The sequence below is a fragment of the Aeromicrobium sp. Leaf350 genome, assembly GCF_916858655.1.
Lineage (GTDB): Bacteria > Actinomycetota > Actinomycetes > Propionibacteriales > Nocardioidaceae > Aeromicrobium.
Genome location: NZ_CAKASL010000001.1, coordinates 734,342 through 789,785 on the forward strand (window position 1 = coordinate 734,342; position 55,444 = coordinate 789,785).

60 protein-coding genes (1 of these 60 only partly in view) are annotated in these 55,444 nt (G+C 69.2%); 7 read left to right on the forward strand and 53 right to left on the reverse strand.

The annotated features are described in order from the left end of the window. The 4 genes from LO931_RS03630 to LO931_RS03645 form a co-directional block, all read right to left on the reverse strand. Window positions 1-952, reverse strand: partial view of a M20/M25/M40 family metallo-hydrolase gene (locus tag LO931_RS03630; RefSeq protein ID WP_229051857.1) — the 5' portion only. Its footprint begins 380 nt before the window's first position; only the first 952 of its 1,332 coding nucleotides appear in the window; the start codon lies at window positions 950-952; the stop codon falls past the left edge of the window. Then, window positions 949-2,388, reverse strand: coding sequence for an MFS transporter (locus LO931_RS03635; protein ID WP_229051858.1), 1,440 nt, complete (start codon window positions 2,386-2,388; stop codon window positions 949-951). Before LO931_RS03635 ends, LO931_RS03630 begins: the two co-directional genes overlap by 4 nt. Before the next feature lie 38 nt (window positions 2,389-2,426). Then, complete coding sequence (locus LO931_RS03640; RefSeq protein ID WP_229051859.1) at window positions 2,427-3,533, reverse strand: VWA domain-containing protein; 1,107 nt, start codon at window positions 3,531-3,533, stop codon at window positions 2,427-2,429. Between the two features lie 83 nt (window positions 3,534-3,616). Continuing rightward, window positions 3,617-4,081: an Lrp/AsnC family transcriptional regulator gene (locus LO931_RS03645; protein ID WP_229051860.1), complete on the reverse strand. Its 465-nt coding sequence runs from the start codon at window positions 4,079-4,081 to the stop codon at window positions 3,617-3,619. A 184-nt stretch (window positions 4,082-4,265) separates the two neighbouring features. Between LO931_RS03645 and ddaH the strand changes: the two genes are divergently transcribed. Together ddaH and LO931_RS03655 are read left to right on the forward strand one after the other, a co-directional pair. Beyond that, window positions 4,266-5,171 (forward strand): dimethylargininase, encoded by a 906-nt coding sequence (ddaH, locus tag LO931_RS03650; RefSeq protein WP_229051861.1) that lies wholly within the window; start codon window positions 4,266-4,268, stop codon window positions 5,169-5,171. A 99-nt stretch (window positions 5,172-5,270) separates the two neighbouring features. Next, entirely contained in the window at window positions 5,271-6,119 is an 849-nt protein-coding gene (locus tag LO931_RS03655) for a DUF4339 domain-containing protein (protein ID WP_229051862.1), read from the forward strand. A 30-nt stretch (window positions 6,120-6,149) separates the two neighbouring features. On the opposite strand, the gene map is transcribed toward LO931_RS03655, so the two are convergent. The 24 genes from map to rpsJ all read right to left on the reverse strand — a co-directional run bounded on the left by map (window position 6,150) and on the right by rpsJ (window position 18,769). Beyond that, window positions 6,150-6,914 carry a type I methionyl aminopeptidase gene (map, locus tag LO931_RS03660; protein ID WP_229051863.1) on the reverse strand — a complete coding sequence of 255 codons (765 nt, stop codon included), beginning with the start codon at window positions 6,912-6,914 and terminating at the stop codon, window positions 6,150-6,152. Window positions 6,915-6,928: 14 nt separating this feature from the next. Further along, window positions 6,929-7,495: an adenylate kinase gene (locus LO931_RS03665; RefSeq protein WP_229051864.1), complete on the reverse strand. Its 567-nt coding sequence runs from the start codon at window positions 7,493-7,495 to the stop codon at window positions 6,929-6,931. Continuing rightward, window positions 7,492-8,820: a preprotein translocase subunit SecY gene (gene secY, locus LO931_RS03670; RefSeq protein WP_229051865.1), complete on the reverse strand. Its 1,329-nt coding sequence runs from the start codon at window positions 8,818-8,820 to the stop codon at window positions 7,492-7,494. The genes LO931_RS03665 and secY overlap by 4 nt, the downstream gene beginning before the upstream one ends. Window positions 8,821-9,012: 192 nt before the next feature. Continuing rightward, complete coding sequence (rplO, locus tag LO931_RS03675; protein ID WP_229051866.1) at window positions 9,013-9,453, reverse strand: 50S ribosomal protein L15; 441 nt, start codon at window positions 9,451-9,453, stop codon at window positions 9,013-9,015. Between the two features lies 1 nt (window position 9,454). After that, complete coding sequence (rpmD, locus tag LO931_RS03680) at window positions 9,455-9,637, reverse strand: 50S ribosomal protein L30 (protein ID WP_229051867.1); 183 nt, start codon at window positions 9,635-9,637, stop codon at window positions 9,455-9,457. After that, window positions 9,637-10,239: a 30S ribosomal protein S5 gene (gene rpsE / locus LO931_RS03685; RefSeq protein ID WP_229051868.1), complete on the reverse strand. Its 603-nt coding sequence runs from the start codon at window positions 10,237-10,239 to the stop codon at window positions 9,637-9,639. Before rpsE ends, rpmD begins: the two co-directional genes overlap by 1 nt. 37 nt (window positions 10,240-10,276) lie before the next feature. Next, window positions 10,277-10,660 carry a 50S ribosomal protein L18 gene (rplR, locus tag LO931_RS03690; RefSeq protein WP_229051869.1) on the reverse strand — a complete coding sequence of 128 codons (384 nt, stop codon included), beginning with the start codon at window positions 10,658-10,660 and terminating at the stop codon, window positions 10,277-10,279. Then, the gene (gene rplF / locus LO931_RS03695) at window positions 10,660-11,202 is read right to left on the reverse strand and encodes a 50S ribosomal protein L6 (protein ID WP_229051870.1); all 543 of its coding nucleotides are present in this window, start codon (window positions 11,200-11,202) and stop codon (window positions 10,660-10,662) included. Before rplF ends, rplR begins: the two co-directional genes overlap by 1 nt. A gap of 13 nt (window positions 11,203-11,215) precedes the next feature. Continuing rightward, window positions 11,216-11,623, reverse strand: a complete 408-nt coding sequence (gene rpsH, locus LO931_RS03700; RefSeq protein ID WP_229051871.1) for a 30S ribosomal protein S8 — start codon at window positions 11,621-11,623, stop codon at window positions 11,216-11,218. A gap of 94 nt (window positions 11,624-11,717) precedes the next feature. Continuing rightward, window positions 11,718-11,903 (reverse strand): type Z 30S ribosomal protein S14, encoded by a 186-nt coding sequence (locus LO931_RS03705; RefSeq protein WP_229051872.1) that lies wholly within the window; start codon window positions 11,901-11,903, stop codon window positions 11,718-11,720. Between the two features lies 1 nt (window position 11,904). Further along, window positions 11,905-12,471 carry a 50S ribosomal protein L5 gene (gene rplE / locus LO931_RS03710; RefSeq protein WP_229051873.1) on the reverse strand — a complete coding sequence of 189 codons (567 nt, stop codon included), beginning with the start codon at window positions 12,469-12,471 and terminating at the stop codon, window positions 11,905-11,907. Between the two features lie 2 nt (window positions 12,472-12,473). After that, complete coding sequence (rplX, locus tag LO931_RS03715; RefSeq protein ID WP_229051874.1) at window positions 12,474-12,833, reverse strand: 50S ribosomal protein L24; 360 nt, start codon at window positions 12,831-12,833, stop codon at window positions 12,474-12,476. Continuing rightward, window positions 12,833-13,201, reverse strand: coding sequence for a 50S ribosomal protein L14 (gene rplN, locus LO931_RS03720; protein WP_056209423.1), 369 nt, complete (start codon window positions 13,199-13,201; stop codon window positions 12,833-12,835). Before rplN ends, rplX begins: the two co-directional genes overlap by 1 nt. Window positions 13,202-13,205: 4 nt before the next feature. Then, the gene (rpsQ, locus tag LO931_RS03725; protein ID WP_229051875.1) at window positions 13,206-13,499 is read right to left on the reverse strand and encodes a 30S ribosomal protein S17; all 294 of its coding nucleotides are present in this window, start codon (window positions 13,497-13,499) and stop codon (window positions 13,206-13,208) included. Beyond that, on the reverse strand, window positions 13,496-13,738 hold the full coding sequence (gene rpmC, locus LO931_RS03730) for a 50S ribosomal protein L29 (protein ID WP_229053067.1): 243 nt from the start codon (window positions 13,736-13,738) through the stop codon (window positions 13,496-13,498). The genes rpsQ and rpmC overlap by 4 nt, the downstream gene beginning before the upstream one ends. After that, window positions 13,735-14,157: a 50S ribosomal protein L16 gene (gene rplP / locus LO931_RS03735; protein WP_229051876.1), complete on the reverse strand. Its 423-nt coding sequence runs from the start codon at window positions 14,155-14,157 to the stop codon at window positions 13,735-13,737. Before rplP ends, rpmC begins: the two co-directional genes overlap by 4 nt. After that, window positions 14,157-14,984, reverse strand: a complete 828-nt coding sequence (gene rpsC, locus LO931_RS03740; protein ID WP_229051877.1) for a 30S ribosomal protein S3 — start codon at window positions 14,982-14,984, stop codon at window positions 14,157-14,159. Before rpsC ends, rplP begins: the two co-directional genes overlap by 1 nt. After that, window positions 14,984-15,400 (reverse strand): 50S ribosomal protein L22, encoded by a 417-nt coding sequence (rplV, locus tag LO931_RS03745; protein ID WP_229051878.1) that lies wholly within the window; start codon window positions 15,398-15,400, stop codon window positions 14,984-14,986. The genes rpsC and rplV overlap by 1 nt, the downstream gene beginning before the upstream one ends. Then, window positions 15,397-15,678 carry a 30S ribosomal protein S19 gene (gene rpsS / locus LO931_RS03750; protein WP_229051879.1) on the reverse strand — a complete coding sequence of 94 codons (282 nt, stop codon included), beginning with the start codon at window positions 15,676-15,678 and terminating at the stop codon, window positions 15,397-15,399. The genes rplV and rpsS overlap by 4 nt, the downstream gene beginning before the upstream one ends. A 13-nt stretch (window positions 15,679-15,691) precedes the next feature. Continuing rightward, window positions 15,692-16,519: a 50S ribosomal protein L2 gene (gene rplB / locus LO931_RS03755; RefSeq protein WP_229051880.1), complete on the reverse strand. Its 828-nt coding sequence runs from the start codon at window positions 16,517-16,519 to the stop codon at window positions 15,692-15,694. A 13-nt stretch (window positions 16,520-16,532) separates the two neighbouring features. Beyond that, on the reverse strand, window positions 16,533-16,835 hold the full coding sequence (rplW, locus tag LO931_RS03760) for a 50S ribosomal protein L23 (protein ID WP_229051881.1): 303 nt from the start codon (window positions 16,833-16,835) through the stop codon (window positions 16,533-16,535). A gap of 2 nt (window positions 16,836-16,837) precedes the next feature. Continuing rightward, complete coding sequence (gene rplD / locus LO931_RS03765; protein WP_229051882.1) at window positions 16,838-17,791, reverse strand: 50S ribosomal protein L4; 954 nt, start codon at window positions 17,789-17,791, stop codon at window positions 16,838-16,840. Between the two features lie 2 nt (window positions 17,792-17,793). Beyond that, complete coding sequence (gene rplC, locus LO931_RS03770) at window positions 17,794-18,450, reverse strand: 50S ribosomal protein L3 (RefSeq protein ID WP_229051883.1); 657 nt, start codon at window positions 18,448-18,450, stop codon at window positions 17,794-17,796. 10 nt (window positions 18,451-18,460) lie between these two features. Beyond that, window positions 18,461-18,769: a 30S ribosomal protein S10 gene (gene rpsJ / locus LO931_RS03775; RefSeq protein ID WP_229053069.1), complete on the reverse strand. Its 309-nt coding sequence runs from the start codon at window positions 18,767-18,769 to the stop codon at window positions 18,461-18,463. 433 nt (window positions 18,770-19,202) lie between these two features. On the opposite strand from rpsJ, the gene LO931_RS03780 reads away from it, so the two are divergent. Next, the gene (locus LO931_RS03780; protein WP_229051884.1) at window positions 19,203-20,075 is read left to right on the forward strand and encodes a hypothetical protein; all 873 of its coding nucleotides are present in this window, start codon (window positions 19,203-19,205) and stop codon (window positions 20,073-20,075) included. 18 nt (window positions 20,076-20,093) lie between these two features. Here LO931_RS03780 and LO931_RS17570 read toward each other — a convergent pair whose 3' ends face one another. Continuing rightward, the gene (locus LO931_RS17570) at window positions 20,094-20,726 is read right to left on the reverse strand and encodes a CatB-related O-acetyltransferase (protein WP_304523491.1); all 633 of its coding nucleotides are present in this window, start codon (window positions 20,724-20,726) and stop codon (window positions 20,094-20,096) included. Between the two features lie 158 nt (window positions 20,727-20,884). Between LO931_RS17570 and LO931_RS03790 the strand changes: the two genes are divergently transcribed. Continuing rightward, window positions 20,885-21,577, forward strand: coding sequence for a hypothetical protein (locus LO931_RS03790; protein ID WP_229051885.1), 693 nt, complete (start codon window positions 20,885-20,887; stop codon window positions 21,575-21,577). 20 nt (window positions 21,578-21,597) lie between these two features. Here the strand turns inward: LO931_RS03790 and LO931_RS03795 are convergent, their stop codons facing one another. The 8 genes from LO931_RS03795 to LO931_RS03830 form a co-directional block, all read right to left on the reverse strand. After that, window positions 21,598-22,521, reverse strand: a complete 924-nt coding sequence (locus LO931_RS03795) for a cation diffusion facilitator family transporter (RefSeq protein ID WP_229051886.1) — start codon at window positions 22,519-22,521, stop codon at window positions 21,598-21,600. Window positions 22,522-22,956: 435 nt separating this feature from the next. Continuing rightward, the gene (gene tuf, locus LO931_RS03800; RefSeq protein ID WP_229051887.1) at window positions 22,957-24,150 is read right to left on the reverse strand and encodes an elongation factor Tu; all 1,194 of its coding nucleotides are present in this window, start codon (window positions 24,148-24,150) and stop codon (window positions 22,957-22,959) included. A 121-nt stretch (window positions 24,151-24,271) separates the two neighbouring features. Further along, complete coding sequence (fusA, locus tag LO931_RS03805) at window positions 24,272-26,383, reverse strand: elongation factor G (protein WP_255657717.1); 2,112 nt, start codon at window positions 26,381-26,383, stop codon at window positions 24,272-24,274. A gap of 76 nt (window positions 26,384-26,459) precedes the next feature. Then, window positions 26,460-26,930 (reverse strand): 30S ribosomal protein S7, encoded by a 471-nt coding sequence (gene rpsG, locus LO931_RS03810; RefSeq protein ID WP_229051888.1) that lies wholly within the window; start codon window positions 26,928-26,930, stop codon window positions 26,460-26,462. Further along, window positions 26,930-27,304 (reverse strand): 30S ribosomal protein S12, encoded by a 375-nt coding sequence (gene rpsL / locus LO931_RS03815; protein ID WP_229051889.1) that lies wholly within the window; start codon window positions 27,302-27,304, stop codon window positions 26,930-26,932. Before rpsL ends, rpsG begins: the two co-directional genes overlap by 1 nt. A 220-nt stretch (window positions 27,305-27,524) precedes the next feature. Then, window positions 27,525-28,805, reverse strand: a complete 1,281-nt coding sequence (locus LO931_RS03820; protein WP_229051890.1) for a uracil-xanthine permease family protein — start codon at window positions 28,803-28,805, stop codon at window positions 27,525-27,527. Window positions 28,806-28,833: 28 nt separating this feature from the next. Continuing rightward, complete coding sequence (locus tag LO931_RS03825; protein WP_229051891.1) at window positions 28,834-29,568, reverse strand: maleylpyruvate isomerase family mycothiol-dependent enzyme; 735 nt, start codon at window positions 29,566-29,568, stop codon at window positions 28,834-28,836. Between the two features lie 92 nt (window positions 29,569-29,660). After that, window positions 29,661-30,977 (reverse strand): hydroxyacid-oxoacid transhydrogenase, encoded by a 1,317-nt coding sequence (locus LO931_RS03830; protein ID WP_229051892.1) that lies wholly within the window; start codon window positions 30,975-30,977, stop codon window positions 29,661-29,663. Between the two features lie 153 nt (window positions 30,978-31,130). Between LO931_RS03830 and LO931_RS03835 the strand changes: the two genes are divergently transcribed. Then, entirely contained in the window at window positions 31,131-32,267 is a 1,137-nt protein-coding gene (locus LO931_RS03835; RefSeq protein ID WP_229051893.1) for a hypothetical protein, read from the forward strand. Here LO931_RS03835 and LO931_RS03840 read toward each other — a convergent pair. Then, window positions 32,249-32,722, reverse strand: a complete 474-nt coding sequence (locus LO931_RS03840; protein ID WP_229051894.1) for an NUDIX hydrolase — start codon at window positions 32,720-32,722, stop codon at window positions 32,249-32,251. The two genes, LO931_RS03835 and LO931_RS03840, sit on opposite strands and share 19 nt — an antisense overlap. Window positions 32,723-32,768: 46 nt before the next feature. Between LO931_RS03840 and LO931_RS03845 the strand changes: the two genes are divergently transcribed. Continuing rightward, on the forward strand, window positions 32,769-33,830 hold the full coding sequence (locus LO931_RS03845) for an acyltransferase family protein (protein WP_229051895.1): 1,062 nt from the start codon (window positions 32,769-32,771) through the stop codon (window positions 33,828-33,830). A gap of 204 nt (window positions 33,831-34,034) precedes the next feature. Next, window positions 34,035-34,973: a hypothetical protein gene (locus tag LO931_RS03850; protein ID WP_229051896.1), complete on the forward strand. Its 939-nt coding sequence runs from the start codon at window positions 34,035-34,037 to the stop codon at window positions 34,971-34,973. Between the two features lie 201 nt (window positions 34,974-35,174). On the opposite strand, the gene LO931_RS03855 is transcribed toward LO931_RS03850, so the two are convergent. From LO931_RS03855 to rplJ, 15 genes are all read right to left on the reverse strand, one after another. Beyond that, entirely contained in the window at window positions 35,175-38,990 is a 3,816-nt protein-coding gene (locus LO931_RS03855; protein ID WP_229051897.1) for a DNA-directed RNA polymerase subunit beta', read from the reverse strand. 84 nt (window positions 38,991-39,074) lie between these two features. After that, window positions 39,075-42,479 carry a DNA-directed RNA polymerase subunit beta gene (gene rpoB, locus LO931_RS03860; RefSeq protein WP_370636092.1) on the reverse strand — a complete coding sequence of 1,135 codons (3,405 nt, stop codon included), beginning with the start codon at window positions 42,477-42,479 and terminating at the stop codon, window positions 39,075-39,077. A 383-nt stretch (window positions 42,480-42,862) separates the two neighbouring features. After that, window positions 42,863-43,675 carry a hypothetical protein gene (locus LO931_RS03865; protein ID WP_229051899.1) on the reverse strand — a complete coding sequence of 271 codons (813 nt, stop codon included), beginning with the start codon at window positions 43,673-43,675 and terminating at the stop codon, window positions 42,863-42,865. After that, on the reverse strand, window positions 43,672-44,259 hold the full coding sequence (locus tag LO931_RS03870) for a hypothetical protein (RefSeq protein ID WP_229051900.1): 588 nt from the start codon (window positions 44,257-44,259) through the stop codon (window positions 43,672-43,674). Before LO931_RS03870 ends, LO931_RS03865 begins: the two co-directional genes overlap by 4 nt. Continuing rightward, window positions 44,256-45,470, reverse strand: a complete 1,215-nt coding sequence (locus LO931_RS03875) for an MCE family protein (RefSeq protein ID WP_229051901.1) — start codon at window positions 45,468-45,470, stop codon at window positions 44,256-44,258. Before LO931_RS03875 ends, LO931_RS03870 begins: the two co-directional genes overlap by 4 nt. Next, window positions 45,470-46,840 carry an MCE family protein gene (locus tag LO931_RS03880; protein WP_229051902.1) on the reverse strand — a complete coding sequence of 457 codons (1,371 nt, stop codon included), beginning with the start codon at window positions 46,838-46,840 and terminating at the stop codon, window positions 45,470-45,472. The genes LO931_RS03875 and LO931_RS03880 overlap by 1 nt, the downstream gene beginning before the upstream one ends. Next, window positions 46,837-48,069 carry an MCE family protein gene (locus LO931_RS03885; RefSeq protein ID WP_229051903.1) on the reverse strand — a complete coding sequence of 411 codons (1,233 nt, stop codon included), beginning with the start codon at window positions 48,067-48,069 and terminating at the stop codon, window positions 46,837-46,839. The genes LO931_RS03880 and LO931_RS03885 overlap by 4 nt, the downstream gene beginning before the upstream one ends. Beyond that, window positions 48,066-49,043 (reverse strand): MCE family protein, encoded by a 978-nt coding sequence (locus LO931_RS03890; protein WP_229051904.1) that lies wholly within the window; start codon window positions 49,041-49,043, stop codon window positions 48,066-48,068. Before LO931_RS03890 ends, LO931_RS03885 begins: the two co-directional genes overlap by 4 nt. A 2-nt stretch (window positions 49,044-49,045) precedes the next feature. Next, window positions 49,046-50,092, reverse strand: coding sequence for an MCE family protein (locus LO931_RS03895; protein WP_229051905.1), 1,047 nt, complete (start codon window positions 50,090-50,092; stop codon window positions 49,046-49,048). Then, window positions 50,089-51,501 (reverse strand): MCE family protein, encoded by a 1,413-nt coding sequence (locus LO931_RS03900; protein WP_229051906.1) that lies wholly within the window; start codon window positions 51,499-51,501, stop codon window positions 50,089-50,091. Before LO931_RS03900 ends, LO931_RS03895 begins: the two co-directional genes overlap by 4 nt. Window positions 51,502-51,505: 4 nt before the next feature. Continuing rightward, entirely contained in the window at window positions 51,506-52,351 is an 846-nt protein-coding gene (locus tag LO931_RS03905; RefSeq protein ID WP_255657720.1) for an ABC transporter permease, read from the reverse strand. Beyond that, the gene (locus tag LO931_RS03910) at window positions 52,351-53,070 is read right to left on the reverse strand and encodes an ABC transporter permease (RefSeq protein WP_229053075.1); all 720 of its coding nucleotides are present in this window, start codon (window positions 53,068-53,070) and stop codon (window positions 52,351-52,353) included. Before LO931_RS03910 ends, LO931_RS03905 begins: the two co-directional genes overlap by 1 nt. A 53-nt stretch (window positions 53,071-53,123) precedes the next feature. Continuing rightward, window positions 53,124-54,083: an ABC transporter ATP-binding protein gene (locus LO931_RS03915; protein ID WP_229051907.1), complete on the reverse strand. Its 960-nt coding sequence runs from the start codon at window positions 54,081-54,083 to the stop codon at window positions 53,124-53,126. 280 nt (window positions 54,084-54,363) lie between these two features. Then, the gene (gene rplL, locus LO931_RS03920; protein WP_229051908.1) at window positions 54,364-54,756 is read right to left on the reverse strand and encodes a 50S ribosomal protein L7/L12; all 393 of its coding nucleotides are present in this window, start codon (window positions 54,754-54,756) and stop codon (window positions 54,364-54,366) included. Between the two features lie 55 nt (window positions 54,757-54,811). Beyond that, window positions 54,812-55,441: a 50S ribosomal protein L10 gene (gene rplJ, locus LO931_RS03925; protein WP_229051909.1), complete on the reverse strand. Its 630-nt coding sequence runs from the start codon at window positions 55,439-55,441 to the stop codon at window positions 54,812-54,814. Window positions 55,442-55,444 lie beyond the last annotated feature (3 nt).

Below are 55,444 nucleotides of genomic sequence, written 5' to 3' on the forward strand. Positions count from 1 at the left end.
CCAACCGCACGTTGACCACGGCGCGGGCCTCGGTCGCGAGCACGTTGTCGGCGGGACTGCCGTTCAGACGCGTGACGGCCATGGTCGTGCGGACCATCGAGCTGGTCTCCTTGCTGACCCGGGCGAGCACCTCCGCCACGGGGCGCCGGGCGCGACGCGCCTGGCCGAGCGCCAGCCGGACCGGGAGCGGCATGCTCTCCCCCACCACCCCGAGCATCTGCAGCACGGGCTCGGACAGGCCGGGCGGCGCCGGGTTCTCCTCGAGCCGCACGATCGCGCGGGCGAGACGCGCCGTCGCGCCGTCCGGCGACGGGGTCGACGCGTGCCCGCCACCGCCGCGGGCGAGGAGGTGCACGTTGGTGATGCCCTTCTCGACCGTCGCGACCATCGCGCTGTCGCCGATCAGCCCGGGGAGGGCGTCGTCGACGACCGCACCGCCCTCGTCCGAGACGAGCCACGGTCGGACGCCGAGCTCGTCCAGGTGCGCCACGACGCCTCGGCACTCGTGACCCTCGACCTCCTCGTCGGCGCCGAAGGACAGCCACACGTCGTGCTCCGGGGTGACCCCCTCGGCGAGCAGCTGCTCCACCGCCTCGGCGACACACACGAGGGAGCCCTTGTCGTCGAGCGTCCCGCGCCCGTGCACCACGACACCGTACGGTCCGTCGACGACCTCGCCCGAGAACGGGTCACGGTCCCACTGCTCGGCCGGCGCCGGCACGACGTCGTAGTGCGCCATCAGCACGATGGGGTCCGTCTCGCTGCGGCCCGGCCAGCGGAACAGCAGCGAGCCGCCGGGAAAGGTGGTGAGCTCCAGCTCCGCGTGGAGGCGGGGGTAGAGCCGGGCGAAGGTCTCGCGGAACCGGACGAACTCCCCCTCGTCGCGCTCGTCCGGGGCCGACACCGTGCGGCATCGGACGAGCTCGGACAGCTCCTCGGCCGGCGTGCTCACGGCACGACCTCCGGCAGGGGCTCGGGGTCGGCGAAGGCCAGGCGCGGCACGAACGTCAGGAGCACGGCGGCGACGACGGCCGTGGCCGAGCACACGACCCAGACCGTGTAGTACCCACTCATCGAGGCCGCCGTGGAGTGGGTCGCACCCTGCGCGAGCGCGACGCCGAAGACGCAGGACGCGAAGGCGCCACCGATCGTCTTGGTCGTGTTGGTCAGACCCGTGGCGACCGCCGTGCGTCCCTCCGGTGCGGCAGCGGCCGCGGCGGCGGGCAGCGCCGCGACGAGCGCGCCCGAACCGAGGCCTGCGACCACCATGCAGGCGGCGACGGTCGGGATCGTTCCGTGCGCGACGACCAGCAGCCCGTAGCCGAGCGCGATCAGGCCGGCGGCGCCGATCAGGCAGCTGCGGGGGCTGTACCTCTGGCTGACCCGCGCGAAGACGAGGGCGCCGACCAGCAGCGACAGCACGTAGGCGCCGATGAGGGGTGCGACGGTCGAGGAGTCCAGGCCCAGGCCGTAGCCGTGCTCGTCGGGATCGGTCTGGGCGAAGGTCGACAGCGGCACCTGCGCCCCGAGGACGCTGACCCCGAAGAGCAGGGCGGTGAGCTGTACGGGCCACATCGACGGCTGACGCATGACCCGCAGGTCCACGAGCGGGTCGGGGGCCCTGAGCTCCCAGCGACCGAACGGCAGGAGGAACGCTGCTCCGACCGCCATCGCGAGCCACGGCCAGGGCGACCCCACGCCCTCGGTGCGCACGAGCGAGAGCCCACCCGTCACGAGCACGAGGCTCGCGCTGATGAGCGCCAGCCCGCGTCCGTCGAGGCTCCCCGCTTGCACGACGTGGTCGCGGTCGACCGCGAGGTGGATCACCAGCACGACGCCGGTGGTCAGGAGGGCGGGCACCGCGAGCACGATCCAGATCGGGTCGAACGCCGCCGTCGTGGCACCGGCCGAGAGCGCACCCGCGATCGCGCCCGCCTGCAGCGCCGCGACGATGACACCCGTGGCGCGCCGGGTCGCCGCTGCACGGTCGGCCAGCCCGAGGCTGCGGCGGTAGATCAGGGCGACCTCGAGCGGGAGCCACACGGTGAACACGCCCTGCAGCGCCCAGAAGACGAGGTAGGTCTCGAACGACGACGAGAAGGCGATGCCCCACGTGGCCACCGCCGTGAGCACAGCCGACCACCACAGCACCCGCTGGTGCCCCACCAGGTCACCGAGCTTGGACAGCGCCGGGACGCACAGGGCCGAGAGGAGCAGCTGGGCGGCCTCGAACCAGTTGACGTCGGCGTCGTTGATCGACAGGTGCCGGGCGATGTCGGAGGCGAGCGGCGTGTAGTAGCCCTGCAGGAAGCCGCTGACGAACTCGACGAAGACCAGCGCTCCGACGAGTCCGGCGCCGATCGAGGTCGCTCGCGAGGTCGGTCCCACGGTCCGACCCTACGTCGTCGCAGGGCCAGGCCCGCGGCTCAGCCGCAGGCGCGCAGGGTGATCGCGGTGATCCTGTCGGACCCGTCGAGGTCGAGAGCGAAGCAGGTGGCTCCGGTGCCGTCGGCCACGACCGAAACCACCCCGTCCCCGCTCGCGTTGGTCGGGCCGTAGAGCCGCTCGGCATCGGCGCGGGAGTCCCCGACCGCGAGCCCGTCGATCGTGCGGACGTCCGACGTCGCGATCGTGATCGCCGAGACGAGCCCGTCGGTGAGCTCGACGACCGCTTCGCCGACCTCGAGCTCGACGACACCGCGAGAGCGGACCGTCGGCAGCTCCTCGTCCGCCGCCGACCGCACGTCGTCGACGGTCGCCCCGAGGTCGATGCCGCGGAACGAGGTCGACGTGAGCGCCTGCGCGGACCAGTCCTGGTTCAGGGTCGCCGACAGCCTGGTGGCCAGGAGCGTCGCCGTGGCGGCACTCAGGTTCTGGCCACCACCGGCCTCCGCGATGCAGTCCAGCTGAGCGGACGCGGCCGGGTCGGCGTCGGTCCGGAAGCCCACCGTGCTGACCGTCAGGTCCTGGTCCGTCCCGTGCAGGTCTCCGGCGACGGCGCACGGGTCGGGACCGAGGCCGTCCGGGGCGCAGGTGTCGAGGCCGTCGGAGACGATCACGACCTGCCGCGGCCCGCTCGCGGGCAGGAGGTCGACCGCCGTCTGCAGGCTCAGCCCGACCGGCGTGTAGCCACGGGGCTCGAGCCCGGCCAGCACCCCCGCGATGTCGCGCTGGGCCATGGGGCCGACCTCACGGGCCACGACGACGTCCTGGCACCCCGCCTGCTGCTCCGCGTCGCTCGACCCCGTCGAGGTCCCGTAGACCACGAGGCCGAGCTCGTGTCCCGGCCGCAGCGCGGCCATGACGTCGCCGACGGCCGCCTTGGCCGCCTCCAGCCGCTGTCCCGGGGCGTCCTGGACGGCCATGGAGCCCGAGGCGTCGATGACGATCACGGTCGGCACCGGGGCGACCTCCTCGAGTGCCGAGACGGGCATCGGGGCGCCGATCTCGCGGTCAGTCGCGGCAGCGGTCTCGTCCGCGCCCTCCGGACCGCTCGACCCGCCGCAGGCCGCCAGCAGCAGCACGGCTGCCATGACCACGGCCGATGCGCGCCTCGTCCCGGACTGCCCCCACATGCGCACGAGACTACGTCGGGGAGGACGGGGTCGTCAGGGGACTACTCCCCCGGCAGACCGGCGGCCAGTGAGCCTCCGCGCTCGACGAGACGCGACAGGACGATCGCCGTCTCCGTGCGCTCGACGTTGCGGGCCGCGTGCCGCAGCCGCTCGAGGGCGTCCTCGAGGTGCCGCACGTCGCGGGCCACCAGACGGACGATCGCGTCGGCCTGGCCCGTGACGGTGACGGCGTCCTGCACCTCCGGGATCGACGCGAACGCGGCCTGCAGCTCGTCCGGTCCGATCGCGCCGTGGCAGTGCAGCTCGACGTACGCCTCGGTGCTCCAGCCGAGCAGCTGCGGGTCGAGCACCGCGGTGAAGCCGCGCACGACACCGTCGGCCTGGAGCCGGTCGAGCCGTCGCTTCACGGCCGGGGCCGAGAGTCCGACCCGGTCGCCGATCACCGACAGGCTCGCTCGGCCGTCGTCCAGGAGCACCTCGACGATGCGTCGGTCGATCAGGTCCATGGCCCCATCGTCGCAGACGCGCAAGAATCAGCCGCCAGCGGCTCGTTCACGCAACGAATCACCACCCCGAACGAGGATTGTCGCCTCGTCGCCACAAGGTGCCGCCTTCTACGATTGATTCGTTGCACCGGACCACCCACCGCCGGCGCCACGACGTCCCACCGGATCCGACCCCGAGGTGACCATGACCGTTCTCGACCCGCACCGCTCCGCGACCCCGACCGGTCCACGCCCGGCCGTGCCGCTGGCCGCTCCTCGCCCCGCTGCTCGCCGGAGCGCGCGCACCCGGAGCTACGCGATGTGCCGCCCCACGGAGTTCCGGGTCACGTACGCGATCAACCCGTGGATGGATCCGACCCGCCCCGTCGACGGCGCCCGCGCCCTCGCGCAGTGGGAGTCGCTCGTCGCGGCCTACCGGGCTCTCGGCCACGCCGTCGACGTCGTCGAGCCCCTCCCCGGTCAGCCCGACATGGTCTTCGCGGCCAACGGCGCCCTGGTCGTCGGCGACGTCGCGTACGGGTCGAGCTTCCGCTTCCCCGAGCGGGCGGCCGAGGCCGACGCGTTCGCCGCCTGGCTCCGCAGCCTCCACGTCGAGGTCGTGCCGGCGACCCACCCCGCCGAGGGCGAGGGCGACTTCCTGGTGCTCGGTCACGTCGTGCTGGCGGGCACCGGCTTCCGCACCAGCCTGGCGGCCCACGTCGAGGCCGCGACGGTCATCGACCGGCCCTTCGTGACCCTCGAGCTGGTGGACCCGTCGTTCTACCACCTCGACGTCGCGCTCGGCGTCCTCGACGACGGCCGGGGCGAGGCCCCCGCCGACATCGCGTACTACCCGGGAGCGTTCAGCCTCCACAGCCGGCGGACGCTGCGCGAGCTCTTCCCCGACGCGCTGCTCGTGACCCGCGACGAGGCCCTGGCATTCGGCCTCAACCTCGTCAGCGACGGGCTCAACGTCGTGCTGCCGCAGGAGGCACGCACGCTCGCCGACCGGCTCCACCAGCGTGGGTACCGCCCGATGCCGGTCGAGCTGGACGAGTTCCTGAAGTCCGGCGGCAGCGTGAAGTGCTGCACGATGGAGCTCCACGCCTGACCTGCGGCGACGGCCCGATCGCGTCTGAGCGAGAGGTCACGGCGCCGATCCCGTGCGTCGCGACCTGCTAGTGGGCCCGAACCGTTCTAGTCTTCGGGCATGAGCACGACTGCACCGCCACCTGCCGCGTCCGCGCCCGCCACCGAGGTCGAGACCCCGGAGACCCCGACCCGACGTTTCGGAGTCGCGCGCGCCCTGGGACTGGCCGTCGCCGCGTTCCTCGGTGGCTACCTGGCCCACCTGGCGCTGGCCGAGACCATCGACGTCTTCCGCGACCGGCTCTTCAGCCAGTACAACTCGCTCGGGTCCGCCGACGAGCGCTTCCGCCTGCTGAGCCTGCTGGCCGAGGGATTCGGCGCCCTGGCCGGAGTGGTCGCCGTCATCGGGCTCGCCGCGCGACGATGGGCCGTGGGCGTCCTCGTCCTGACGCTGGTCTCGGCCCTGTGCCACGTCGGCTTCGCCGCCCAGGTCATCGACACCAACTTCCGCCCGGTCTTCCTCGAGCCCGGCCGCAACTGGGGTGCCTCGTACGGTCTGCCGTTCACGGTCGCCGTGCTGGCCCTGCAGCTCCTGGTCGTCCTGCTGTGCCTCGTCCGTGGTCCGCGGCCCGAGCCCGTCGTGGTCGCCGCACCGCCGGTCGCGGCCGAGCCCCCGCCGCCGGCCGTCGATCGCGACGACGACCGCATGGGCGAGGACCGCATGCACACGCCCGACGACCAGCCGCGGCACGCGAGCCCGGTCGCCGTCGCCGATCACGACGAGGCCGATGACGACGTCGAGCCCGACGACGACGTGTACCTCGTGATCCACGGCCGCGAGTACGGCCCGTACCCGGCCGACCGGGTGCGCGGATTCATGGTCGAGGGGCGCATCCACCCGGGCACGCTCGTGCGCATCGGCGACGAGACCAAGCCCGCCTCCGAGGTCCCCGCCATCTTCGGAGGCTGAGCCGGCGCGCTCCCGGGATCGGGAGCGCCGTCAGGCGGGGAGGGTCAGCACGACGGGTCCGTCGGCCGTGATGGCGACGGTGTGCTCCCAGTGCGCGGCGCGGCTTCCGTCGACCGTCACGGCGGTCCAGTCGTCCTCGAGGATCTGGGTGTAGGGCGAGCCCAGCGAGACCATGGGCTCGATCGCGATAACCAGGCCGGGCTTGAGGCGCATCCCGCTGCCCGCTCGACCGATGTTCGGCACGTCGGGGTCCTGGTGCATCTCGGTGCCGATGCCGTGCCCCGTGAAGCCCTCCACGATGCCGTAGTCGCCGGCGGCTGCGATGGACGTGGCTATGGCGTGACCGACGTCGCCGAGCCGGGCTCCCGGCTGCGCGGCCTCGACACCGGCCCAGAGGGCGGCCTCCGTGACGCGCGACAGCTCGGCGGCCGCCGGGCTCACCTCGCCGACCGCCACGGTGATCGCGGCGTCGCCGTGCCAGCCCTCGACGATCGCACCGGCGTCGACCGACACCAGGTCGCCCGCCGCGAGGACGCGCTCGCCCGGGATGCCGTGCACGACCTCGTCGTTGACCGAGGTGCAGATGACCGCAGGGAAGCCGTGGTACCCGAGGAAGTTCGAGGTGGCGCCATGGCGGTCGATGACCCCCCGCGCCACGGCGTCGAGGTCGAGCGTCGTGACACCCGGGGCGACGGCCTCCCGCACGGTCGCCAGCACGTCGGCGACGACGATCCCCGCGCGTCGCATGACGGCGATCTGCTCAGCCGACTTGTACTCGACGCTCCGGCCGAACATCCCGCGAGCCGAGGTCAGTGAAGATCGAGGGCAGCGTTGATGCGGGCCTCGACCTCGTCGATCGAACCGACCCCGTCGACCTCGCGCAGCAGACCGCGGTCGCGGTACACCGGCAGCAACGGGGCGGTCTCGGCGATGTAGACCTCCTGCCGCTCGCGGATGACCTCTTCGGTGTCGTCGGCGCGGCCGCTCGTCTCGGCGCGCTTCAGCAGTCGGCCGATGAGCTCCTCGTGGTCGACCGTGAGCACCAGGACCGCGTCGAGCGGTGCCCCGAGCTCGGCCAGGATCTCGTCGAGCGTCTCGACCTGGTCGGGCGTGCGGGGGTAGCCGTCGAGCACGAAGCCGTCACGGGCGTCGTCCTGCGCCAGCCGGTCCTTGACCATCGCGTTGGTGACCTCGTCCGGCACGTACTTGCCGGCGTCCATGTAGGACTGCGCGAGCTGACCCAGCTCGGTGCCCTCGGACACGTTCGCGCGGAAGATGTCGCCGGTCGAGACGTGCGCGCCACCGGTGCGCTTCGCCAGACCCGTCGCCTGGGTGCCCTTGCCCGCACCCGGCGGGCCCATGATCAGCATTCTCATGAACGGAGGAATCCTTCGTAGTTGCGCTGCTGCAGCTGAGCCTCGATCTGCTTGACCGTGTCGAGTCCGACGCCGACGATGATGAGGATCGTCGTGCCGCCGAACGGGAAGTTCTGGCTCGCGTTGAGCAACGCGATCGCGAACATGGGGATCAGCGCGATGAGACCGAGGTACAGCGCACCCGGAGCGGTGATGCGGCTCAGGACGTACTGGAGGTAGTCCTGCGTCGGACGGCCGGCCCGGATCCCGGGGATGAAGCCGCCGTACTTCTTCATGTTGTCGGCGACCTCCTCGGGGTTGAAGGTGATCGCGACGTAGAAGTACGTGAAGAACACGATCAGCGTGAAGAACGTGATCATGTAGTACGGGTGGTCGCCGCGCACGAAGTGGTCGTTGACCCACGTCGCCCAGCTGGAGCCCTCGTTGAACTGCGCGAGCAGGGCCGGCAGGTACATCAGGCTCGAGGCGAAGATGACCGGGATGATGCCGGCCTGGTTGACCTTGAGCGGGATGTAGGTCGAGGAGCCACCGAACATCCGGCGGCCGACCATGCGCTTGGCGTACTGCACCGGGATGCGGCGCTGCGCCTGCTCGATGAAGATGACGCCGGCCACCACGATCAGACCGACGAGGATCACGAGGGAGAAGGTGACCCAGCCCTCGCGCTCCGACGCGGCCTGCGCCTTGATCTGCCACAGCGCGCCGGGGAAGGTCGCGATGACCTGCGTGAAGATCAGGATCGACATGCCGTTGCCGACGCCACGGTCGGTGATGAGCTCGCCGAACCACATGATGATGGCGGTGCCCGCGACCATCACCAGGACGATCAGCAGGAACGCCGGGATGCTGTCGGGGTGGTACAGCAGGTCCTGCGTGCACGCGCCGCCGAAGAGACGTCCGCTGCGCGCCAGGGCCACGATGCCGGTCGCCTGCAGCACGGCGAGGCCGAGCGTCAGGTACCGGGTGTACTGGGTGATCTTCGCCTGGCCGGCCTGGCCCTCCTTCTTGAGGGACTCCAGCCGCGGGATCACGACGACGAGCAGCTGCAGGATGATGCTCGCGGTGATGTAGGGCATGATGCCCAGCGCGAACACGGTCAGCTGCAGCAGCGCGCCGCCGGAGAAGACGTTGATGAGCGCGAACAGGTTGCCGTTCTCGCTGCCGGACGCGGTCGCCACGTCGATGCACTGCTGCACGTTGGCGACGTCGATACCGGGAGCCGGGGTCATGGACCCCAGCCGGAAGAGCACGACGATGCCCAGGACGAAGAGCAACTTGCGTCGCAGGTCAGGCGTGCGGAACGCATTGACGAAGGCGCTGAGCACTTCCGTCCTCCTCAGATTGGGCAGCCGGGCAACCCGGCGACTCTAACAGTCGATCGTCCCCGCCTCGCAGTTGCGTCGGGGTTGCGCCATCGGGACGCGAGTGCGACCTCGGCCGCCCTGCACATGCACGATGGCGAGGCCCTCCGCTGGAGTGCCTCGCCATCGTGGCAGGTGCCGACCGGGTCGGACGGGTCAGCGCTCGCTGACGCTGCCGCCGGCCGCCTCGATCTTGGTCTTCGCGCTGGCCGAGAACTTGTCGGCGGTGACCTGGACGGCCACGCCGATCTCGCCGCCGCCGAGCACCTTGACCCGAAGGCCCTTGCGCACGGCGCCCTTCGAGACGAGCGCGTCGACGTCGACGGAGCCGCCCTCGGGGAACAGGGCCTCGAGGCGGTCCAGGTTCACGACCTGGTACTCCTCGCGGAAGGGGTTCTTGAAGCCCTTCAGCTTGGGCAGGCGCATGTGGAGCGGGATCTGACCGCCCTCGAAGCCCGCGGGAACCTGGTACCGGGCCTTGGTGCCCTTGGTGCCTCGGCCCGCGGTCTTGCCCTTGGAGCCCTCACCGCGACCCACGCGGGTCTTGGCAGTCTTGGCGCCCGGTGCCGGGCGCAGGTGATGCAGCTTGAGCGTCATGTCAATCAATCTCCTCGAACGTCACGAGGTGCGGGATGGTCTCGACCATGCCGCGGATCTCGGGACGATCTTCCTTGACGACCGTGTGGCCGATGCGCTTCAGGCCCAGCGAACGCAGCGTGTGGGCCTGGTTGTCAGGCCGACCGATGGCCGACTTGATCTGGGTGACCTTGAGGTTCGCCATCACACACCTGCCTCTGCGGTCTCGGGCGTGGCGGCCGGGGCCTCCTTGCCGGCGCGCAGGAGCGCCGCCGGGGCGACGTCCTCGACGCGCAGACCACGACGAGCAGCAACCTGCTCGGGCGACTCCAGCATGCGGAGCGCCTCGACCGTGGCGTGGACGATGTTGATGGCGTTCGACGAGCCGAGCGACTTGCTCAGGACGTCGTGGATGCCGGCCGCCTCGAGCACGGCGCGCACCGGACCACCGGCGATGACGCCGGTACCGGGCGATGCCGGACGCAGGAAGACCACGCCGGCCGCCTTCTCACCCTGCACGGGGTGCGGGATGGTGCCCTGGATGCGCGGGACGCGGAAGAAGTTCTTCTTCGCCTCCTCGACACCCTTGGAGATCGCCGTGGGGACCTCCTTGGCCTTGCCGTAGCCGACGCCGACCTGACCCTCGCCGTCACCGACGATCACCAGGGCGGTGAAGCTGAAGCGTCGACCACCCTTGACGACCTTGGCGACACGGTTGATCGTGACGACCTTCTCGATGTAGTTGGACTTCTCGCCGCGATCGCCTCGCTGGCCGCGACGATCTCCGCCGCCTCGACGCTGGCTCATGCCACGCTCCCGATGGTGTTGGTGTGAATGTGGGTCATCAGAACTCCAGTCCGCCCTCGCGGGCGCCGTCGGCCAGGGCCGCGACGCGACCGGCGTACTTGTTGCCCGCACGGTCGAAGACGACCGTCTCGACGCCGGCAGCCTTGGCGCGGTCGGCCACGAGCTCGCCGACCTTCTTGGCCTTGGCGGTCTTGTCGCCGTCGAGCGAGCGCAGGTCGGCCTCCATGGTGGAGGCCGAGGCCAGCGTGTGCCCCTCCAGGTCGTTGACGACCTGGGCGACGATGTGCTTGCTCGAGCGGGTGATCACCAGGCGCGGACGATCGGCCGAACCGGCGATCTTCTTGCGCCCACGGATCTGACGGCGCGCACGCGACGCGGCGCGGGTCGACAGGCTCTTGCGGTGCTTGATCGAGATGGCCATCACTTACCAGCCTTTCCGGCCTTGCGCAGGACGCGCTCGCCGGCGTAGCGCACGCCCTTGCCCTTGTAGGGCTCGGGCTTGCGGATCTTGCGGATGTTGGCAGCGACCTCACCGACGGCCTGCTTGTCGATGCCGATGACGCTGAACGCGGTCGGCTTCTCGACGGCGAAGGTGATGCCTTCGGGGGCCTTGACGATGACGGGGTGGCTGAAGCCGAGCGCGAACTCGAGCTCGGTCGGGCCCTTGGAGATGACGCGGTAACCGACGCCGACGATCTCGAGCTTCTTCTCATAGCCCTCGGTGACACCGATGACCATGTTGTTGACGAGGGTGCGACTCAGGCCGTGAAGGGCCTTGCTGCGGCTCTCGTCGTTCGGACGCTCGATCGACAGCGTGCCGTCGTCGGACTTGGAGATCGTGATCGGCTCGGCGACGGTGTGCGTCAGCTCGCCCTTGGGGCCCTTGACGCGGACGTCCTGGCCGTCGATGGACACATCGACGCCGTTCGGGACGGCGACGGGAATCTTGCCAATGCGGGACATGGTTCTCCTCCCCTCACCAGACGTAGGCGAGGACTTCCCCACCCACGCCCTTGCTGTTGGCCTGACGGTCGGTCAGCAGACCCTGGCTCGTGGAGATGATCGCCACGCCGAGGCCACCGAGGACCTTGGGCAGGTTGCTGCTCTTGGCGTACACGCGCAGACCGGGCTTGCTGATGCGGCGGATGCCGGCGATCGAGCGCTCGCGGTGCGGGCCGTACTTCAGCGTGATGGTCAGCGTGCGGCCGACCTCGCCCTCGGCGGGCTCGGACACGACGAAGTCGGTGATGTAGCCCTCCTGCTTCAGCAGGGCGACGACGCCCTCCTTCAGCTTGCTGTAGGGCGCCGACACGGAGTCGTGGTACGCCTGGTTGCCGTTGCGGATCCGCGTGAGCAGATCCGCGATCGGGTCAGTCATCGTCATGAGTGGTGTTTCCGTTTCTCGCTGCGGTTTCCGTCTCGTCCTCACCGAGGTGAGTGGGAGGGGACCTCTCAGCGTGTAGGGGGTTCTTCTGGGATTACCAGGAGCTCTTGGTGACGCCCGGCAGCTCGCCGCGGTGTGCCATCTCGCGAAGGCAGATGCGGCAGAGGCCGAACTTCTTGTAGACCGACTGCGAGCGGCCGCAGCGCTGGCAGCGCGTGTAGCCACGCACCGCGAACTTGGGCTTGCGGGCGGCCTTGACCTTGAGACCAGTCTTCGCCATGTCAGTTCTCCTTGTACGGGAAGCCGAGCAGCTTGAGCAGCGCGCGACCCTCGTCGTCGTTCGTGGCGGTCGTGACGACCGTGATGTCCATGCCGCGCGAGCGGTCGATCTTGTCCTGGTCGATCTCGTGGAACATGACCTGCTCGGTCAGACCGAAGGTGTAGTTGCCACGGCCGTCGAACTGCTTGGGCGAGAGGCCGCGGAAGTCACGGATGCGGGGCAGCGCGAGCGTCAGCAGACGGTCGAGGAACTCCCACATGCGGTCGCCGCGCAGCGTGACGTGCGCGCCGATCGGCATGCCCTCACGCAGCTTGAACTGCGCGATGGACTTGCGGGCCTTCGTGACCTGCGGCTTCTGACCCGTGATGGCGGTGAGGTCGCGCACGGCGCCCTCGATCAGCTTGCCGTCACGAGCCGCCTCGCCGACGCCCATGTTGACCACGATCTTGGTCAGGCCGGGCACCTGCATGACGTTCTGGTACTCGAACTGCTCGCGCAGTGCGGGGAGGATCTCCTCGCGGTACTTCAGCTTGAGACGGGGAGCGCTGGTAGCGGTGTCGGTAGCCATGCTCAGATCTCCTTTCCGGTCTTGCGCGCGATGCGGACGCTGCGCTGGGCCGCGTACGTCGAGCCGTCGGGCCGGGTCTTGGTGACGTCGTCCCGGCGGTAGCCGATGCGCGTCGTGGTCTTGCCGTCGTCGCCGTCGACGACGAGGGCCACGTTCGAGATGTGGATCGGGGCCTCGACGGTGATGATGCCGCCGGTCTCGGCGCCACCGGTCTGAGCAGCACGCGTGTGCTTCTTGACGCGGTTGACACCCTCGACGATCACCCGATCGGCGTCGGTCAGGACCTCGATGACCTTGCCGGTCACGCCCTTGTCGGCGCCGGCGAGGACCTTGACCTGGTCACCCTTCTTGATGCCAGCCATCACAGCACCTCCGGTGCGAGCGAGATGATGCGCATGAACTTCTTGTCACGAAGCTCACGCCCGACGGGACCGAAGATGCGCGTGCCGCGCGGGTCGCCGTCGGCCTTGAGGATCACGGCCGCGTTCTCGTCGAACTTGATGTAGGAACCGTCGGGACGACGGCGCTCCTTCACCGTGCGCACGACGACGGCCTTGACGACGTCGCCCTTCTTGACGTTGCCGCCGGGGATCGCGTCCTTGACGGTGGCGACGATCGTGTCGCCGATGCCGGCATAGCGCCGGCCCGAGCCACCGAGGACACGGATGCAGAGGATCTCCTTCGCACCGGTGTTGTCGGCGACCTTGAGCCTGGACTCCTGCTGGATCATGTCGTCACTTCGCCTTCTCGAGGACCTCGACGAGACGCCAGCGCTTGGTGGCCGACAGCGGGCGGGTCTCCATGACCCGCACACGGTCGCCGATCCCGGCGGTGTTGACCTCGTCGTGGGCCTTCAGCTTGATGTTGCGGCGCAGCACCTTGCCGTAGAGGGGGTGCTTGAAGCGCTCCTCGACGCTCACGACGATGGTCTTGTCCATCTTGTCGCTCACGACGAGGCCCTCGCGCACCTTGCGAGCGCTGCGCTCGCTGGTCTCCTGGGTCACGGTCTTGTCGTCCTTCGTGCTCATGCGTCCACCTCGGTGTTGTCGTCGGCGGACTCGGTGATGCCGAGCTCACGCTCGCGCAGCACGGTGTAGATGCGGGCGATGTCCTTGCGGACGGTGCGCAGCCGCGCGGTGTTGTCGAGCTGGCCGGTCGCGTTCTGGAAGCGCAGGTTGAACAGCTCCTCCTTGGCGTCGCGCAGCTTCTCACCGAGGTCGTCGGCGTCGAGCAGACGCAGCTCAACAGCAGTCGTGTTCGCCATCAGATTCCTCCCTCGGTCTCACGGCTGATGAAGCGAGCCTTCATCGGCAGCTTGTGGATCGCGCGACGCATGGCCTCGCGGGCCGTGGTCTCGTCGACGCCCGAGAGCTCGAACATGACGCGACCCGGCTTGACGTTGGCGACCCACCACTCCGGCGAGCCCTTGCCGGAACCCATGCGGGTCTCGGCGGGCTTCTTGGTGAGGGGGCGGTCCGGGTAGATGTTGATCCAGACCTTGCCGCCACGCTTGATGTGGCGCGTCATGGCGATACGAGCGGACTCGATCTGGCGGTTGGTCACGTAGTGACCCTCGACCGCCTGGATGCCGTACTCGCCGAAGGCGAGCGTCGTGCCGCCCTTGGCCATGCCACGGCGCTTCGGGTGGTGCTGCTTGCGGTACTTGACCCGTCGGGGCATCAACATCAGGACTCGCCTCCCTCGGCGGTCGGAGCGGCGGCAGCCGCGACCGGCTCGGCGGCCTTGGGGGCCTCGGCCGACGCGGGAGCCTCGGTGGGCGCACCCTCACGGGCGGGACGCTCGGGGCGACGTCCGCCACCCCGACCGGCGCGACGAGCGCCCGGAGCGGCAGCACGCTTGGCCGCCTCGGCCTCGCGCTCGGCGCGGGTACCCGCGACCTCGCCCTTGTAGATCCAGACCTTCACGCCGATGCGGCCGAAGGTGGTCTTGGCCTCGTAGAAGCCGTAGTCGACGTCGGCACGGAGCGTGTGCAGGGGCACGCGGCCCTCGCGGTAGAACTCCGAGCGGCTCATCTCGGCGCCGCCGAGACGACCCGAGCACTGGATCCGGATGCCCTTGGCACCCGAGCGCATCGTGGTCTGCATCGCCTTGCGCATCGCGCGACGGAACTGCACGCGGCCGCTCAGCTGCTCGGCCACGCCCTGCGCGACGAGCTGCGCGTCCATCTCGGGCTGCTTGACCTCGAGGATGTTGAGCTGCACCTGCTTGCCGGTGAGCTTCTCGAGGTCGCCGCGGATGCGGTCGGCCTCGGCGCCACGGCGGCCGATGACGATGCCCGGACGCGCGGTGTGGATGTCGACACGGACGCGGTCACGCGTGCGCTCGATCTCCACGCGGCTGATGCCGGCGCGGTCCATGCCCTTGGTCAGCATGCGACGGATCTTGACGTCCTCGCCCACGTAGCTGCTGTACAGCTTGTCGGCGTACCAGCGGCTCTTGTGATCGGTCGAGATGCCGAGTCGGAACCCGTGCGGGTTGATCTTCTGTCCCATTAGCGGGTCCCTCCCTTCGTGGTGTCGACCGGCGTCACGACGACGGTCAGGTGGCTCGTGCGCTTGAGGATGCGGTTGGCCGCACCCTTGGCGCGGGGGCGCCAACGCTTCATCGTGGGGCCCTCGTCGACCGTCACGACACTGATGACCAGGTCGGCGGCGTCGAGGCCCTCGGTGGTCTCGGCGTTCGCGACGGCGGACTCCAAGAGCTTCGAGAAGTTCTCGGCGACGGCCTGCGGGGCGAACGCGAGCGTGTTGCGGGCGTCCTCGACCGAGGCGCCGCGGATCAGGTCGCCGATGCGGCGGGCCTTCTGCGCGGTGACGCGGACGTGACGCGCGACGGCGAACGCACCGGGCTGGTCGCCCAGCAGGCGCTCGCGGCGGGCGCTGACGTTCTCACGGGTGGCGGCACTCATCGACGCTTCGCCTTTCGGTCGTCCTTCTCGTGGCCACGGAAGGTGCGGGTGGGAGCGAACTCACCCAGCTTGTGGCCGACCATGGAGTCGGTGATGAACACAGGGACGTGCTTGCGTCCGTCGTGCACGGCGACCGTGTGTCCGATGAAGGACGGCAGGATCATCGAGCGGCGCGACCACGTCTTGATGACGGTGTGCGTACCGGCCTCGTTCTGAGCGTCCACCTTCTTCTCGAGGTGGCCGTCGACGAACGGGCCCTTCTTCAGGCTGCGGGGCATTGTTCAGGTCCTCTCAGCGGCCGGACTTGCGGCGGCGGACGATCATCTGGTCACTGGCCTTGCGCTTGCGCGTACGGCCCTCGGGCTTGCCCCACGGGCTGACCGGGTGACGGCCTCCGGAGGTCTTGCCCTCGCCACCACCGTGCGGGTGGTCGATCGGGTTCATGGCGACACCGCGGACGGTCGGGCGCTTGCCCTTCCAACGGTTGCGGCCGGCCTTGCCCCAGTTGATGTTGGACTGCTCGGCGTTGCCGACCTCGCCCAACGTCGCGCGGCAGCGGACGTCGACGTAGCGCATCTCGCCGGAGGGCAGACGCAGCTGTGCGCGCGAGCCCTCCTTGGCGACGAGCTGGACGCGGACGCCGGCGGAGCGACCCATCTTGGCGCCGCCACCGGGGCGGAGCTCGACGGAGTGCACGACGGAGCCGACGGGGATGTTGCGGAGCGGCAGGTTGTTGCCGGTCTTGATGTCGGCACCGACACCGGACTCGACCGTCTGGCCCTGACGCAGGCCCTCGGGCGCGATGATGTAGCGCTTCTCGCCGTCGGCGTAGTGCAGCAGCGCGATGCGAGCGGTGCGGTTCGGGTCGTACTCGATGTGAGCGACCTTGGCCGGCACGCCGTCCTTGTCGTAACGCTTGAAGTCGATGATGCGGTAGGCACGCTTGTGTCCACCGCCCTGGTGACGAGTCGTGATGCGTCCCTGGTTGTTGCGGCCGCCCTTCTTGGGCAGCGGCTCGACCAGCGACTTCTCAGGAGTCGTGCGAGTGATCTCGGCGAAGTCGGCCACGGACGAGCCGCGACGGCCCGGGGTGGTCGGCTTGTACTTACGGATTGCCATGTCTGCTCAGTCCTCAGCTCGGGCTCGAGAAGATGTCGATGCTCTGACCGGCAGCGACGCTGACGATCGCCCGCTTGGTGTCCTTGCGCTTGCCGACACCGTTGCGGGTGCGGCGCGTCTTGCCCTTGCGGTTGAGCGTGTTCACCGCGGTGACCTTGACGTCGAAGATGCGCTCGACGGCGATCTTGATCTCCGTCTTGTTGGCGTCAGGGTGCACCACGAAGGTGTACTTGTTGTCGTCGATGAGGTTGTACGACTTCTCACTGACGACCGGGGACAGCACGACGTCGCGCGGGTCCTTGTCGATGGTGGTCATGGTCACTCACCAGCCTTCGTGAATCCCGCGGCCTGGGCGGACTCCTCGGAGTCGAACCACACCTCGGCGATGGTCGAGTCGTACCACTGGCCCTCGGGCAGGTGGTACTTCTGGGAATCGGCGTTGCCCTTGATGTCGAAGCCCTTGGGAGCGTTGCCGCTCTTGAGGGGGGCCTTCGAACCCGGGCCGTACGGCTGCGTCTTGGTGACGCCGTCGTCGCTCGCCTCGACGGCCGCGGCCGGAGCGGCCTTGGCCGTGGCCTTCTTCGCGGGCGCCTTCTTCGCAGCCGGCGCAGCCGTCGCGGCGGGCGCCTCGACAGCGGCCTCGCTCAGCTTGACCGTCTCGACACCCTCGGCCGAACGGGCGGCCACGAACGCGTCGAAGGCGTCCTTGGTGAAGATCACGTCGTCGCTCTTGATGACGTCGTAGGTGTTGAGCTGGTCGAACGTCAGGATCACGAGACCCGAGTGGTTGCGCAGGCTCTTGACCGTCAGGTGGTCCTCGCGGTCGACGACCAGCAGGACGCGGGGACGCGTCGAGATGGCGGCGAGAGCGGCGACAGCCGTCTTGGTCGAGGGGGCGTCACCCGTGACGAGCGCGTCCACGACGTGCAGGCGACCCGAGCGGGCCCGGTCCGAGAGGGCACCGCGCAGGGCGGCGGCCTTCATCTTCTTGGGCGTGCGCTGGTCGTAGCTGCGCGGCGTGGGGCCGTGCACGACGCCACCACCGGCGTACTGGGGTGCGCGGATCGAGCCCTGACGAGCCCGGCCGGTGCCCTTCTGGCGGTACGGCTTGCGGCCACCGCCGGCGACCTCGCCGCGCGACTTGGTGTCGTGGGTGCCCTGGCGCGCCGCGGCGAGCTGGGCGACGACGACCTGGTGGATCAACGGGATGTTGACCTGGGCGCCGAAGATGTCGACCGGCAGGTCGACGTCGATGGTCTTGGTGTCAGCCATGGTCAGGCTCCCTTGGCGGCGGAGCGGATGACGACGAGCTGGCCCTTGGGACCGGGGACCGCACCCTTGATCAGGATGAGGCCCTTCTCGACGTCGACCGCGTGGACGGTCAGGTTCTGGGTGGTCACCGTGTCGGTGCCCATGTGCCCCGCCATGCGCAGGCCCTTGAACACGCGGCCGGGCGTGGCGCAGCCGCCGATCGAACCCGGCTTGCGGTGGTTGCGGTGGGCGCCGTGGGAGGCACCGACGCCGGCGAAGCCGTGACGCTTCATGACGCCGGCGAAGCCCTTGCCCTTGCTGGTGCCGGTCACGTCGACCGCGTCGCCCGCGGCGAAGATCTCCGGGGAGATCTCCTGGCCGAGGGTGTAGTCGGCGACCAGCTCGGTGCGGATCTCGACGACGTGACGGCGCGGCGTGACGCCGGCCTTCGCGAAGTGACCAGCCTTGGGCTTGGTGACCTTGCGGCCGTCGATCTCGCCGAAGCCGAGCTGGACGGCGCTGTAGCCGTCGGTCTCACGCGTGCGGATCTGGGTGACCACGTTGGTGTCGGCGGCGATGACCGTGACCGGGACGACGCGACCCGCGTCGTTCCAGACCTGGGTCATGCCGAGCTTGCGGCCGAGGAGGCCTCGCGCGGTGGCGGTGGAAGAGGTGCTCATCACTGGCCTCTCAGAGCTTGATCTCGATGTCGACACCCGCGGGGAGGTCGAGGCGCATGAGCGAGTCGACCGTCTTCGGGGTGGGATCGAGGATGTCGATGAGCCGCTTGTGGGTGCGCATCTCGAAGTGCTCGCGGCTGTCCTTATACTTGTGCGGCGAACGGATCACGCAGAACACGTTCTTCTCCGTGGGGAGCGGGACCGGTCCGGCCACCTTCGCGCCCGTGCTCGTGACCGTGTCCACGATCTTGCGTGCCGAGGAGTCAATGACCTCGTGATCGTAGGCCTTGAGCCGGATACGGATCTTCTGTCCCGCCATGCTCGCGTTGTCCTTTGCGTCGTCGTACATGTCACGATCTGCTCCACCTCGGAGCAGCTCGGCCGCTCCGGTCCCACGCTCCCCGAGGTCGGGCGTGTCGCGAGCACAGCGCGCGGACAAGCACAGATCTCAAGTTGGGTGGTTGGGTTCGAGGTGCTGCCTGGGACCATGACGGCCACCGAGCTTGTCTCGAGCCGGGTCGGACCTCAGGTTCGGCGCCCTCGTGAATCCCGGCGTGAGTTCCGGACGAGCGCGCCCCAGCAGTCCGGCCGGAGCAACCGCACTAGTCTGACAGAGGACGGGCGGGAAAGACAAATCCGTGGCACCGCGCGATCGGTGTGGCCTCCCCCACGGCCCACCGCCGCGTGCCTCTCGCCTGCTCCCCTGCGTGGGATGATGGGCCCGACCTTCCCCACGCCCTCCAGGAGATCGCATGCCCGCGTCCCCCCTGCGCCGTCTCGTCGGACGCATCCTCTGGGTGCTCCGCCCCCGTCTCGGGAGCGGATTCGCCCGGCGCCGCGCCGTGAAGGTGGCCGCGCGCCGTCAGACGCAGGCGTTCTGGCTCGACGACGCGACGGCCCAGATGCAGCACCTGCTCGGTCCGGTCGGCCGGGGCGACGAGGTGGAGGCCCAGGCCCGCGAGTACATCGCGTTCGCGGCGCTGCAGGGTGAGCTGCGCTGGAGCCCGCGCGCCGTGACGCGTCAGCGGGTCGAGGGTGCCGAGCACCTGACCGCGGCGCACGCGACCGGACGAGGCGCGCTGGTGACCTTCGCGCACCACGGCCACTTCGACGGCCTCGTGACCTCGGTCGCCGAGGCCGCCGGCGTCCCCGCGGTCGTCGCCGCCGCGCCCAGCGTGGTCGACTCCCCCAGCCCCCGCATGATGCAGCACAGCCGGGTCGTGGGCTACGGCCGGAAGATCGCGGTGTTCGCCGCCACCGAGGGCACCGCCGGCATGACGCGTCGCATGGCCGACGGCCAGGTCGTCTTCGTCGCGTGCGACGTGCCGGGCTCGAGCGTCGTGCAGTTCGGCGGACGCCCGGTGAAGTCGTCCTCGGGAGCCATCCGCGCCGCCCAGACCGCGGGTGTGCCCCTGCTGGTGGTCACGAGCGAGCGCGACCCCGACGGCGTCCCCTTCCTCCGGGTGTCCGAGGCCCGCGACACCACGGCAGCTCCGGTGCAGGAGATCCTGCAGTCGGTCGTGTCGACGCTCGAGCCCAGCGTGTACGCCTGGCCGTTCGCGACGTTCCTGCCGCTGTCGTGCTGGAGCCCGGCGTCCGCGGACGCCGACGCGCCGGCGTCCTGACCCGGCAGGAGCCGCCGGTCAGGACGGCACGTGGCCGCCGGCCTGGCGGTCCCGTGCGTAGGCGATGAAGGCGTCGATGTCCTCGCTCGCGATGTAGGGCGCGGCGGCCCGGATCTCGTCGTCCGGCCAGTCCCACCACCGGATGTCGAGCAGCTCGGCGATGTGCTCCTCGCTGTGGCGGTACTTGATGACCCGCGCCGGGTTGCCGCCGACGATCGCGTAGGGCGGGACGTCCTTGGTGACGACCGCGCCGGTCGCGATGATGGCGCCGTCACCGATCGTCAGTCCGCTGCGGATCCAGCAGCCGTAGCCGGTCCAGACGTCCGAGCCCACCACGATGTCGCCGAGCACCATCGGCACGCCGTCCTGCCCCGCGCCCTCCATGCCCCACAGGATCCGGAGCGGGTAGGTCGTGAGGTGGTACGGGTTGTGCTGCCCGCCCAGGAGGTAGTTGCCGCCGAGGGAGCTGTAGGCGCCCACGATGAGACGGGACTCGTCGTGGATGAACGTGTGGATCGTGGGGATGCCGTAGGAGTGCTGCCCGAGAACGACCCGACCGGATCGCACCAGCCTCCGCATCGTCATCTCGTCGCGGCCGAAGGGGAAGTCCCGCAGCAGCAGCAGGGCTCGTCGCAACCAGTTGCGCACCATCACTCCGATCCAGACCCACCGGGCCTCGTCACGTTCTTTCGGACTCGGCGACGCTGCGCGAGCCGGGGCGATCCCAGTATGTCGCACCGTGACGTTCGGCCTGGGGCAACAAGGTCAAAAGTCCTCCGCGGCGCGCTGGGTCCTTCTACGATCGGTCCATGCGTCTCGTGCTCGCCTACGCCCTGCTCCTGATGCCCGGTCGCGTGCGACGCGCGTTCGCCCGTCGGGTGCTGGGATGGGACATCCACCCCACCGCGCACCTGGGCCGCAGCAAGTTCATCGACGTCGGCCACGTGAGCATGGGGCCCGGGGCCGTGATCGGTCCTCGCAACACCTTCCGCGGCCTCGACGAGGTCGTCCTGGGCAGCCACGCCGTCATCGCGGAGGCGAACAAGATCTCCGGCGTCCGCTCGGGCTCGGCCATGTTCCCCCACCTGACGGATCGCCGGCCGTCGCTCGTCCTGGGCGACCACGCCGAGATGATGCTCGACCACACGATCGACTGCTGCGACCTCGTCGAGCTCGAGCACCACGCACTCCTGGCCGGCTTCCAGACCGTGATCCTGACCCACAGCATCAGCATCGTCGAGGACACCTGGATCTCACGGCCGGTGCGCGTCGGACACCACTCGATCGTGATGAGCGGGTGCACCCTGCTCAACGGCGTCGTGGTCGCGCCGCAGAGCGCGGTGTCCGCCGGCTCGGTGATCAGCCGCGACCTGACCGAGCCCCTCGGGCTGTACCACGGCAATCCTGCGGTCAAGGTGCGTGACCTGCCCGCCGACGCGAAGCTGCTGTCCCGCGAGGGCCGCTTCGCCTCCGGCGAGGGTGGCGCCCCGATCGTCGCCTAGCCCGTCGCGGCCGGTGCGCCTCAGGCGTGCAGGTGGGGCTCGGAGTCAGCGTGACCGCGCGGCTCGAGCTGCAGCGTCGAGTGCGCAACGTCGAAGTGCTCCGCCAGGCAGGCTCGCAGCCCGTCGAGCACCTCGTGGGCCTGACCCATCTCCTCGATCGAGTCCTCGACGACGACGTGCGCACTCATGACGGGCATGCCCGAGGTGATCGTCCAGACGTGGAGGTCGTGCACGTCGGCGACGCCCGGCGCCTCCAGGATGTGGCGGCGCAGCTCCTCCAGGTCGACGTCGGCCGGTGAGGACTCCATCAGCACGGCTCCGACGTCGCGCAGGAGGCTGACGGCCCGCGGGAGGATCAGCACGGCGATCGCCAGCGACGCCACGGCGTCGGCGCGGACCCAGCCGGTCAGCAGGATCACCGCGGCCGAGACGATGACGGCGATGGAGCCGAGGGCGTCGCCCAGCACCTCCAGGTAGGCGCCACGGACGTTGAGGCTCTCCTGCGCGCCGGACCGCAGCACCACCAGGCCGATGACGTTGACCACCAGGCCCACGGCACCGGCGGCGAGCACGGGCCACGCCTCGAGCGCCGCCGGGTCCTCCAGACGGCGCACGGCACTGAGCACGATCCAGGCGCACAGGCCGATCAGCAGGAGTCCGTTCGCCCCTGCGGCGAGGATCTCGGTGCGGTGGTAGCCGAACGTGCGGCGGGAGCCGGGCGGCGCACCGCGCTGGGCCACGGCGATGGCGGCGAGCGCCATGACCAGCCCGATCGAGTCGCTGAGCATGTGCCCGGCGTCGGCGAGCAGCGCGAGGCTGCCCGTCACCATCGCGACGACGGCCTGGACCACCAGCACCGACGCGGTCAGGGCCAGCACGATCACGAGCTTGCGGCGGTGCAGCACCCCCGATCCCGTCGGCGCGTGGTCGTGTCCGTGTCCCATGCCCCTGACGCTACGCACTCCCGCCCATCCCGGCGACCGCGTGTCCGCCAAAGGGACGCCCACGACAACCGTTCCCGCCGCAGCAGACCGTCCCCGTGACCGGCCCCGCGCACGCTCGCGGGCCAACAGCACGGACCACCCAGCGGGGCGGGACCGGAGATGAGGCATTCGGGCAGCCCTGGATACCGAAATGCCTCGACGCTCCCGACGGCCGGACCAGGGGTGATGCACAAGGGTTGCCCGGGCGACCCCGATGCATCATCCCTGGTCCCAGCGGCGAGAGGACCTCGCTCCAGCACCCACCGCGTCGGTCCATGCCTGCCTGTCCCGCACGGACGCCGAGCCGAACCACTCACCTACCCCTCCCCGCGCACGACGAAGCCCCCCGGACCTGTGAGGGTCCGAGGGGCTTCGCTTCAGCTGAGCTGCGTCAGATCACTTGTTGATCTTGGTGACACGGCCGGCGCCGACGGTACGGCCGCCCTCGCGGATGGCGAAGCGCAGGCCCTCCTCCATGGCGATGGGCTGGATCAGCTCGACGCTCATCTCGGTGTTGTCGCCGGGCATGACCATCTCGGTGCCCTCGGGCAGCGTGACGACGCCGGTGACGTCCGTGGTCCGGAAGTAGAACTGCGGACGGTAGTTGTTGAAGAACGGCGTGTGACGGCCACCCTCCTCCTTGGACAAGATGTACGCCTGGCCCTCGAACTCCGTGTGCGGCGTGGTCGAACCGGGAGCGATGATGACCATGCCCCGCTCGACGTCCTCACGCTTGGTGCCACGGAGCAGCAGGCCCACGTTCTCGCCGGCCTGGCCCTCGTCGAGCAGCTTGCGGAACATCTCGATGCCCGTGACCGTCGTGGTCTGCTTCGTGTCGCGGATGCCGACGATGTCGACGGTCTCGTTGACCTTGATGATGCCGCGCTCGATACGACCCGTGATGACGGTTCCACGACCGGTGATCGTGAAGACGTCCTCGACCGGCATGAGGAACGGCTTGTCCGTCTCACGCGGGGGCAGCGGGATGTAGTCGTCGACGGCCGCCATCAGCTCGGCGATCGAGTCGCCCCACTTGGCGTCGCCCTGCAGCGCGGGGTGCGCGGCGACACGGACGATCGGGACGTTGTCGCCGTCGAAGTCCTGGTCGCTGAGCAGCTCGCGGACCTCCATCTCGACGAGCTCGAGGATCTCCTCGTCGTCGACCATGTCGCACTTGTTGAGGGCGACGACCATCGACGGCACGCCGACCTGGCGGGCGAGCAGCACGTGCTCACGCGTCTGGGGCATGGGGCCGTCGGTGGCGGCGACCACGAGGATCGCGCCGTCCATCTGCGCCGCACCGGTGATCATGTTCTTGACATAGTCCGCGTGGCCCGGGCAGTCGACGTGCGCGTAGTGGCGGTTCTCGGTCTGGTACTCGACGTGCGAGATCGAGATCGTGATGCCGCGCTGCTTCTCCTCGGGCGCCTTGTCGATCTGGTCGAAGGCCGAGGCCTCGTTCAGATCGGGGAACTTGTCGTGCAGCACCTTCGTGATCGCCGCGGTCAAGGTCGTCTTGCCGTGGTCGATGTGTCCGATGGTACCGATGTTCATGTGCGGCTTGGTCCGCTCGAACTTCGCCTTAGCCACTGGGGCTCCTTCTGGGTTGTGATGTCTGCTGACGATGACCGTCGGTCCCGGCGTGGGAAACCTCAGGCCACCTTAGGGGATGGGTACTACCGAGTGGTGCAGGGGCCGAGGCCCCTACGGACTACTCGCCGCGAACCTTCTTGATGATCTCTTCCGCGACGGCCTTGGGGACCTCTGCGTAGGAGTCGAACTGCATCGAGTACGAGGCACGGCCCGAGGTCTTCGACCGCAGGTCACCCACGTACCCGAACATCTCCGAGAGCGGCACGAGCGCCTTGATGACCTTCGCACCTCCGTAGCCCTCGTCCATCGACGAGACCTGGCCTCGACGGGAGTTGATGTCGCCGATCACGTCGCCCATGTAGTCGTCGGGCGTCGTGACCTCGACCGAGAACACGGGCTCCAGGAGCACCGGTCCGGCCTTGCGAGCGGCCTCCTTGAAGGCCATGTTGCCGGCCAGCTTGAACGCGAGCTCGCTGGAGTCGACGTCGTGGTAGGCGCCGTCCTCCAGGGTGAACTTCACGTCGACCATGGGGTAGCCGGCGAGGACGCCGAACTCCATGGCGGCCTGTCCACCGGCGTCGACCGACGGGATGTACTCGCGCGGGACGCGACCACCGGAGACCTCGTTGGCGAACTCGTAGCCACCCTCGCCGCCGGCCTCGGGACCGTTGGGCGCGATGCCGATGACGACCTTCGCGAACTGGCCCGAACCACCGGTCTGCTTCTTGTGGGTGTAGCTGTGACCCGTGACCGTCTTGCGGATGGTCTCGCGGTAGGCGACCTGCGGCTTGCCGACGTTGGCCTCGACGTTGAACTCGCGCTTCATGCGGTCCACGAGGATGTCGAGGTGGAGCTCGCCCATGCCGGCGATGATCGTCTGACCGGTCTCCTCGTCGGTGTGGACCTGGAACGTCGGGTCCTCCTCGGCGAGCTTCTGGATCGCGACGCCGAGCTTCTCCTGGTCGCTCTTGGTCTTCGGCTCGATGGCGACCTGGATGACCGGGTCGGGGAACGTCATGGACTCCAGGACGATCGGGTTGGCCGAGTCGGCCAGCGTCTCGCCCGTCGTGGTGTCCTTCAGGCCCATGACGGCCACGATCTGGCCGGCGCCGACCGACGCGATCTCCTCACGCTTGTTGGCGTGCATCTGGTAGACCTTGCCGATTCGCTCCTTGCGGCCCTTGGTCACGTTGAGGACCTGGGTGCCCGCCTCGAGGCGGCCGGAGTAGACGCGCACGAACGTGAGCTTGCCGAGGTGCGGGTCGGTGGCGATCTTGAAAGCCAGGCCGGAGAACGGCACGTCGTCCGAGGGCTCGCGGGTGTCGTTCTTGGACTCGTCCTTCGGGTCGAGGCCGACGATGGCACCGACGTCGATGGGCGAGGGCAGGTACGCGACGACGGCGTCGAGCAGGGGCTGGACGCCCTTGTTCTTGAACGCGGTGCCACACAGGACCGGGTTGAGCTTGGCCGCCAGGGTGGCGCGACGGATCGCGGCCTGGAGGACCTCGATCGAGATGTCGGCACCGTCGAGGTACAGCTCGGCGATCTCGTCGTCGACGTCGGACAGCGTCTCGAGGAGGGCCTCGCGACCCTCGGCGGCGGCGTCGGCCAGCTCGGCCGGGATCTCCTCGACGGAGTAGTCCTCACCGATCGTGGTCTCGCCGCGCCACGTCAGGGCGCGCATGCCGACGAGGTCGACGACGCCCAGGAAGTCCTGCTCGGCGCCGATCGGCAGCTGCAGGACGAGCGCGGTGGCGCCGAGGCGCTCGCGGATGGTCTTGACGCAGAAGTCGAACGAGGCACCCGTGCGGTCGAGCTTGTTGACGAAGCACATGCGCGGGACGCCGTACTTGTCGGCCTGACGCCAGACGGTCTCGGACTGGGGCTCGACACCCGCGACGCCGTCGAAGACGGCGACAGCGCCGTCGAGGACGCGCAGCGAGCGCTCGACCTCGACCGTGAAGTCGACGTGGCCGGGCGTGTCGATGATGTTGATCTGGTGGTTCTTCCACCAGCAGGTCGTCGCGGCCGACGTGATCGTGATGCCGCGCTCCTGCTCCTGCTCCATCCAGTCCATCGTGGCGCCGCCGTCGTGGACCTCACCGATCTTGTAGTTGATGCCGGTGTAGAAGAGGATGCGCTCGGTGGTGGTGGTCTTGCCGGCGTCGATGTGCGCCATGATGCCGATGTTGCGGACCCGGGTCAGGTCGGTGGTGAGTTCGGTAGCCACTACGTGAGCTCTCTCTTGATCGTGGAACAGATGGTGGTGCGGGCGGGGCCCCGAGGGCCCCGCCCTGCTGCGTTGATTACCAGCGGTAGTGCGCGAAGGCGCGGTTGGCCTCGGCCATCTTGTGCGTGTCCTCGCGCTTCTTGACGGCTCCGCCGAGGCCGTTGCTGGCGTCGAGGATCTCGTTCTGGAGGCGCTCGGCCATGGTCTTCTCGCGGCGCTCGCCGGCGTACTTGACGAGCCAGCGCATGGCGAGGGTCGTCTGGCGGGCCGGGCGGACCTCGATCGGGACCTGGTAGGTCGCACCGCCGACGCGGCGGCTCTTGACCTCGAGGCTCGGGCGGACGTTGTCGAGCGCGCGCTTGAGCGTGATGACCGGATCGGTCGCGTTCTTCTCACGGGCGCCCTCGAGCGCGGAGTAGACGATGCGCTGAGCGGTCTGCTTCTTGCCGTCGACGAGGATCTTGTTGATCAGCTGCGTGACGATCTGGCTGCTGTAGACCGGATCGGTCTCGGGGATGCGCTTGGTGGCGGGACCCTTGCGAGGCATTAGCTCTTCTCCTTCTTCGCACCGTAACGGCTGCGGGCCTGCTTGCGGCCCTTGACGCCCTGGGTGTCGAGCGAGCCACGGACGATCTTGTAGCGGACGCCGGGGAGGTCCTTCACACGACCACCGCGGACGAGCACGATCGAGTGCTCCTGCAGGTTGTGGCCCTCGCCGGGGATGTACGCGGTGACTTCAGTGCCACTGGAGAGCTTGACTCGGGCGACCTTGCGGAGCGCGGAGTTCGGCTTCTTGGGAGTGGTCGTGTACACGCGGGTGCACACCCCACGACGCTGCGGCGACCCCTTGAGGGCCGGGGTGCTGGTCTTGACCACCTTGGACTGGCGGCCCTTGCGGACCAGCTGATTGATCGTGGGCACTACGCGACATCCTTCTTCTCGACTGAGCGTCTCGACTGTGTGATGCACTCGCCATCGATCCCGTGGATTCGAAGATCCAGACGTGGGAGCGACAGGATGCGTGCATCGGCCTGGTGGATCCAGACACAGTGTTCAAGACTACCCGCCGCGACCAGGCGGGTCAAAACGCGGTTCGGCCCGGACCTCCAGGCCTCGCGCCCGGTCCGCGCCCGGGCCCGGGTCAGGGCAGCGGGGTCGTGCTGCGGCCCCGCTCGAGCGCCGTCATGACGTGGTAGACGACGATCGCCGCGACGGTGCCGAGCGCGATGCCGTTGAACGTCAGCTCGCCGGCGCTGAAGGTGAAGTCGGCGATGCCGACGACGAGCGCGGTGGCCGCCGTGAACTGGTTGGCGGGGCGCGAGAAGTCGACGTGGTTGTCGATCCAGATCTTCACGCCGATGATGCCGATCAGGCCGTACAGCGCGGTCGTGACGCCGCCCAGGACCCCGGGCGGGATCGTGTTGACGACCGCGCCGACCTTGGGCAGGAAGCCGAGAGCGATCGCGAAGAAGCCCGCGACCCAGTAGGCCGCCGTCGAGTAGATCTTGGTCGCGGCCATGACGCCGATGTTCTCGCCGTACGTCGTCGTGCCGGAGCCGCCGCCGAGCCCCGCCACGGTCGTGGCGACACCGTCGGCCAGCAGCGCTCGGCCGGTGCGCTCGTTCAGCGCCGGGTCGGTCAGGTGCGCGACGCTGCGCACGTGGCCCACGTTCTCGGCCACCAGCACGAGCACGACCGGGATGAAGGCGGGCAGGACCGACCACGCGACGGTGGGGCTCGTGAAGTCCGGCAGACCGATCCAGGCGGCTTTCTCGACCTCGTCGAAGTCGACCTGCCCCGCGATCACCGCGGCGACGTAGCCGATCACGACACCGAAGAAGATCGAGAGCCGGGCGACGAGGCCCCGGAACACGACGGTCCACAGGATGACGGCCGTCAGCGTGATCAGCGCGACCCAGGGCGCCTGCTCGAAGTTGGACTTCGCGACCGGGGCCAGGTTCAGGCCGATGAGCGCGACGATCGCGCCGGCGACCACGGGCGGCATGAGTGCGTCGATCCACCCGGTGCCGGTGTACTGCACGAGGGCGCCGACGAGGGCGAGCAGGATGCCGATCACGACGATGCCGAACAGCGCGCCACCGGGACCGTCCGAGGCGGTCGCCGCGGTGATGGGCGCGATGAACGCGAACGACGACCCCAGGTAGCTCGGCAGCTTGTTGCCCGTGATGACGAGGAACAGGATCGTGCCGACGCCCGAGAAGAACAGGGTGGTCGTGGGCGGGAACCCGGTCAGCAGCGGCACGAGGAAGGTGGCGCCGAACATGGCCACCACGTGCTGGAGGCCGAGGCCGATCGTCGCGGGCCAGGCGAGGCGCTCGTCGGGACGGACGATCTCGTCCTCGCCGACCGTGCGTCCGTCGCCGTGCAGCTTCCAGGTCAGCATCGTCGTCTTCCGGGCCATGCGCACATGATGGCGAAGGGCGAGGCCGTCAGGGCACGAGGGGTCCCGCGAGCAGCTCGCGCGCCGCGGCGCCGTCCACCGCCAGCCGCGCACGGTCCAGTCGGCCCCACAGGCCGAGGTACAGCTCGGCGGCGGTCCCCCGCACCTCGCCGTCGATGCCCGTGTACGCCCCGTCGTGCTGCAGCACGGGGGTGCGCATCGAGTCCGGCGCCTCCCCCACGACCCACCGGAGGTCGAGGTCGGTCGCGTGGAACCTGACCCGGCCCCGCAGGTGCGGCCGCTGGCCCCGCGCGGTCATGCGGGCGAAGAAGACCGACAGGACCTCCTCGACCCCGTCGGCGGCGAGCGAGGGCGCGACCGGCCAGCCGTCCGGGCCCAGCCCGAGGGCGAGGCTCGCGTCCACGACGTGGATCGTCGTCTCGTGCATCTGCCGGCGCGGCCAGAACGCCGCCGTCTCCCGGACGCGGGCGAAGTTGGGCGTCGGCTCGTCGGCGGGAACGGCCCGCACGACCTCGAGCAGCGCGGAGGCCGTGGCGGAGTACCACTCCGACCGCGGCTCGGTCACGTGCACGCCCGCTGGGTCCTCGAGCCGCTGGCCCGACAGCAGGATCGCCGCGGCCCAGCGGTGCACCGTCCCGAGGTGCTCGGTCAGGTCGTCGACGGTCCAGCCGGGGCAGGTCGGGACCGGCTCGGTCCCGAAGGCCGCGGAGGTCAGCTCGGCGAAACGGTGCATCGCCGAGCCGAGCTCGAGCACGTGATCCATCGGCCTGGGTCCTCCAGAGGTGGGCTGCAGGCACAGTGTGCCGACCATCGCCGTGTCTGTCCGGCGATTCGGACCAGATCACACGACGGGCGTCACCAGAGCTCGACCGACTGCGTGAGGATCCGGGCGACCGCCTCCGCCGTGACCTCCCGCGGCGCCGTCGCGAGCAGGCGCTGCTGCTTCAGGGTGCCCTCGACCAGGCCGTCGACGTCACCCTCGCCGAAGCCGACCTCGGCGAGCCCGGACGGGATGCCGATGTCGCGCATCAGGGTCGTGAGCACCGCCGGCAGCTGCTCCTGCGGGTCGCCGACCGTCGGGGCGTCCGGAGCCAGCAGCGCGGCGGCGCGCAGGTGCCGCTCGGGCGAGGCCTCGAAGGTGAAGCGGAAGGCCGCGGGCGCCGTCAGCGAGACCGCCATGCCGTGGGGCACCAGTCCGTGGTCGGCGTGCGGGTCGGCCAGCGCGTAGCCGTCGGGCGTGAAGGGACCGACCTGCCCTGCGATCGGGTAGGCGTTCGCGTGCGGGATGTGCACGCCCGCGTTGCCGAAGCCGAGCCCGGCGAAGGTCGCCGCGAGCGACATCTGCTCGCGGGCGGCCAGGTCTCCCCCGTCGCGCACCGCCGTGCGGAAGGCCGTCGCCAGCAGCGACATCGCGCGCTCGGACCAGGCGTCGGAGATCGGGTTGGCGCCGCAGTACGGCACCCGCTCGTCGGGCTGCTTGTGCTCGTAGGAGGTGTACGGGCGGGCGGTGTAGCTCTCGAGGGCGTGGCACAGGATGTCCATGCCCGCGGCCGCCGTGACGCCGGCCGGCTGCGACAGCGTCAGCTCCGGGTCGACGATGGCCATCGTCGGACGGAGCCGCGCGTGCGAGATGCCCGTCTTGACCTTCTGGGAGATGACGTCGAGCACGCAGATCGTGGTCGACTCGCTGCCCGTGCCGGTCGTGGTGGGCAGGGCGATGAGCGGCAGGAGGCGGTTCGCCGGGGCTCGCCCGTGACCGACGGGCGCGTTCACGTAGTCCATGAGCTCGCCCTCGTTGGTCAGCAGCAGGTTGACCGCCTTGGCCGTGTCGATGCTGCTGCCGCCGCCGATCGCCACCACGACGTCGAAGGGGGTCGTGCCGGACGCCTCGCGGGCGAAGGCGACGGCGGCCTCGAGGCTCTCGTCGGTCGGCTCGACCCGCACGCCGTCGAACACGACGACCTCGACGCCCGCGGCCCGGACGCGCTCGGCGACGTCGTCGACGAGTCCCGCGGCCCGGACGCCGGGGTCGGTCACGACGAGGACGCGTCGTGCGCCCAGCGCGACCAGCTCGTGCGGCAGCTCGTGCCGGGCACCGGTGCCGAACTTCAGCGCCGGGGAGGCGTAGGTGAACACGGTCTCCGGACGAGCCGGGTCGAACGATGTGGACACGGACGACTCCCTTCGGTCGTCTCGAGGATACGGCCGCCGGCGGCTGCCGCACGCGCGCGACGCCAGGGGCGGGTCGATGCCACGAGCCGGCCTGTGCGGGTCCGGCTAAGGTTGGCCCGACCTCGCAGAGGTCAGGTCGAGTGGAGGTAGGGCATGAAGCGCTGGGGGCGTGTCGCAACGGCAGCACTGACGGCAGCCGTGGTCACGAGCGTGCTCGCGGGCTGCGAGATCGGGTCCGGCTCCGGCGGGTCCACCACCGGGGCGCCCAGCGCGCCGTCGGAGATCACCGACCACGAGGGCGGCCCCGAGTCCCCCATCATCACCGGTCTGACCGTCCCCGAGGGGGCCGTCCAGCTCGGTCCGCTGGTCCGCTACCGCAGCGACCGCGTCATCGCGGCGTACCAGCCCGACCTGGCCGTGGCCCTGACCCGCCAGGGCGTCTCCGACGCGGTCTCGGCCGCCCAGGCCAACACCGAGGGCGTCCTGCAGGACGTGCCGCCCACGATCACGAAGTCGGGCCGACCCGACGACGACACCTTCGCGCTGCTGGAGGAGCCGCCGCCGGCCGACATCACGACGGCCCTGATCCGCCTCGACACCGACGAGACGGCGGCCGTGCAGTCGATCGTCGGGCAGATCGCGACGCTGCTGCCCGACGCCGACGTCGACCCCGAGGACTTCACGAGCTACTGCACCGTCGTCGACGACCGCGTCACGGGCTGCGAGCTCGAGGTCGAGGGCGTGACCGACGACGACCGCACCCTCGCGATCTCGATGCACGTCGACCCGGGCAACCTCGAGACCCGCATCTCGGCCCCCTCGAGCCTGACCCAGCCCGTCATGGAGCTGCAGGTCCAGGACCTCAGCGACCCGCGGGTCGAGCGCGCCGCCGCGGAGGCCGACGACGAGGACGAGCCGGCCGCCCCGGAGGTCTCCGCCGAGGCGCCCGACGACGTCATCTGGCCCGCCATGGACGCCGACGCCCCGGCCGACACCGAGCTGCTGAACGGCTGGGTCGCGCCGGAGGACGCCACGATCCTGCTGAGCTCGTTCGAGCCCGCGTTCGTCGCGCTGAACGTCTCGAGCAGCTCCGAGGCCCGCGAGATCGCGCAGTCGTACGTGACGTCGGCCGTGCCGGACGGCCTGGTCACGAGCGACTCGTACGAGGGCCTCAACGAGGTCGACGTCACGTTCACCGCCACGGCGCCCGACGGCTCGGTCGCGCAGGGAACGCACGTCATCACGGCGCGCGGCAACTACGTGATGCTGTTCTACACGCCGGCCAGCTGATCCAGCCGCTCGAGCACGTGCTCCACGACGGGCAGCAGCGGGCGACCGTCGGCGAGCTCCTCGACCGGCACCCAGGCCGCGAGATCGGTCGTGCCGTCGAGCTCGACGACGTGCGGGACCGCCTCGTCGTCGACCTGGCAGGCGTACAGCAGGTGGACGCCGTGGTAGTCCTCCCAGGCGTCGCCGCGACCCGGTGAGACCGTGTGCACGTCGTGGACCGCGACGAGGCGGTGCGTGACGACCTCGAGCCCGGTCTCCTCGTGCACCTCGCGGACGACGGCGTCGTCGGGCGACTCGCCGTGGTCGACGCCGCCACCGGGGAGCGCCCACCAGCCGGCGGGGTAGCCGCGGGGCGAGACGCGGGTGATGAGCAGCTCGCGCGTGGCTCGCTGTCGCGTGATGACGCCGTAGGCCCCGAGCCTCTGCGTGCGCCGGATCTCGTCGCGCTGGTCCACGCCGCTCAGGATGTCACCTTCAGCGAGCCTGGCTACCATCGGTGCGGTGACTGCACTCGCCCCCCTGCCGGTCAACCCGACCGGACCGAAGGAGCGCGTGGCCTATCTCGACAACGCTCGGTACTGGGTCATGCTGCTCGTGGTCATCGGACACAGCCTCACGGAGCTCGTCGTGATGGACTCCGCGCGCGGCGTCTACACCTGGATCTACGCGTTCCACATGCCGTTCTTCATCCTGATCTCGGGCTACACGGCCCGGCACTACGTCGGCGACGTGAAGCAGATCCGGCGCATCGTCAGCACGCTGGTCGTGCCGTACCTGATCGTCGAGCTCAGCCTCCAGCTGATCAACCGCCACTACACGGGTGAGCCGGCCCAGCTCATGGTGCTCTCGCCGCAGTGGATCGGCTGGTTCATGGCGGCGCTGATCCTGTGGCGGCTCACGACGCCGATCTGGCGCGCGCTGCGCTATCCGATCACGACGTCGATCATCATCTCCCTCGGCTCGGGTCTGATCGACATCCCGAACGTGCTCGCGCTGCACAAGACCTTGGCGTTCCTGCCGTTCTACGTCATCGGGCTGCACATGACCCGCGAGCGCTTCCTGCGCCTCGGCACGATGCGCCTGCGGGCGGCCTCGGCGGTGCTGCTCGGCGGTCTCTTCGTGCTGTGCCAGCTCGTGCGCTTCCCGCAGGCGAAGGAGTGGCTGCTGTGGAAGAACAGCTACGTCGAGATGGACGTGACGTTCGCCGAGGGGCTGCTGATCCGCAGCGGCCTGATCGCCCTCGGCCTGATCATGACGTTCGCGGCGCTGTCGCTCGTGCCGCGCGGGCGCTCGTGGACGACGGCGCAGGGTGAGCGCACGTTCTACTGCTACCTGCTGCACGGCTTCGTCATCGTCTGGCTCGACCGGCACTACCACCTGTGGGACAAGCTCGAGCCGTACGGCGCCACGGCGGTCGCCGGCCTGATCGTGGCCGCGATCGTCCTGGCCACCCTCCTCATGACCAAGCCCGTCGCCCGGACCTTCCGCCCGATCTTCGAGCCCAAGCTCACCTGGCTGTTCCGCCCCATCGACGAGTCCCCCCAGGTCAAGATCCCCACCTGACCCCACCGACGGAACTCACGGGGTTGTGGTTGCGATGACGACCATGGGCCCCTGACTTCGGTCGCTCGACGACGGAGGTCAGGGGCTTCGGGTAACGATGGCTACCTCGATCCCCTGAGTTCTGTCGTCATCCACAGGGATTGCTCATCCACAGGCGTGACGGAGGGCCTGGGATCAGGGCGCGTTCAAGGATGTCCTGGAGGCGTGCCCGTCCTCCGCGCCGCCGAAGCCTTCGCCACCCACGGCCGCGGCGTAGTCCGCCACGCGGTCAGCTCCGGCCGGTGGCAACGCCCGGTGCGGGGTGTCTACGTGACGCACAACGGCCCGCTCAGTCCCGAGGACCGCCAGTGGGTGGCGCTGCTGGCGTGCCCCGACGGCTCAGCGCTGGCTGGGGCGACGGCGCTCCAGCTCCACGGTCTCACCGGCTTCGAGGACACGCGCGTGTTCGTCACGATCCCCGACGGCGGCGACCGCCCGCCTGCCCTGGCCCCTCCCCTGCCGGACCTCGTCGTCCACAGCAGCGTGAGGCTCGGCGACCGCGACGTTCATCCCGTCCAACGGCCGCGGCGGACGCGCATCGAGCGAAGCCTCATCGACCTCGCCTCCTGGAGCCCGTCGGACCGGTACGGGCGGGCCGCCGTCCTCGCGGCATTCCAGCAGGGGCTGGTGCGCGCACCCGACGTGCTCTCAGCGGTCGACCGGAGACCGACCGCTCGCCGCGTCGGGCTAGTCCGCGAGTCGGTCCTCGATGCCGTGGGCGGCATCCAGTCACTGCCGGAGAAGGACTTCGACGACCTCGTGCTTCTTGCTGGCCTTCCGCGGCCGACGCGCCAGCGAGTCGTGCGGGGCACCAACGGGCGCTACTACCTCGACGTCGAGTGGGCGCCGTACGGAGTCGCTGCCGAGATCCACGGGCTCCCGCACCACGGTGTCGTGCAGTGGTCGGCCGACCTGGTCCGCGCCAACGAGATCGTGATCGACGGCCCTCGCCTGTTGATCTTCACCTCGTACGTCATTCGTCACGAGCCGGCGCTCGTGCTCGACCAGCTCGCGCGAGCGCTTCGTGCTGGCGGATGGACCGGCGTGGTCCGTCCCATCCCGACGAGGGTCGACCGCTGGCCACCGCCAACTCAGCGCCGCTGACCGCGGACCGATGACCGAGCTCGGGGGATCGTGGCGCCCGGGACGACCAAGAGCCCCCGAGGTTCGTCGTGCCGAGTCCCGACTCGGGGGTTGGCGGTCGCCCCAGCAGCCACGATCCCCCGAATTCCGTCGTCGGTCCCCCCGGAAAGGGCGAGGGCCCCGGGACCGTGTGGTCCCGGGGCCCTCGTCAGCGAGCGACGATCAGCTCTCGTAGGAGGTGTAGTCGTACGAGTCGACCTGCACACCCTCGGTCTGGCCGAAGTTGTAGTCGTAGCCCTCGTAGCCCGAGACCGCGTACGCGGCCTGGCGGGCCTCCTCGGTCGGCTCGACCGCGATGTTGCGGTACCGCTCCAGGCCGGTGCCGGCCGGGATGAGCTTGCCGATGATGATGTTCTCCTTGAGACCCCGCAGCGAGTCGGACTTGCCGTGGATCGCCGCGTCGGTGAGGACGCGGGTGGTCTCCTGGAACGACGCGGCCGACAGCCACGACTCGACGGCCAGCGAGGCCTTCGTGATGCCCATGAGCACCGGACGACCGGAGGCGGGCGTGCCGCCCTCGGCGACGACGCGACGGTTCTCCGACTCGAACGTGGCCCGGTCGACCAGGTCACCCGGGATCAGGTTGGAGTCGCTCTGCTCGATGACCGTCACGCGACGGAGCATCTGGCGCACGATGATCTCGATGTGCTTGTCGTGGATCGCCACGCCCTGGCTGCGGTAGACCTCCTGGACCTCGTCCACGAGGTGCTCCTGCACCTTGCGGACACCCAGGATGCGCAGGACCTCCTGCGGGTCGGGCGTGCCGTGCGTGAGCTGGTCGCCGACCTCGACGTGCTGGCCGTCGGTGATCTGCAGACGCGAACGCTTCGTGACCGGGTACTCGATCGGCTCGCTGCCGTCGTCGGGGGTGACGACGAGCTTGCGGGTGGCCTCGGAGTCGTCGATCTGGATGCGACCGGCGGCCTCCGTGATCGGCGCCTTGCCCTTGGGCTGACGCGCCTCGAAGAGCTCGACGACGCGCGGCAGACCGTGCGTGATGTCGTCACCGGCCACACCACCGGTGTGGAAGGTACGCATCGTCAGCTGCGTGCCGGGCTCACCGATCGACTGGGCCGCGATGGTGCCGACGGCCTCGCCGATGTCGACGAGCTTGCCGGTGGCCAGCGAGCGGCCGTAGCACTTGGCGCAGCTGCCCGCCGCGGCCTCACAGGTCAGGACCGTACGGACCCGGACCGTCTCGAGACCGGCCGCGATCAGACGCTCGATGTCGTCGTCGCCGATGTCCTCGCCGGCACCGATCAGCACCTCACCCGTCTCCGGGTGCACGATGTCGGTCGCCGAGGCACGCGCGTAGATCGAGGTCTCGACGTGCTCGTCGGGCACCAGGGTGCCGTCCTCGAGCTTCTCGGCGATCTTCTTGGGCAGACCACGCTCGGTGCCGCAGTCGGGCTCGCGGATGATGACGTCCTGGCTGACGTCGACGAGTCGACGCGTCAGGTAGCCCGAGTCCGCGGTACGCAGAGCGGTGTCGGCCAGACCCTTACGAGCACCATGCGTCGCGATGAAGTACTCGACGACGCTCAGGCCCTCACGGTAGTTCGACTTGATCGGGCGCGGGATGATCTCGCCCTTCGGGTTGGCCACGAGGCCACGCATGGCGGCGATCTGACGCAGCTGCATCATGTTTCCGCGAGCACCCGAGTTGACCATCATGTAGATGGGGTTGTCGACGTGGAAGTTGGCGTTCATCGCCTCCGCGACCTCGGCCGTGGCCTGGGTCCAGATCTCGATGAGCTCCTGGCGACGCTCGTCCTCGGTGATCAGACCGCGGTCGAACTGCTTCTGGACCTTGGCGGCCTGGTCCTCGTAACGGGCGAGGATCTCGGGCTTGGAGTCCGGGCTGACGACGTCGTCCATGCTGATGGTGACGCCCGAGCGCGTGGCCCAGTGGAAGCCGGTGTCCTTCAGCGCGTCGAGCGCGTTGGCCACGTCGACCTTGCTGTAGCGCTCGGCCAGCGCGTTCACGATGACGCCGAGCTCCTTCTTGCCCACCTGGAAGTTGACGAACTCGTAGTCCTCCGGGAGCGCCTCGTTGAAGATCGCGCGACCCAGCGTCGTGGCCACCGTGGCGCCCTCGATGCGGATCGAGACCTTGCTCTGCAGCGTGATCTCGCGACGGTCGAACGCCATGACCGCCTCGGCGACCGAGCCGAAGCTGCGGCCCTCGCCGATGTGGCCGTCACGATCGAGGGTCAGGAAGTACAGACCGATGATCATGTCCTGTGTCGGCATGGTGACCGGACGTCCGTCGGACGGCTTCAGGATGTTGTTCGTCGACAGCATCAGGATGCGCGCCTCGGCCTGGGCCTCGGCGGACAACGGCAGGTGCACGGCCATCTGGTCACCGTCGAAGTCGGCGTTGAAGGCCGAGCAGACGAGCGGGTGGATCTGGATGGCCTTGCCCTCGATGAGCTGCGGCTCGAACGCCTGGATGCCCAGACGGTGCAGCGTGGGAGCACGGTTGAGGAGCACGGGGTGCTCGGCGATGACCTCTTCGAGGACGTCCCACACGACCGGGCGCGCACGCTCGACCATGCGCTTGGCGCTCTTGATGTTCTGCGCGTGCGCGAGGTCGACCAGACGCTTCATGACGAAGGGCTTGAACAGCTCCAGCGCCATCTGCTTGGGCAGGCCGCACTGGTGCAGCTTGAGCTGCGGGCCGACGACGATGACCGAACGGCCCGAGTAGTCGACGCGCTTGCCGAGCAGGTTCTGACGGAACCGGCCCTGCTTGCCCTTGAGCATGTCGGAGATCGACTTCAGCGGGCGGTTGCCCGGGCCCGTGACGGGACGACCGCGACGGCCGTTGTCGAACAGCGAGTCGACGGCCTCCTGCAGCATCCGCTTCTCGTTGTTGACGATGATCTCGGGCGCGCCGAGGTCGAGCAGTCGCTTGAGGCGGTTGTTGCGGTTGATGACGCGGCGGTACAGGTCGTTGAGGTCGGACGTGGCGAACCGGCCACCGTCGAGCTGGACCATCGGGCGCAGCTCCGGCGGGATCACCGGGACGGCGTCCAGGACCATGCCGGACGGGTGGTTGCCCGAGGCGCGGAACGCCTCGACGACCTTGAGGCGCTTGAGGGCGCGGGTCTTCCGCTGGCCCTTGCCCGTGGCGATGATCTCCTTGAGCACCTCGGCCTCGTTGTCGAGGTCGAAGTCCTGCAGGCGCTTCTGGATCGCGGCGGCGCCCATGTAGCCCTCGAAGTACGCACCGAAGCGGTACGTCATCTCGCGGTAGAGCATCTCGTCGCCCTCGAGGTCCTGGACCTTCAGGCTCTTGAAGCGGTCCCAGACCTCGCGCAGGCGGTCGAGCTCGCGGTCGAAGCGCGTGCGGATCGCCTTCTCCTCGCGCTCCGCGGCGTCCTTGACCTTGCGCTTGGCGTCGGCCTTGGCGCCCTCGTCCTCGAGGGTCTTCAGGTCGGTCTCGGCCTTCTGGCCACGCTCGGCGAGCGCGGTGTCGCGGCGCGTCTCGATCTGCTTGAGCTCCATGTCGATCTTGGCCTCGAGCGAGGACAGGTCGCGGTGACGCGCGTCCTGGTCGACCCGGGTGATCATGTACGCGGCGAAGTAGATGACCTTCTCGAGGTCCTTCGGCGCGAGGTCGAGCAGGTAGCCCAGACGGCTCGGGACACCCTTGAAGTACCAGATGTGCGTGACGGGCGCGGCGAGCTCGATGTGGCCCATGCGCTCACGGCGCACGTTCGAGCGCGTGACCTCGACGCCACAGCGCTCGCACACGATGCCCTTGAAGCGGACCCGCTTGTACTTGCCGCAGTAGCACTCCCAGTCCCGAGTGGGACCGAAGATCTTCTCGCAGAACAGACCGTCGCGCTCGGGCTTGAGCGTGCGGTAGTTGATCGTCTCGGGCTTCTTGACCTCGCCGTGGGACCAGTGACGGATGTCATCGGCGGTGGCAAGGGCAATCTTGAGGCGATCGAAGTTGTTGACGTCCAGCACGGTGTCTTCTTCTCTCCGTATGTCGGAAACTCAAATGATGCGGGGGTGGGGCGGGGCCGGCGCTGGGCGCCGACCCCGTTCACCTCAGAGGTCGTCGACCGAGGACGGCTCGCGACGCGACAGGTCGATGCCGAGCTCGTCGGCAGCGCGGAACAGCTCGTCCTCGGCGTCACGCATGTCGACGGCGCTGCCGTCGGCCGAGAGCACCTCGACGTTGAGGCAGAGCGACTGCATCTCCTTGACGAGCACCTTGAACGACTCCGGGATGCCCGGCTCGGGCACGTTCTCGCCCTTGACGATCGCCTCGTAGACCTTGACGCGTCCGGCGATGTCGTCGGACTTGATCGTGAGGAGCTCCTGGAGCGCGTACGCGGCACCGTAGGCCTCGAGGGCCCAGACCTCCATCTCACCGAAGCGCTGGCCACCGAACTGGGCCTTACCGCCGAGCGGCTGCTGGGTGATCATGGAGTACGGACCGGTCGAACGGGCGTGGATCTTGTCGTCGACCAGGTGGTGCAGCTTGAGCATGTACATGTAGCCGACGCTGATCGGGTCGGGGAACGGCTCGCCGCTGCGCCCGTCGAACAGGTGGGCCTTGCCCTGGCCGTTGACCAGACGCACACCGTCACGCGTGGGCGTGGTGGAGTGCAGCAGGCCCGAGATCTCGTCCTCGCTCGCACCGTCGAACACCGGGGTGGCGACGTGGCTGTTCGGCGGGGCCTCGGTCAGGCCGATCTTCGACAGGCTCTTGGCCCACTCGGCCGTCTTCTCGTCGACCTTCCAGCCGGTCTTCGCGATCCAGCCGAGGTGCATCTCGAGCACCTGTCCGACGTTCATGCGGCCGGGGACACCGAGCGGGTTGAGCACGATGTCGACGGGCGTGCCGTCCTCGAGGAACGGCATGTCCTCGACCGGGAGGATCTTGGAGATGACGCCCTTGTTGCCGTGGCGGCCGGCCAGCTTGTCGCCGTCGCTGATCTTGCGCTTCTGCGCGACGTAGACGCGGACGAGCTGGTTGACGCCCGGGCTGAGCTCGTCACCCTCGGACGCGTCGAAGACGCGCACGCCGATGACGGTGCCGGACTCGCCGTGAGGCACCTTGAGCGAGGTGTCGCGCACCTCGCGCGCCTTCTCGCCGAAGATCGCGCGCAGCAGGCGCTCCTCGGGGGTCAGCTCGGTCTCGCCCTTGGGCGTGACCTTGCCGACGAGGATGTCGCCGTTGCCGACCTCGGCGCCGATGCGGATGATGCCGCGCTCGTCGAGATCGCTCAGCATCTCCTCGGAGACGTTCGGGATGTCCCGGGTGATCTCCTCCGGTCCCAGCTTGGTGTCGCGCGCGTCGACCTCGTGCTCCTCGATGTGGATCGAGGTGAGGAGGTCGTCTTGCACGACGCGCTGGGAGAGGATGATCGCGTCCTCGTAGTTGTGGCCCTGCCACGGCATGAACGCCACGAGGAGGTTCGTGCCGAGCGCCATCTCGCCCTCGTCGGTGCACGGGCCGTCGGCCAGCGGAGCGCCGACCTCGACGCGCTGCCCCGAGGCGACCAGCGGACGCTGGTTGGTGCAGGTGCCCTGGTTCGAACGACGGAACTTCGCGAGGCGGTACGTCGTGTACGTGCCCTCGTCCTCGGCGATCTCGATCGCGTCGGCCGAGACCTCCTTGACGACGCCGGCCTTCTTGGCCACGGTCACGTCACCGGCGTCGACGGCGGCACGGAACTCCATGCCGGTGCCGACGAGCGGGGCGTGGCTGCGGATCAGCGGCACGGCCTGACGCTGCATGTTCGAGCCCATGAGGGCGCGGTTCGCGTCGTCGTGCTCGAGGAACGGGATCAGGGCGGTCGCGACCGACACCATCTGGCGCGGCGAGACGTCCATGTAGTCGACCTCGGCGGCCGGGCGGAGCTCGGCCTCACCACCACGCTGGCGGACCAGGACCGCGGCGTCGACGAACGAGCCGTCCTCGGCCAGCGGCGAGTTTGCCTGGGCGATGATGAAGCGGTCCTCCTCCGTCGCGGTCAGGTAGTCGACGGTGTCGCTGACCTTGCCGTCGATGACCTTGCGGTACGGGGTCTCGACGAAGCCGAACGGGTTGATGCGTCCGAACGAGGCGAGCGAGCCGATCAGACCGATGTTCGGGCCCTCGGGGGTCTCGATCGGGCACATGCGGCCGTAGTGCGACGGGTGGACGTCGCGGACCTCGTAGCCGGCGCGCTCACGCGACAGACCGCCCGGTCCGAGGGCCGACAGACGCCGCTTGTGCGTCAGGCCCGCGAGCGGGTTGTTCTGGTCCATGAACTGCGACAGCTGGCTGGTGCCGAAGAACTCCTTCAGCGCCGCCACGACGGGACGGATGTTGATCAGGGTCTGCGGCGTGATGGCCTCGACGTCCTGGGTCGTCATCCGCTCGCGCACGACGCGCTCCATGCGGGCCAGGCCCGTGCGGAGCTGGTTCTGGATGAGCTCACCGACGGTGCGCATGCGGCGGTTGCCGAAGTGGTCGATGTCGTCCTTCTCGACCAGGGTCGGTCCGGCGGGCATCTCGATCTCGGTCTCGCCGGCGTGCAGCGCGACGACGTACTTGATCGTGGCGACGATGTCGTCGACGGTCAGCGTCTGCTGGTCGAACGCCTGGTCGGTGCCGAGCTTCTTGTTGATCTTGTAGCGACCGACCTTGGCGGTGTCGTACCGCTTCGGGTTGAAGTAGTAGTTCTCCAGGAGGGTCTGCGCGGCCTCACGGCTCGGCGGCTCGCCCGGACGCAGCTTGCGGTACAGGTCGAGGAGCGCCTCGTCCTGCGTGTGCGCGTTGTCCTTCTCGAGGGTCGTGCGGATGGAGTCGTACTGGCCGAACTCCTCGAGGATCTGCGCCTCGGACCAGCCGAGGGCCTTGAGCAGGATCGTGACGCTCTGCTTGCGCTTGCGGTCGAGACGGACGCCGACGGTGTCGCGCTTGTCGATCTCGAACTCCAGCCACGCACCGCGCGACGGGATGACGCGCGCCGTGTAGATGTCCTTGTCGGACGTCTTGTCGGGGGTGCGCTCGAAGTACACGCCCGGCGAGCGGACGAGCTGGCTGACGACGACACGCTCGGTGCCGTTGATGATGAAGGTGCCCTTGTCGGTCATGAGCGGGAACTCGCCCATGAAGACGGTCTGGCTCTTGATCTCGCCGGTCTCGTTGTTCATGAACTCGGCGGTGACGAACAGCGGCGCGGCGTACGTGACGTCGCGGTCCTTGCAGTCCTCGACCGAGTACTTCGGGGGCTCGAAGCGGTGGTCGCGGAACGACAGGCTCATCGTCTCGGAGAAGTCCTCGATGGGACTGATCTCCTCGAAGATCTCCTCGAGGCCGCTCTTGGTGGACACGTCGGTGCGACCGGCCTCGAGGCTCGCGGCGACGCGGGCCTGCCAGGTGTCGTCACCGATGAGCCAGGCAAAGCTCTCGGTCTGGAGGGCCAGGAGCTCGGGAACCTCGAGAGGCTCCGAGATCTTGGCGAAGGAGAGGCGACGGGTGTTCGCGTGGGTGGACGATGCTGTCTTCTTCTGGGCGGAAGAGCGCGTGGCGGCCAAGAGAAGTCCTTCCGAAGGCTCGCAGGCGGATGGCACTGTGGTGATGTGGTGCTCTGGGCGCACGCCAAACCAACCCCGTCAAGGGCTGCTGAAACCGGAAGCGGGCATGGCAAGGCGAGCGCGAAGATTCAGTGTAACTCGCAACTTCCACCCAACGCAAGCGGGGTGCTTGACATCCGGCGCGACTTGCAGCACTCTATGCGCCGCATCCTGCCATTCCAACGGTTATCGCAGATCTCGGGACACCGTACCCCGACTCTCGGACCATTTCGCGCCGTACGGGCATGTGGGTCGCGGCCGGTTCAGGCGCCGATGTAGGTGATCGAGTCGACCAGCCAGGTGCCGTCGGTCTCGACCATGTCGACCCGCAGCCGCTGCGCGGCGACGGTCGGCTCGGCGAGGTTGGCGGTCAGCGTGACCTTGTCGACGACGACGAGCACCGACGCCTCCCCTGCCGGGCACTCGCCCCGGCAGGTCTCGGTGGCCGCGGCGTGGACCGTGACGTCGACCTGCGCCTGGCCGGCCTCGGCCTGCTCGCGCAGGGGGCCGATGATGTCGTCGAACTCGCCGTCGACGTAGTCCTCGGTCATGACGTCCCGCGCCTCGGCCTCGTAGGTGTCGAGGTCGCGGTAGTCGTAGCTCATGATCGCGACGACGCCATTGCTCGCGGCGTCGGCCGCCGCCTGGGCGTCGGCGCGGTCGAGCGGCGACTCGCGCTGCATCTGGAGGTAGCCGAGCGCCGCGGCGACCAGACCCACGACGAGGACCAGCACCGGGAGCACCCGAGCGCGGAGGCTGGGGCTCGAGGTCTTCTCGACCTCCGCGGCCTTGCGGTCCGGCGTGGTGTCGGGCTTGGTGACCGACTCCCGCTCGTCGCGAGCGGGACGGGCCGGACGCGAGGGACGACGCACCGTCGGGGTCGTGGCCGTGGCGGCGGTCTTCTCGACCTCCTGCGCCTCGCGCTCCTTGCGGGACGGGGCCGGCTTCGGGGTCGGGACGACCGGACGGGCCGGCGTGCGCGGCGGCACGGGGCGGCGGGCCTGGGGCGCGTTCGGCTCCCCCGGCTTGCTCTCGCCCGCGATGCGGCGCCGGCGCGGCGGCTTCTGCGCGTTCACGGCGTCACCTCCGGGGTCGGTACGGGTGTCGAGCCGTCGGCGGGTGCTCCGCTGCCGGCCTGGACCGACTGGATCTCGGACAGGTCGCTCACGAGCCAGGCGTCACCTGAACGGGTCAGCTCGAGGATGACGCGCCCTCCGACCGTGATCGGCTGGGTCGAGGGCGAGGTGGCCGTGAACTGAAAGACCACGACGACGTTGACCGTGTCGTCGGTGACCTGGGTGGCGCCCACCGAGGTCACGCTGACGCCGCCGAAGGAGAGCTGGGCGTCGATGATGCTTTGCTCGCTGGCGTCGAGGCTGTCGGTGAACACCTCGTCGAACTCGTCGGTGACGAGCCCGGCGATCCGCGTGCGGTAGTCGTCCAGGCTCGTGGGGTCGTAGGTGTTGTACGTCGTGACGAACTCCGAGGCGGCGGCCTCGGCGGCCTTGGCGTCCTTCGACCAGCCGTCGCCCGCAACGGCAGGCAGGACGAGCGCCATCACGAGGCCGGCGACGAGGCCGAGCACCCCCACGACGTACGGCCAACGGGCACGCAGAAGTGCGCCCCAGCCCGTGCGCCCGGGCTCCCGGGCGTCCGTCACTGGTTCGTTCCGAGCAGCAGCCACTCCAGATCGCCCTTCCCGGTACTCGCGGTCGGGACCACGGTACGGGAGAGCTCGGACTTGCCCGAGGCGCGGGGGACGAGGTTCGGGTCGGTGCAGCCGAGGTCGGTGCGGAAGATCTCCTGGCCGAGCGCGTCGAGGTCACCGACGTCGGACGGCAGGCGGATGTCGCGGTAGCCGTTCTCGGGCCCCTGGCAGAGCGAGAAGCCGCCCGGGAGGCCCGCCGGCAGACCGAGGATGTTGCCGAACGCGGCGTTGTAGCTGCCGTCCGCGTTGGGCACCGCCACGGAGTACGCGCCCTGGATCAGGTACGGGTACAGCAGGAACAGCGACTGCAGGCCCGCGACGTTCTCGTCGAGGACGCGCACCGGACCCTGCAGGTTGGCGAGCACGGCGCTCAGGTCGGCGGAGTTCTCGCTGACGACCGCGTTGATGGTCTGGGCCGCGCCCGAGCCGTCGTCGATCAGCCGGCGCAGGTCGCCGTCGGACGAGACGAGGGTGTCGGTGAACAGCGCCAGGTCGCTGGCGAAGGACTGGATCTCGCTGCCCTTGTCGATCTGGGTCTGCAGCACCGTGCTGGAGGAGTTGATCAGGCTGCGCGTGACGTCGAGGTTGTCCTGCGCCTGCTGCACGAGGTTCGACGTCGAGTCGAGGATCTCGGCGAGCGCCGGACCGGCGCCGTCGAAGGCCGTGCCGAGCTCGGTGACCACGGTGTTGAGGTCGTCGGTCGGCACGGAGCCGACGAAGGCGTTGAGGTTCGTCAGCAGCGTGCGCGTGTCGATCGGCACCTGGGTGTCCTGGATGCCGATCTTGGAGCCCGCCTTCAGGTACGGCCCCCCCGAGCCCTGCGGTCGCAGGTCGAGGTACTGCTCGCCGATCGCCGACTTGTTGGCCACGACGGCCTGGGCGTCGGCCGAGATGCGCGGCGCCGACTTCTCGATGTCGAGGGTCGCCCGGACACCGCTGCTCGTGAAGGTCAGCTTGTCGACCTTGCCCACGGCGATGCCTCGGTAGGTGACCTCGGCGCCGGCGAAGATGCCGCCGGACTCGGTGAGCTCGACCGTGACGGGGAACGTCCGGTCGACGAAGAGGCGGTCGATCTGCGCGTACCGCGCCCCGACGAAGCTCGTGCCGAGCACCGTCACGATGACGAACAGGATGAGCTGGATCTTGGTCAGTCGGCTGATCATCAGGATGCCTTCCCGTCGAGCAGCAGCATGGCCAGGTCGGAGTCGCCCGCCGTGGTGGGGGCGACCGTGGTGCGGCAGAGCAGACCGGGCAGGAGGCAGGTCGGCGCGGATCCTCCACCGGTGGTGCCCGGCGTGGGCGTGCCGGTTCCCGGGGTCGGGGTGGCACCGGGCGTGGCGGCCGGGGCCGGCGCCGCGCCTCCACCGCTGAGCATCTGCACGAGGTCCGTGAGCTGCTCCTGGCCGTCGACGGGGGTGGTCGACGCCTGCGTCTCGCCCGTGACCGGGGTGCCGCTCGTCGGGATGAGGGCCCGGAAGAGGTTGACGAGGCTCTCCGCGTCGAGGTTGACGTTGACGTTGAGGTTCAGGTAGTCACCGCCACATCCCGCCGGCGTCTCCGCGAGCGGCACGTTGTCGGCCGGGCGCGGGCAGTACTGCTGCGCCGCGGCCAGCGTGCCGCCGACCGCGCTGTTCGGGAACGGGAAGGTCACGAAGGTGCTGAAGTTCTCGACGATGTCCTGACCAGCCACGGCGAGGTTCGACAGCAGAGGCTGCAGGGCCTGCAGGTTGGCGACGGTGTCCTCGCGGGAGGCCTGGACGACGCCGGTCGCAGTGTCGCCGAGGTTCTTGAGCGCGGTCGTGAGGGTCACCAGGTCGTCACGCTGCTGGTCGAGCACCGTGAAGGCCTCGGGCAGGTTGTCGAGCGCCGACTCGATCGCGTCACGCTGGCCGTTGGCCGTGATGGCGAGGTTGTTGACCTTCTCGAGCGAGCTCAGCAGGGCGTCCTTGTTCTGGTCGATCTGGTCGAGGAACACGGTCGTGTTGTCGAGCAGGGCCTTGATGTCGGCCTCGTTGCCCGTGGTGGCCTTGTTGAGCTCGGTCACGATCGTGTTGACCTTGTCGAGGCCGCCGTTGTTGAACAGCAGCGACGCCGCACCGAGCACCTCCTCGACCTCCGGGTTGCGGCCCGACTGCTCGAGCGTGATCTCGTCGCCGTTGGCCAGGGTGCCGGTGCCCCCGGTGACCGGAGCGGCCAGCGAGACGAACTTCTCGCCCAGCAGGCTGCTCTGGCGGATCGTCGCCTCGGCGTTGGCCGGCAGCTTGACGTCGCCGTTGAGCTCGACGACCACCACGGCGGTCCAGCCCTCGAGCTCGACGGACTTGACGCGACCGACGGCGATGTCGTCGACCCGCACCGCGCTCTGCGGCACGAGGTCCAGGACGTCGCGGAACTCGATCGTGACCTCATAGGGGTTGTCGCCGACGTCGGCGCCGCCGGGCAGCGGCACGTCGGTGGCGCTGAACGAGCAGCCGGACGCCACGAGGGCGACCACGAGGCCGGCGAGCAGGTGACGCAGGTTCGGGCGCTTCACTGCTGGGCTCCCGTCAGGCTCTGGACAAGGCTCGCCAGGTCGAGCGCCGGCGCCCCGGCGGCCGCCGGGTCGGTGGCGGCGGGGTCGAGCGGCAGCATGGGCACGTCGGTGGTGGGCGCCAGCGGCGTGCCGCCGAAGATCGGGTCGAGGATGCCGGTCACGAGCTGGCAGACGCTGCCCGGCGTGTCGGGGCTCTGCGACAGGAGCGAGCAGATGGCTCGCGCCGGACCGCCCGGACCCGTCAGCAGGTTGAGCACCGTGCCCGGCAGGTCGGCGTGGGTGTCGAGCGTGCCGTAGATCGGGTTGTACGCCAGAGTCACGTTCGACAGCACCGTCGGAGCGGTGACGGCGAAGTCGCCGAGCTCGGTCTCACGAGCCGCCAGCACCTCGGTCAGCGACTTGAGGTTCGTGACGTTGTTGCGCAGCGACGTGCGGTTCTCGCTGACGAGCGACTCGACACTGGTGAGCGCCGTGCTCAGCGTGGAGAGCGTCGCGGCCAGGTCGTCGCGCTCGGCCTCCAGGACGTCGGCCACCGCTGCGGTGTTGTCGTTGAACGCGCGCACCGTGGCGTCGTTCTCCTCCAGCATCGACACGAAGTCCTCGACCTGGCGCACCCCGGCGAAGAGCTCGTCGGAGTTGTCGCTCAGCGTCGTCGTGAACTGTCCGAAGTTCTTGAGGGTCTCGTTGAGCTGCGCGCCCTGGCCCTCGAGCTGATCGGCCGTGTTCGTCACCAGGTCGCTCAGGGCGCCGTCGGCGTTGGCGCCGTCCGGGCCGAGGGCGATCGAGAGGTCGTCGATCGACTCGTAGATCTGGTCGAGCTCGACCGGGACCGCCGTGCGGTCGGTGTCGAGGTGGGCGTTGTCAGCGACGGTCTGGCCGCCGCTGTAGGCCGGGGCCAGCTGCACGAAGCGGTCGCCCACGATGGCGGGCGAGACGATGACGGCCTTGACGTCGGCGGGCAGCTTGACGTCGGTGTCGTACTCGATCGTGGCGCGGATGAACTCGCCCTTCGGCTCGAGCTCGGTGACGGTGCCGACCGGCACACCGAGCACGCGGACCTCCGAGCCGACGTACAGGGAGGTCGTCTGCGTGAAGTCGGCCGTGATGGTGCGGGCGTCGCTGCCGCGGTTGAACACCAGCACGACGGCGGCGAACAGGGCCACGACGACGAAGATCGCGAGGACCTTGCTGGCGCCGGCGAGGCGCTGGGCGAAGGAGATCGAGCTCATGGGGTGCCTCCCACCGACGGGAGCGTCAGGTCTGTGCCGATGCCGAGGAAGTTGTCGAACCAGGGTCCGGTGCCGAGCGCCTCGGAGAACAGGCGCAGGAACGTGGGCGAGACCCGCAGCAGCTCGTCGAGCGACGCCTCGTTGCGCACGAGCGTGTCGGTGACGGACTGCAGCTGGTCGAGCGCCGGCTTCAGGTCGGCCCGCGTCGAGTCGACCAGCGCCGTCAGCTCCGTGGAGATCTCCTGGGTCGAGACCAGGAGCGTGTGGATCGCGTCGCGGCGCTGCACGACGGCGTCGAACAGCGTCGAGGCGTCCGTGAACAGCTGGTCGATCTCGGCGTTGCGGGACGCGAGCGTGCCGGAGACGGTGTCGAGGCCGGTCAGCAGGTCGTTGATCTGCTGGTCGCGGGCCGCGAGGTTGGCCGACAGGTCGGACAGCCCGACGATCGCGTCGCCGAACTCGGTGACCGAACCGGCCGCGATGTCACCGACCGTGGTCAGGGCCGTGGCGAGCTGCTCGGTGTCGATCGCCCCGGTGGTGGTGGCGAGGTCGGAGAAGGCCTGGACGACGTCGTACGGCGCCTTGGTGCGCGACAGCGGGATGGTCGCGTTCTCCTTCATGTCGCCCTTGCCCTCGGGCGTGAGCGCCAGGTAGCTGGCGCCGAGCAACGTGCGGATGCGGATCGCAGCTCCGGTGTCGGGGCCGAAGCTCGACCCGCCGGTGATGCGGAAGCTCACGACGACCTTGTCGCCCGCGAGCTCGATGTCGTCGACCTTGCCGACGCGCACGCCCGCGATGCGGACCTCGTCGCCGGGCCGCAGGCCGCCGATCTCGGAGAACTCGGCCTTGTAGGTGTCGCCGCCGCCGATGATCGGCAGCCGGTCGGCGCGGAAGGCACCGATCAGCATGAGGGCGATCACGGCGAAGCCCACGATCCCGATGATCGTGTGGTTGCGTTCACGGAACGGCTTCATGCTCACTCACCCCCCGGAACGGCTTCGCGCTGACAGCGCGGGCCACCGATGTCGGGCAGGTCGAGCGAGGTGCCCACGATGGTGAGGTTCAGGCCGCAGACGAAGAAGTTGAACTGGCTTCCCGCAGAAGCCGCGTTGCTGAGCTTCTTCATCTTGATCGGCGTGATCTGGAGCTGCCGCTCGATCTCGCCGAGGTTGTCGCCGGCGGTCAAGGTGCTCGTCAGGTCCTTGAGGGCCGTGACGTCGGCGGCCAGGGCGGGTGCGCCCTCGTCGAGGAACTTCGAGGTCTCGTCGGCCAGCAGCGAGATGGAGTCGATGGAGCCGAGGATCGCCTCGCGGTCGCCGTTGAGCCCCGACACGAACTGCTGCAGCGTGACGATCGTCTGGTCGAGCTGGGCGTCGCGGTCGGCCACGATGTCCAGCGTCGTCGAGAGGTTGGTGATGACGTCCCCGATCAGCTGGTCACGGTCGGCCAGGGTGTTGGTGAGGGAGGCCGTGGTCGACAGCAGGCTCTGCACGCTGCCCGACTCCCCCTGGAGCACCTGGATGATCTCGAAGGCGAACTGGTTCGTGTCGTCGGGCGAGAGCGCCTCGAAGACCGGCTTGAAGCCGTTGAGCAGCACGTTCAGGTCGAGCGCGTCGGTGGTCTGCGAGTCCGGGATGGTCGATCCGGGCTTGAGCACCGCCGTGCTGCCGCTGGGGTCCTGCGACAGCGCGAGGTAGCGCTGCCCCACAAGGTTGCGGAACTTCAGCGTGGCCTGGGTGTTCTGGGTCAGCGGACGGTCGGCGTCGACGCCGAACGTCACGATCGCCTTGTCGCGGTCGTAGACCTCGACGCTGGTGACCTTGCCGACCGAGACGCCCGCGATGCGCACGTCGTCGCCCTTCGAGACGCCGGTGACGTCGGTGAAGACCGCCTTGTACTCGTGGTCGTCGCGGAAAAGGCCGTTGGCCAGGATCGACATCAGCAGGTACGTGACGATCCCGGTGAAGGCCAGGAACAGCCCCACCTTGATGAGCGCGGAGAACGCCTCCCGATCGAGCCTCATCGAACTGCCACCTCCGACCCTTCGTAGACGGGGCCGAGGAGCAGCGGAGCCAGGTCCGAGCTGGAGGACGGGTCGAGCCCGACGCTGTTGGTCACGAGCATGTCGAGCGTGTTCCACTCCGAGGTGACGGCAGTGCGGTTGAAGCTGCCGGCGGGACCTCCGCCGGCGCTGGGGGCGTTGAAGAACTTGCCGTGCGCACTCTTGACTCCGACGAGCTGGTAGAGCTCGCCAGCCCTCGGCGGCCCGGGGTAGACCGTCGGCGAGGAACCGTCGGGGTACGTCAGCTGCTCGCCGGGCCCCAGCGCGGCGGCCTCGTCGAGCCTCAGGCAGGTCGGGGCGACCAGGCTGGCGTTGCTGGCCGAGTTGAGTTCGTCGTAGTTGATAGCTGCGTTCTCGTCGAGCGTGTACGGACCCGGCATGCCGCCCTTCGTGTCACCCAGGACGAGCGGGTTGATGATCTCGAGGTTGATGTGCACCGCGTTGTCACGCAGCACGCTGTCGAACCGCGGGATCGCGACGTCGAGCGCGTTGAAGAAGCACGGGAACGTCACCGAGTAGCGACCCGCCTGGTAAAGCCCGCGGCGACCGTTCGCGTTGAGGTCGACCAGGTCCTGGCCGCTCGTCGCGAAGAAGGTCGTGAGCGTGTTCGCCAGGGTCGTCGTGCTGGCGAGGAACGCCGACAGCTGGGCGTCCTTCTCGACGATCGTGTTGCCGGTGACGACGGAGTTCTCGAGCACGCGAGCGAGGTCGGGCAGCGCGGCGGCGTACACGTCGGAGACCTCGCCGAGCGCGACCAGGTCGTCGACGGCCTGCGGGATCTCCGGGTTGATCTCGGTCAGGTAGGAGTTGAGCTGCACGAGGGTGTCGCCCAGCTGCTCGCCCCGACCCTCGAGCGCGGTCGAGACCGCGGTCAGGGTGGTCGAGAGCTCGGCGGGCTCGACGGCCTCCAGGAGTCCGTACAGGTTGTTGAGGACGTCCTCGAGCTCGATCGGCACGTCGGCCTTGGTGATGGTGTCGCCGGCCTTGAGCGACCGGCCGCCGTCGTTCTCCGGCGGGATCAGGGCGACGTACTTCTCGCCGAACAGCGTCTTGGGCAGGATCTGCGCCGTGACGCCCGCGGGCACCTGGTCGATCAGGTCAGGGTTCATGCCGAGGGTCAGGATGACGCCCGTGTCGGTGACCTCCTGGCCCGTGACCTCGCCGACGATCATGCCGCGCAGCTTGACGTCGGCGTTCTGCGGCAGCTGGGAGCCGGCCTTCGACGTCTCGAGCGTGACGTCGTCGGTGTCGACGAACGTCTTGTTGAAGAAGGCGAACGTGAGCCACAGGAAGAACAGCATCAGGGCCAGGAAGCCGATGCCGAGGACCTTGGTGACCGAGGGCCGGTCGAGAGTCGAGGTGCGAGCCACGTCGTCACCCTGCCAATCTGACGGTCACGGTCGTGCCCCAGATGGCCATCGAGGCCAGCAGGTCGACGACGTTGACGGCGACGATCGAGGTGCGCACGGCCAGGCCCACGGCCACGCCGACCCCGGCAGGTCCGCCGGAGGCGTAGTAGCCGTAGTAGCAGTGGATCAGGATGACCACGACGGCGAAGATCAGGACCTTCGCGAACGACCACAGCACGTCACCCGGTGGCAGGAACGTGTTGAAGTAGTGGTCGTACGTGCCCGTGCTCTGCCCGTAGATCTGGGTCACGGTGAGCCTGGTCGCGAAGTAGGACGACAGCAGGCCGACCATGTAGAGCGGCACGACGGCGATGAGGCCGGCGATGACGCGGGTCGTGACCAGGTAGGGCAGCGACGGCACGGCCATGACCTCGAGCGCGTCGACCTCCTCGGAGATCCGCATGGCGCCCAGCTGTGCCGTGAAGCCGCAGCCGACCGTGGCCGCGAGCGCGATGCCCGCCACGATCGGGGCGATCTCACGAGTGTTGAAGTAGGCCGAGACGAAGCCCGAGAGCGCCGAGGTGCCGAGCTGGTCGAGGGCCGCGTAGCCCTGGATGCCGACCTCGGTGCCCGTGAAGAAGCACATCGCGGTGATGACGCCGACCGTGCCGCCGACGAGGGCGAGCGAGCCGGAGCCGAAGGTGACCTCGGCGAGCAGCCGGAAGATCTCCTTGGAGTAGTTCTTGATGGCCCGCGGGACGTTCGCGATGACGCGCACGTAGAACGCCATCTGACGACCCATGTCGTCCAGGGCGTTCGTCGGCTTGGAGGCCAGGTGCGAGACGCGTGAGCCGATGGTCTTGTTCGCCATCACAACCCCTTCGGCGGGACGAGCTGCAGGTACAGCGCGGAGATGACGAAGTTGACCACGAACAGCAGGGTGAAGGTGATGACCACGGCCTCGTTGACCGCGTCACCGACGCCCTTGGGTCCGCCCTTGGCGTTCATGCCCTTGTACGAGGCGACGATCGCGGCCAGGAAGCCGAACACGACGGCCTTGACCATGCCTTGGTAGATGTCGGGTAGCTGCGCCAACGCCGTGAAGGACGAGACGTAGGCACCTGGTGTGCCGTCCTGCAGGATCACGTTGAACACGTAGCCGCCGGCGACGCCCACGAGGCTGACGAGGCTGTTGAGCAGCAGGGCGATCAGCATGCAGGCGAGGACGCGCGGGACGACGAGGCGCTGGATCGGGTCGATGCCGAGCACCATCATCGCGTCGAGCTCCTCGCGGATCTTGCGCGAGCCGAAGTCGGCCGCGATGGCCGATCCGGCGGCGCCCGCGATCAGCAGCGCGGTGGCGATGGGTCCGGCCTCACGGATGACGGCGAGGACCGCCGCCGAGCCCGTGAACGACTGGGCGCCGAACTGCTTGATGAGTCCGCCGACCTGCAGCGCGATGACGGCGCCGAAGGGGATGGCGACGAGCGCGGTGGGCACGATCGTGACCCGGATGATGAACCATGCCTGCAGGATGAACTCCCGCATCTGGAACGGGCGGCGGAACAGGGCCACCACCACGTCCAGCATGAACGCGAACAGACCTCCGGCGACGCGCGCCGGGCCTGCGACGGCCGAGAGGCTCACGCACCGCCACCTGTCGGGACGGCAGCCGTGTCCTCGAAGGAGCCGGGGGGCGGGGTGATGCCGTTCTCGCGGCACCACTCGCCGGGCTCGCGCTGGGCGCGGCGCGGACGGCCGTCGCTGGGGTCGAGCTGCATCGGGATCGGGGGCAGCGGCGGCATCTCGATGCCGGACTCCGACGCGAGCTCGTCGGCGTCCTTCTCCTCGGACATGCCGATCGGACCGACGCGCTGGGCGTTGAGGAACTGCGCCACGACCGGCTCGGTCGAGCTCAGCAGCATCTCGCGCGGACCGAACATCGCCAGGTGCTTGTGGTAGAGCAGGCCGATGTTGTCCGGCACCGTGCGGGCGGTGTTGATGTCGTGGGTCACGATCAGGAACGTCGCGTCGATCTGCGCGTTCAGGTCGATGAACAGCTGGTTGATGTACGCGGTGCGGACCGGGTCGAGGCCCGAGTCGGGCTCGTCGATCAGCAGGATCTCCGGGTCGAGCACCAGCGCACGGGCCAGGCCGGCGCGCTTGCGCATGCCGCCCGAGATCTCACCGGGGAGCTTGTTCTCCGCGCCGGTCAGACCGACGAGCTCCATCTTGTCCATGACGACCTGACGGATCTCGGACTCGGACTTCTTGGTGTGCTCGCGCAGCGGGAAGGCCACGTTGTCGTAGAGGTCCATCGAGCCGAACATCGCGCCGTCCTGGAACAGCACGCCGAACAGCTTGCGCACCTCGTACAGCTCCTTCTCGGAGCAGTTCGCGATGTCGGTGCCCTCGATCCACACATGACCCTTGTCGGGCTTGAGCAGACCGATGAGGGTCTTGAGGAACACCGACTTGCCGGTGCCCGACGGGCCCAGCATGACGGAGATCTCCCCCGCGGGAAGCGAGAGCGTGACGTCGTTCCAGATCATCTGCGACCCGAACTTCTTCGTCAGACCCTCGACCTTGACCTCAACTCCCACGGAGCCCTCCTCGTCTCACCGGCATCCCCCCGCCGGATGGTGGATCTGCGCCATCGTAGTGCAGTGTGACCGGGCGCACAGACCTAACGAGACGCCTCAACCGAAGTTACGTTCGCCGTTTCGTCACTGAGAGTTACCGATCGCGATGTGACTGTAACCGAGGACACACGTCTTCACCAAAAGCGGCGACAGCCAGCGAGACGTGGACGTCTCAGAACGCGGCGAAGGCGCCCCTCCCCGAGTGGGGAGGAGCGCCTTCGGACGTGCTGGTGTCAGCTGGTCACTTGAGGGTGACGGTGGCGCCGGCGGCCTCGAGGGCCTCCTTGGCCTTCTCGCCGGTCTCCTTGTTGACCTTCTCCAGGACGGGCTTGGGGGCGCCCTCCACGAGATCCTTGGCCTCCTTCAGGCCGAGGCTCGTGAGCGTGCGCACCTCCTTGATGACCTGGATCTTCTTGTCGCCGGCCGACTCGAGGACGACGTCGAACTCGTCCTGCTCGGCGGCGTCATCGCCGCCGGCGGCAGCGCCACCGGCCGCGGGGGCGGCGGCGACGGCGACCGGGGCAGCCGCGGTGACCTCGAAGGTCTCCTCGAAGGCCTTCACGAACTCGGAGAGCTCGATGAGGGTCAGTTCCTTGAATGCATCCAACAGCTCGTCAGTGCTGAGCTTCGCCATGGTGGCGTCCTTTCGTGTGAGACCCCGAGGGGGTCCCGATGGGTGATCGGGCGGTTCAGCCCTCGGTGGTCGCGGCCTCGGTCTCGGCCTCGGGGGCCGCGTCCTCGGTCGCAGGGGTGGTGTCGTCGGCGGTGTCGTCGCTGGGAGCGGCGACAGCCTCGGCGGGGCTCTCCTCGGCCTTCTTCGCCTCGAGGGCAGCCACGAGGCGTGCCGTCTGGGCGAGGGGCGCGGCGAACAGCGAGACTGCGTTCTGCAGGCTGCCCTTCATCGCACCGGCCATCTTCGCGAGGAGGACCTCGCGCGACTCGAGGTCGGCCAACTTCTTGATCTCGTCAGCGCTGAGCTGCTTCCCGTCGAGGAAGCCGCCCTTGATGACGAGAGGGGTGTTCACCTTCGCGAAGTCACGCAGACCCTTGGCCGCCTCGACCGGATCGCCCGAGATGAAGGCGATGGCGGTCGGACCGGTGAGGAGGGCGTCATCGAGCTCGACGCCGGCCTCCTTGGCCGCGATCTTGGTCAGCGTGTTCTTGGCGACGGCATAGCTCGCCGTCTCACCGAGGATGCGCCGCAGTTCCTGCAGCTGCTTGACGGTGAGACCGCGGTACTCGGTGAGCACAGCGCCGTTGGACTCACGGAAGTTCTCCGCGAGCTCAGCGACCGCTGCAGCCTTGTCCGGGCGTGCCATGGG

Bases quoted from the DNA above. Each gene is read 5' to 3' on its own strand.
- rplF (WP_229051870.1), bottom strand. From the start codon at position 11,202: ATGTCCCGCATTGGCAAGATTCCCGTCGCCGTCCCGAACGGCGTCGAT.
- rplV (WP_229051878.1), bottom strand. From the start codon at position 15,400: ATGAGTGCCGCCACCCGTGAGAACGTCAGCGCCCGCCGCGAGCGCCTG.
- LO931_RS03820 (WP_229051890.1), bottom strand. From the start codon at position 28,805: ATGGCCCGGAAGACGACGATGCTGACCTGGAAGCTGCACGGCGACGGA.
- LO931_RS03825 (WP_229051891.1), bottom strand. From the start codon at position 29,568: ATGGATCACGTGCTCGAGCTCGGCTCGGCGATGCACCGTTTCGCCGAG.
- rpmD (WP_229051867.1), bottom strand. From the start codon at position 9,637: ATGGCGAACCTCAAGGTCACCCAGATCAAGTCGGCCATCGGTCGGCCT.
- rplL (WP_229051908.1), bottom strand. From the start codon at position 54,756: ATGGCGAAGCTCAGCACTGACGAGCTGTTGGATGCATTCAAGGAACTG.
- rpsG (WP_229051888.1), bottom strand. From the start codon at position 26,930: ATGCCTCGCAAGGGTCCCGCCACCAAGCGCATCCCCGAGACCGATCCG.
- rplR (WP_229051869.1), bottom strand. From the start codon at position 10,660: ATGGCCATCTCGATCAAGCACCGCAAGAGCCTGTCGACCCGCGCCGCG.
- rplX (WP_229051874.1), bottom strand. From the start codon at position 12,833: ATGGCTGGCATCAAGAAGGGTGACCAGGTCAAGGTCCTCGCCGGCGCC.
- LO931_RS03780 (WP_229051884.1), top strand. From the start codon at position 19,203: ATGCCCGCGTCCCCCCTGCGCCGTCTCGTCGGACGCATCCTCTGGGTG.
- map (WP_229051863.1), bottom strand. From the start codon at position 6,914: ATGTTCGGCCGGAGCGTCGAGTACAAGTCGGCTGAGCAGATCGCCGTC.
- rpsC (WP_229051877.1), bottom strand. From the start codon at position 14,984: ATGGGACAGAAGATCAACCCGCACGGGTTCCGACTCGGCATCTCGACC.
- rplE (WP_229051873.1), bottom strand. From the start codon at position 12,471: ATGGCTACCGACACCGCTACCAGCGCTCCCCGTCTCAAGCTGAAGTAC.
- rpsJ (WP_229053069.1), bottom strand. From the start codon at position 18,769: ATGGCGGGACAGAAGATCCGTATCCGGCTCAAGGCCTACGATCACGAG.
- LO931_RS03875 (WP_229051901.1), bottom strand. From the start codon at position 45,470: ATGATCAGCCGACTGACCAAGATCCAGCTCATCCTGTTCGTCATCGTG.
- rpsE (WP_229051868.1), bottom strand. From the start codon at position 10,239: ATGAGCCAGCGTCGAGGCGGCGGAGATCGTCGCGGCCAGCGAGGCGAT.
- rplD (WP_229051882.1), bottom strand. From the start codon at position 17,791: ATGGCTGACACCAAGACCATCGACGTCGACCTGCCGGTCGACATCTTC.
- LO931_RS03645 (WP_229051860.1), bottom strand. From the start codon at position 4,081: ATGGACCTGATCGACCGACGCATCGTCGAGGTGCTCCTGGACGACGGC.
- LO931_RS03835 (WP_229051893.1), top strand. From the start codon at position 31,131: ATGAAGCGCTGGGGGCGTGTCGCAACGGCAGCACTGACGGCAGCCGTG.
- rplN (WP_056209423.1), bottom strand. From the start codon at position 13,201: ATGATCCAGCAGGAGTCCAGGCTCAAGGTCGCCGACAACACCGGTGCG.
- LO931_RS03640 (WP_229051859.1), bottom strand. From the start codon at position 3,533: ATGGCAGCCGTGCTGCTGCTGGCGGCCTGCGGCGGGTCGAGCGGTCCG.
- LO931_RS03890 (WP_229051904.1), bottom strand. From the start codon at position 49,043: ATGAAGCCGTTCCGTGAACGCAACCACACGATCATCGGGATCGTGGGC.
- LO931_RS03795 (WP_229051886.1), bottom strand. From the start codon at position 22,521: ATGGGACACGGACACGACCACGCGCCGACGGGATCGGGGGTGCTGCAC.
- LO931_RS03910 (WP_229053075.1), bottom strand. From the start codon at position 53,070: ATGCTGGACGTGGTGGTGGCCCTGTTCCGCCGCCCGTTCCAGATGCGG.
- rplB (WP_229051880.1), bottom strand. From the start codon at position 16,519: ATGGCAATCCGTAAGTACAAGCCGACCACCCCGGGCCGTCGCGGCTCG.
- ddaH (WP_229051861.1), top strand. From the start codon at position 4,266: ATGACCGTTCTCGACCCGCACCGCTCCGCGACCCCGACCGGTCCACGC.
- LO931_RS03905 (WP_255657720.1), bottom strand. From the start codon at position 52,351: ATGGCGAACAAGACCATCGGCTCACGCGTCTCGCACCTGGCCTCCAAG.
- rplJ (WP_229051909.1), bottom strand. From the start codon at position 55,441: ATGGCACGCCCGGACAAGGCTGCAGCGGTCGCTGAGCTCGCGGAGAAC.
- LO931_RS17570 (WP_304523491.1), bottom strand. From the start codon at position 20,726: ATGGTGCGCAACTGGTTGCGACGAGCCCTGCTGCTGCTGCGGGACTTC.
- LO931_RS03895 (WP_229051905.1), bottom strand. From the start codon at position 50,092: ATGAGGCTCGATCGGGAGGCGTTCTCCGCGCTCATCAAGGTGGGGCTG.
- LO931_RS03665 (WP_229051864.1), bottom strand. From the start codon at position 7,495: ATGAGAATGCTGATCATGGGCCCGCCGGGTGCGGGCAAGGGCACCCAG.
- LO931_RS03790 (WP_229051885.1), top strand. From the start codon at position 20,885: ATGCGTCTCGTGCTCGCCTACGCCCTGCTCCTGATGCCCGGTCGCGTG.
- rpsQ (WP_229051875.1), bottom strand. From the start codon at position 13,499: ATGAGCACGAAGGACGACAAGACCGTGACCCAGGAGACCAGCGAGCGC.
- rplC (WP_229051883.1), bottom strand. From the start codon at position 18,450: ATGAGCACCTCTTCCACCGCCACCGCGCGAGGCCTCCTCGGCCGCAAG.
- rpsS (WP_229051879.1), bottom strand. From the start codon at position 15,678: ATGCCCCGCAGCCTGAAGAAGGGCCCGTTCGTCGACGGCCACCTCGAG.
- LO931_RS03705 (WP_229051872.1), bottom strand. From the start codon at position 11,903: ATGGCGAAGACTGGTCTCAAGGTCAAGGCCGCCCGCAAGCCCAAGTTC.
- rplW (WP_229051881.1), bottom strand. From the start codon at position 16,835: ATGACCACCATCGACAAGGACCCGCGCGACGTCGTGCTGTCCCCGGTC.
- rplP (WP_229051876.1), bottom strand. From the start codon at position 14,157: ATGTTGATGCCCCGACGGGTCAAGTACCGCAAGCAGCACCACCCGAAG.
- LO931_RS03885 (WP_229051903.1), bottom strand. From the start codon at position 48,069: ATGAGCTCGATCTCCTTCGCCCAGCGCCTCGCCGGCGCCAGCAAGGTC.
- rpsH (WP_229051871.1), bottom strand. From the start codon at position 11,623: ATGACGATGACTGACCCGATCGCGGATCTGCTCACGCGGATCCGCAAC.
- LO931_RS03655 (WP_229051862.1), top strand. From the start codon at position 5,271: ATGAGCACGACTGCACCGCCACCTGCCGCGTCCGCGCCCGCCACCGAG.
- rplO (WP_229051866.1), bottom strand. From the start codon at position 9,453: ATGACGCTCAAGCTGCATCACCTGCGCCCGGCACCGGGCGCCAAGACT.